Origin of the sequence: Ornithinibacillus scapharcae TW25, assembly GCF_000190475.1 — a bacterium.
Classification (GTDB): domain Bacteria; phylum Bacillota; class Bacilli; order Bacillales; family Amphibacillaceae; genus Ornithinibacillus; species Ornithinibacillus scapharcae.
In genome coordinates this window covers 1-45461 of sequence record NZ_AEWH01000039.1, presented here as the reverse complement: position 1 = coordinate 45461, position 45461 = coordinate 1, and the positions used below count along the sequence as shown (strand labels likewise).

Genomic DNA, 45461 nt, shown 5'->3' with positions numbered 1-45461 from the left:
CTTTTTTGTGGTTAGATAAGGAAATGAAACAGGTTTAAAAGACGATGAAAAAAAGCGCACCATTAATGGTGCGCCCATGATGAAGACATTATGCCATACCAAACGGACCTAATTTTCCTGAATTACTACTGTTACTGCGCAATCCTGTAAAAAAAGGTACCATTTTAGCGATGGTTTGGCCAAGATTTTGGTTGTTCTTACTCATAGTATAGTATGTTGCAGCTCCAACTCCTACAGATGCAAGAATTGGTAACCATTTGCCCTTTGTCTGCATTCAAACCAACCCTTTCTAGTGCCATATTATGTCCCCATACAAGTATAGATTACCCTATTGTGCATAAAACATAAGAGGTATCAAATACCAGTGAAAGAAGCTTCATAAGCTGCATTCATCCCAGCAATTCTTCCAGTTACTAATGCAGAAGTAATATTATACCCTCCTGTATAACCATGAATATCTAGAATTTCACCACAGAAATACAATCGATCCATTAATTTTGATTGCATGGTGTTTGGTACTATTTCCTTAATAGACACTCCCCCACCAGTTACAAATGCTTTCTCTAATGGGAGCGAACCGTTTACCTTAAATGTAAAGCCTTTAAAATCTTGTACTATATTTCGTAAGGTTTCTTTTCCTAGATTAGCCGCTTTTAATTCTTCTGTAACGTTGTGTTTTTCTAGTATAAACGTTAAGAAACGTTCCGGAACAGTACCCTTTAACAGATTTTTAACAGCTTTTTTAGGATTCTCCTCAAGTGATGATTGTAATTCGTTATATAACGCTTCTTCTGTTTTCTCAGGTAGTAGGTCTAAATGCATATCGACTGACTTCCTACCTTTCATAAGCTCTTTGACGACAAATTGTGAACAGCGTAAAACTGCAGGACCGGATACTCCAAAGTGTGTAAAAATCATATCCATTTTGTGCGAAATAATAAATTTATTCTTGTTATTTAATACGGATAAAGAAACATCCCTTAGAGATAACCCTTGAAGTGTCTTATGTTTAATAAAGTCTTCATTTGAGATAAGTGCCACCTCTGTAGGATAGAGCTCAGTAATGGTATGTCCCGCTTTCTTGGCCCAAGCATATCCATCTCCTGTAGATCCTGTATGTGGTACTGCTTTACCGCCTACAGCGATAACAATCGCTGATGTATCAATTTTATCACCATTTTCCAATATGATCGTATGCTGATCTTTACCATAGTGTACTGCTTTTACTGTTGTGTTTAGCCGTATTTTTACTTTTAATTCTTCGAGCTTATTGATTAGAGCATCCACTACACTCTTAGCAGAATTAGACACAGGAAACATCCGACCATGGTCCTCTTCCTTGAGTGCAACACCCATACCTTCAAAGAAATCTATAATATCGTAGTTATTAAATACGGAAAAAGCACTATATAAAAAACGTCCATTTCCTGGAATATGTTTTATCACTTCATCTTGTGGAAGGCGATTAGTTACATTGCAGCGGCCCCCACCAGAAATAGCTAATTTTTTACCTAATTTATTTCCCTTTTCTATAAGCATTGTTTTCGCTCCATGCTCAGCTGCAGCAATGGAAGCCATCAAGCCTGAAGGACCTCCACCAATAACGATTACGTCATATTTCAATCGAACTCATTCCTTTCAGAACTAATTTTATCATTTCCGATAGCTTGTACTCAAACAATAGCCGGTATATATTGCCTAGCACAAATAAATAAATAGTACTATAGTTGAGGTTATCCTAGAAACTGGTAGTGTGATAAAATAGGATAATGTGTAATATTTAAATGTAGATGCAGGTGAAGAAATGGCGAAATCAACGATTGTAAGAGGTGCCTTTTTATTAACAGCAGCCTCCTTTTTATCAAAATTTTTAGGAATGATATATGTAATACCCTTTAACGCTATGGTTGGGGAAGAAGGAATTGCTTTATATTCGTATGCATACTTACCATATAGTATCTTAATCACGATTGCTACAGTTGGTATCCCGCTTGCGGTTTCCAAATTTATTTCTAAATACAATTCCTTAGGGGATTACTATACTGGAATGCGGATGTTTAAGACAGGTATGTCAATTATGGCACTAACAGGTGTCGTCACCTTTCTTGCTTTGTTTTTCAGTGCTGAATTTATAGCAAAATTAATAATCTCTGATGAAGAATTACATAATAGTGTTGAAGATGTAACAATGGTTATTCGAATGGTTAGTTTTGCGTTAATTATAACACCTTCAATGAGTATATTTAGAGGTTTCTTTCAAGGAAATCAGTCCATGGGACCTACAGCGGTATCGCAAGTTATCGAACAAATTGCACGTATAGTCTTTTTATTAGTAGCTGCATTTTTTGTTATATACATTCTTGATGGAAGTAAATCAACAGCAGTTGGTTTTGCAACATTTGCTGCATTTATAGGTGCAATAGCTTCTTATATCGTATTACTTATGTACTGGAAAAAGCGTAAACCACATATTAATAAGCATATAGCTGAACAAAAATCTGTTCATAATATCCCGAAGAAAGAATTGATGGCGGAATTGTTCCGATATGCAGGTCCTTTTGTTATAGTGTCAGTTGCAATACCTGTCTTTCAATTAGTGGACACCTTTACTTTTAATAGAGCGATGACAGCAATTGGGTTAGGTGACGTAACAGAAGCATTATTTGGTGCAATTTATTCACTAGGACACAAAGTAGTCATTATTCCTGTAACATTAGCAACTGGGCTCTCTTTAGCAGTTATGCCTGTATTAACTTCTTCATTTACACAAGGCAATAAACCGCAGCTAATTAATCAGATAAACCAAGCGTTACAAATTATCATGGTCTTAGTGATTCCAGCCTCCTTTGGGTTGTCTATGCTGTCAACAGAAGCATACGGTACACTATATGGTGGAATAGGTGGCTTCTTGAAGGATGCAGGACCATTATTGAGTTGGTACGCACCAGTTGGAATCCTATTTGCTTTACTTAGTGTTACAGCTGCAATACTACAAGGTATTAATCAGCAAAATCACGCTGTAATCAATTTGTGTGCAGGAATTCTATTTAAGATACTATTTAATATACAGTTTATCCATTGGTTCGGTGCAAAAGGTTCCATATTTGCAACAGCAATTGGTGTAGGTATTGCAGTACTTTTAAATTTTGTTCGGATTAAAAAATCTGTTGAGTTTCCATTTAAAGAAATAATAAAGCGAACCATCCTTATTGGCATATTTGTACTTATTATGGGGATTGTTATTCTTGTTCTAAAACTTATTATAGGATTCATATTCCCTTATGAAGAATCTAGATTGGGCTTAATTCTAGTTCTTGGTCTTGGAGTGATAGGTGGTGGATATGTTTACCTGTGGTTCGCTTATAAATCAACATTACTGGAGCGGATATTTGGTAACCGTGTTCGCAAATTAAGTAAGATATTTCGTTGATAATGAGGTGTCATCATGAGACTTGATAAGTTACTCTCCAATATGGGGTATGGATCTCGAAAAGATGTTAAACTAATTGTGAAAAACAAACGAGTTACTGTAAATAGCAAAGTTATAAAAGACAGTGGAATAAAAGTTGACCCAAATCACGATGCGATTATGGTTGATGGAATCAAGGTAGAATATAAACCTTATATCTATATTATGATGAATAAACCACCAGGTGTCATTTCTGCAACAGAAGATCGTGTTGATAAAACTGTAATTGATCTGTTGACACCTGAGTTTAAACATTATGACCCCTTTCCAGTTGGTAGGCTTGATAAGGATACGGAGGGACTATTGCTAATAACGAATGATGGACAACTAGCCCATCAGTTATTATCACCTAAAAAAGATATTGAAAAGACATACTATGCTAGAATTTCGGGAAATGTAACCGATATAGATATAGAGGAGTTTGCAAAGGGAGTTATATTAGAAGATGGGTATCAAGCCAAACCAGCAAAATTAAAGATAATTCAAAGTGGTGCAAAGTCGGAAATAGAGGTGACCATCACGGAAGGTAAGTACCATCAAGTAAAGCGGATGTTCGAAGCTGTGGGGAAGAAAGTAATTTATTTAAAGCGATTAAGTATGGGAGAGCTGAGGTTAGATGAAACCCTTAAGCTTGGTACTTATCGTGAGTTGAATGAAGCAGAGCTTTCTTATTGTCATTCTATTAAGTGAGGGATATGAATGGGACAAACTCCACATTATTTTATAGCTATTCCGATTAAAGAAGCGTTACGTGTACAATTTGCAAATTGGCAGAGTCAATTAAAGGCTGGTCTTTCTTATAAAGTATGGCCACATGAGCAGGATCTTCATATTACGTTGAAGTTTCTAGGTGCAGTAGAAGAAGAGAAATTAGAGAAACTTCTCAATTCTTTACGTTTGATTAATCAAACAGGGTTTTCGCTTAATGTTGGGGGATTAGGGACTTTTGGAAAACAGGATAGTCCGAGAGTGTTATGGGCAGGAGTCAATAGAATAGAATCTCTAGATGAGCTCTTTTTAAAGGTTGAGAAAGCTGCTTTATCTGCCGGATTTCCAAAAGAGAACCGTCCATATCGGCCCCACATTACACTCGCCAAGAAATGGAATGGTACACCTGAACAAACCGAAATTCTTAAAGTAATGAAGGATAAATTTCAATCCATGAAGTATTCGATGGATATTGAGGAATATGTTTTATATCAAATTTTTCCTACAAAGACACCTAAATATGAACGAGTGGAAACATTCAGGCTGAAGAGGGGGGAATCGTTTGGCCCAATTAATTAAATTGCAAAATTATATTACTCGATACGAGTGGGATATTTATCGCTACCCAAGTCAATTTATTCGTCTAAAGCAAGATAATTGGAAAAAGTTACAATATCTCTGGCAAAATCAAGAGGAAATGCAATTACCAGAAAGTGAAGAAGAAACATCTAAAAAAAATAAGTGGAAATTTTTTGCGAAAAAGCATCAGGCAGATTTGGCTGAAAAACCAAGAGTAGAAGACAATCTTCCAAACTCGGAGAAAGAACTAAAACGTTATTTTTTAGATCATCTTCTACCGTTCCAATTTAAATGGGCAACATCAACTATTTCCAATGTATCCTTTGTTGAAAAGAAATACTATACGGATAAAACCTTACAATATTTCTTACAACGATTTCCGGATACATTTTTACTCATGTATTATCCTATTTTTGAAATTAGAAATGCACCTGTTGAGACGGAGATTATCCTAATTACGCCTATCGGAATTGATATAATTTACCTATTGGAAGAAACTCCAGATACTATTATATCTGCTACGGAAGAGAGAAGTTGGACATTTGAAACGAATAATAAAGTAACCAAAAAATTAAGTCCAATCTTTGCTTTGAAACGAACTGAAAAGATTGTTCGCGGAATATTGGATAAGTATGAGATTGATTTTCCAATAGAAAAGATAGTACTCTCGAGAACCAATATCATTAATTTTTTATCGGAACCTTATAAAACTAGAATAATAGGGAAAAAAGATTATGAAAATTGGTTCAAAGTGAAGCGTTCTCTATCTTCACCTTTAAAGAGCAATCAATTAAAAGGTGCAGAGGCCCTTCTAAAGCATTGTCAATCTACATATGTAAAACGCCCAGAATGGTTAGAAGAGGAAGACAATGGATTTATCATAAACGAAGAGGAATCATGAAATGTATATTTTCATCGTTAATCCAGTGGCAGGTAATGGAAGAGGCCGACGTGTTTTTAACCAATTAGCTAGGAGTGAAACGTATAGAGAAATTATTACTAGTCACTATTTTACCCATTATCCTGGTCATGCTGAGGAACTTGCTAGAGAAATCAGCTCCTCACGCTCGAAGGATGTAACAGGGATTATTGTGATTGGTGGTGATGGGACGATTCATGAAGTAATGAATGGTATTAGCGATGTTGACATACCCATTAGCTTTATTCCTGGGGGATCAGGAAATGATTTTGGTAGGGGAAGTGGCATTAAGGGTTCGCCAGCTGAAATCTTGAAGAGAATTGTTCATGATGAGAAAGGAATTCCTTATTGGCGAGGAAATTATAAATTAGATAATTCTACTGTGCGTACGTTTGTTAATAGTATTGGCTTAGGATTTGATGCGGAAATAGCGCAAAAGGCAAATCATTCTATTTATAAGAAGTTTTTTAATAAATTGCGCCTAGGCAATTTAAGTTATGTAATTGCAATTATTCAAGTACTATTTCGCTTCAAGCCTTTTCGTGCTGAGATAGAATTAGAACATGATAAAAAAGTAGTTTCTGATTGCTGGATGATTACAGTTGCAAACCATCAGTATTATGGTGGCGGAATGAAAATTATCCCAACTGCTCGAATACAACCTAATTATTTTCCTATCCTTATCATTCAAGGAATATCGAAGTGGAAAATCCTTGGCTTATTCTTAACCGTATTTACTGGTAAACATATTACGTTTAAAGAAGTACATCTTTTTCAAGCAAAACAAGTCATCATTCATACTAGTCAACCCATTACCTTTCAGGTCGATGGACAAACAGGCTCGTGTCAAAATTGCTCAATTAGTAAAAAATAAGCAGTCGAACCAAATAAAGGGTTCTTGTTTTTTTGTAATTAAATGAGGCGGACATCTTGAAAATACTAATTAAAATTCGATAATCTAAATACATGTTTGTTTAAATTGGTAGAGTGGAATGAAACTAATGAATCTGCCAAAATAAGAAAACTAATTCATTGTCAAAGGGCGAGTGAATGCTTATTCTGTTGACGTGTTATTATAATGTTGATTTGGGGAATGTATGATGGAATGGTTTAAGAAAGTCTTAGATGAAGATTGGGTAGTTACGCCTGCAGGAGGATTAACTGGGGAGGCGTATTTCGCTAAGAAAGATATGAAGCAACTTTTTCTTAAACGGAATTCATCACCATTTCTTGCTGTACTATCTGCAGAAGGTATTGTACCAAAATTAGTTTGGACGAAAAGACTACACAATGGAGATGTGGTGACTGCTCAAGAATGGTTAGAGGGAAGAGAATTAAGACCAGCTGAAATGCAACATGAAAGGGTAGCTGATCTTCTACACAAAATTCATCATTCCCAAGAGCTATTGCACATGCTATTAAGGTTAGGAAAAAAACCAATTACTGCAGATGATTATATGCATACGATTGAAAGTCGGTTAAAAAGAAATAATATCAATCAAGCTTCCATTGAAATAAAAGACGGTTTAAATTACCTTGCTAAGTATTTAGAGATAGCCAGACAGCAAAAGCAAACCGTCTGTCATGGCGATATGAATCATAATAACTTATTACTTACCGATGACAAGCAGTTATACTTGATAGACTGGGATAATGCAACCATTGCAGATCCCATTTTGGATTATGGGAAAGTATTGGATTCCTATATTCCAAAGGAAAAGTGGGAAACTTGGTTATTAAAGTATGGAATTAATCTGGACAAACAGTTTTTAATTCGGATGTACTGGTACTTAATTATAGACTCCCTATCTTTTCTAGCATTTCATTATGAAAGAAATGAACACGAAAAATATGAGGAACGATTGTATTCATTAAAGGAATTTAACTTCCAAATGAAATTATTGTAAGTTTGTTTGTTCGATTGCACTAATCCAATTCGTAATATTATCTTTGTTTGTTAGAATATGTTCTTCATGATTCTGAACGCTTTCACCTTGTCTCCCATAATTATATATTTCAGGAAGCAATTGTAATAGTTGCTCATCTGTAATGGTATTGTTTGCTAACATAGATTTTACTAATCGTTTAATCTGTTGGTACTCAGAGACTTGTGCACAGCATTCAGACTGCTGTTCATCTAATAAATCAAGTAATAACTCTAGTTGATGGTTTACTGTTAACGACATCATCAATCACCTCATCGGATAGTATTTGATAAAACAATAAAAATATGTAAGGTTGAAAGAGGTGCAATAATTTGCGTCAACGTAACAAGCCGTGGGCTGATGATTTTTTACGTGAAAACTCGGATTTAGTTATACCTAATCCGGATCAATATAAAAGTAAATGGCATGAATTATTTGGAAATGATAATCCCATCCATGTCGAAATAGGGACTGGAAAGGGACAATTTATTGTAGGAATGGCGAAACAATTTCCGAACATTAATTTTATTGGTATAGAACTTGCTAAAAGTGTTATCGTAACAGCAGCACAAAAAGTACAAGAGTCTGAACAGACTAATATTAAATTGATTCAAGAAAATGCAGAAAACCTTAATGAGATTTTTGCTACTAATGAAGTTTCAACGGTCTATTTGAATTTTTCAGATCCTTGGCCAAAGAACCGTCATGAGAAGAGAAGACTAACATCACATTCATTTTTAGAACGATATGAAAATATTTTACATCCAGAAGGACAGTTAATATTTAAGACAGACAATAGAGGATTGTTTGAGTATTCCTTAGTTAGCTTTTCAAGATTCGGGATGCTTTTAGAAGAGGTAAGTCTAGATCTACATCAACTAGCAGACCCTACTAATATCATGACAGAATATGAGGAAAAGTTTTCTGCAAAGGGACAGCCAATTCATCGTTGTAAAGCAGTATTTAGAGGGGAATAACACCCCTCTTTTTTATTTGGAAATGATAGCGTTTGCAGAAGGAGTTACCTTTCGATAAACTATTATTATAAGAATGAGAAAGGGAGAATATACATGGAGAGACTACATGTTGGCCGAGCTACTTTAACATGGCTAAATGGTGGAGTGACACATTTAGATGGAGGGGCTATGTTTGGAGTTGTACCGAAGCCATTATGGGAAAAGAAGTATCCATCTAATGAGAATAATCAAATCGAATTAAGAACCGACCCAATCTTACTTGAAATAGATAATAAAAGAATACTCATTGATAGTGGTATTGGAATGGGAAAACTAACTGATAAACAAAAAAGAAATTTTGGGGTTAGCGAGGAATCATTTATAGAATCTTCCTTACAAGAGCTGAAATTATCACCAGATGATATTGATACCGTACTAATGACACATTTACATTTTGATCATGCTTGCGGATTGACCAAGAATACGGATGAAGGATATAAATCTGTCTTCCATAACGCTAAAATATATACTTCTGAAGTGGAATGGAATGAGATGCGTTCCCCGAATATTCGATCGGTAAATACATACTGGGAAGAAAATTGGAAGCCAATTCAAGAACAAGTAATAACGTTTAAGAATTGGAAGGAGATTGTTCCAGGATTAAGAATCATCCATACTGGTGGGCATAGTGATGGACATTGTATTATCGTATTGGAAGACAGGGAAGCTGTATTTATCCATATGGCTGATTTAATGCCTACTAATGCGCATCAAAATAAGCTATGGGCTTTAGCTTATGATGACTATCCGGTACAATCAGTTCATGAAAAGGAAAAATGGATGGATTTTGGTTATCAGAAGAATGCATGGTTTACATTTTATCATGATGCGTTTTATCGTGCGATACAATTCGATGAGTTAGGTAATCGCTTAGAGGTAATTGAAAGAGTGAGATAAAATATCGGTCCCCTTCTAAGTAGTAACTTTACATCTGAAAGGGGACCGATATTTTTGTTAAACAGTTTCTATCACGTCAATTACTGCACCGGTATCTGCATCCGCAAAAAACTCAAATTGCTTGTTTTGCCCATCGATACTTCGTGTGACACCGCCGCGATAGGCGTTATACTGTAAGCCGTTTTTTTCGATTGGTTCAGGTTTCATGTAAATCCAGGATCCACTAATTGGTCCTTGCCTTTTGAAAGTTTCTTTAGCGTTTTTTAATGCTTTTTCAGGTGTTATGTTTTGATACTGCTCTAATTGTTGTTTTGCTACATAACCAGCTGCAAATCCCAATGTCGCTGCAAGTACAGTCTTCTTCCAACTCATATATCCTCACCTCATGCATTATTTCAATTCTAAGTTTTCATCTATAGTTCAGTATACCGTAAAATAATGAAAATAGAAAATGTATACGCGATATGCAAGAATTGTGGAAACATTTAAGACCATTCGTTATACTTAAGAAGTAGTTTATTTATGATATGGAGGGTACATATGAATCAGGAAACATTGGCTTTATTTAAAACCTTGACAGAATTACAGGGTGCACCTGGTAATGAACATCCAGTTCGAAACTTTATGAGAAGCGAACTTGAAAAATACTCCGATGAAATTATACAGGACAATCTTGGTGGCATTTTTGGTGTTAAAAAAGGATCAGGCCCTCGTGTGATGGTTGCAGGACATATGGATGAAGTAGGTTTTATGGTTACGCAGATTACCAAACAAGGATTAATTCGTTTTCAAACACTAGGAGGCTGGTGGAGTCAAGTGTTACTTGCTCAAAGAGTCCAAATCATGACAGATAATGGTCCGATCATTGGTGTAATTAGTTCTATTCCTCCACATAATCTAACGGAAGAACAGCGTAACAAACCAATGGATATTAAGAATATGTTAATTGATATCGGTGCAGATGATAAAGAAGATGCTGAACGTATTGGGATTAAACCAGGTCAATCAATTGTACCGATTTGTCCATTTACTCCGATGGCTAATAATAAGAAAATCTTAGCGAAAGCCTGGGATAACCGTTATGGTTGTGGACTTTCTATTGAACTATTAAAAGAATTACAAAATGAAACACTGCCAAATGAATTGTATTCTGGTGCTACGGTGCAAGAAGAAGTTGGGTTAAGAGGTGCAAAAGTAGCTGCTAATATGATTAAACCAGATATTTTCTATGCATTAGATGCTTCACCAGCGAATGATATGACTGGTAGTGAAAGTGAATTTGGAAAGTTGGGTAAAGGAGCGTTATTACGTATCTTTGACCGTTCTATGATTACACATCGTGGGATGAGAGAATTTGTACTAGATACAGCAGAGTCGAACAATATCCCGTATCAATACTTTATTTCCCAAGGCGGTACAGATGCAGGTAGTGTACATCTTTCTGGAAATGGAGTTCCTTCCGCAGTAATTGGTATATGTTCACGATATATCCATACATCAGCATCCATTATTCATGTTGATGACTATGCAGCTGCGAAAGAGCTACTAGTTAAATTAGTAAAATCAACCGATCAGAATACAGTAGATATGATTCGAAAACAGTAATACATGACAACTGCTCTATTAGAGCAGTTGCTTTTGTATTGGTGTGTTTTCAATCTATTTAGCGTTTTTAAAAGGAGTTCTGAAATGAAAATCATCGTAGGTTCTAAAAATCCAACTAAAGTTAAGGCGGTGCAAGAATTTTTTCCATATGATCAGGTAGAGGGAATCGAAGTTGATTCTCACGTATCTGCACAGCCTTTCTCCGATGAAGAAACAAAACAGGGTGCAGTTAATCGGGCGAAATTTTGTTTCGAAAAGGAAGAGGGTGTTGTTGGTATTGGATTAGAAGGTGGAGTCATGTACGTAAATGATCAGCTATATTTATGCAACTGGGGTGCATTAATTTCTCCTGAAGGTGAACTTTATACGGCAAGTGGTGCTAGAGTATTATTGCCAAGGGAAATTGAAAAAGAGTTGAACAATGGTATGGAATTAGGACTTGTAATGGATTCGTATGCTAAAAGGACTGGTGTGTCGAAAAAGGAGGGGGCAATCGGCGTTTTTACAAATGATTTGCTCACTCGAAAGGAAATGTTCGCTCAAGTAGTACAGCTACTAAAGGGACAGTGGGACTATTGGCATTCCAAAAATGGCCAAGCACGCTGATAAGCTCTTTGACGATATAAAAATTTGAACAGAGTAAGACAATAGGGGGAATTATCCCCCTATTCATAAATATAAGTTAAGACTTGCAAAGCTTGATCAACAGTTTCTACCGTGACGTTCGCACGATTGGATAGCTCCTTTAAAGGATGAATTAGACTTTCGGGTCGAATTATGATCGTAGGCTTATTCATCGTGATAGCTGCGCTAACATCCATAGCTGTATTCCATTGCTTATATTTATCACCAAATAAACCGATAACGATATCCGACTTTTGCATAAGTACCTGTGTCCGTAAATTATTAATATCGGAAGCGGCATCATCCTTATAATAATTCCCCGGTTGAGCACCTAAAACTAATTCGCCTATGTTATCCGAACGGTCATGATCGGTTTGAGGCCCAACAAATTTTAGTGGTAAATTCTTCTCTTTTGCTTTGTTGATAATTTCCTCTCTCCAATTATCATGTATTTGTCCTGCTAAATATACGATAAGCTCCATAAAAAAACCTCCCCAATATTAAATTACTTCTATTCTAATAGTATCGAATAGAAGAACAAAATTAAAGTTTAACGATGGAATGCTTGAAATATCTTGAATTAGTAGTAATATTAAAAGAGGGTTTAGGCCTTAAGTAGGAGGACGGGAACATGCCAAAAACAACATACCTGATAAGTAGCTTGTTGTTATTATTTATTATCATTTTAAGTGTATTTGATTATCAGTCCGATGAAACAGTAATCCAACAAGCAGCTGAAACTGCAAAGGATACCTTTCTAAATGATGTAATACCAGAAGATAATTATAAGGGTGAGCACTTCTCTTTCTATTTACCTGAACAGATGGAAGTGGAAGAAGTCGATGCTCATAATGCAATTCTGGTTAATGGAGATCAAACACTGATTGTTTTTTATAATACGTTAGAAGACGATCTGAGTGAGTTGAACTTTGAGGCAGCCAAAACAGATAAAGCTGCATTATTAACTTCTTTTACCAATGAGGAAATGTTCGCCTATATTCGCCTCCTTCCTCAAGAAACAGACAATGAATCGTATGAGATTCAAGTTGGAGTAGGTGGGGTAAAGGTAACGACTCTTACGAATAAAGGTGAAATGGTTAACGATGCCAAGAATCTTATGAAAATCGCTGAATCAATCGTTAGATAAGATTGTAGAACATCTTATTAATGGTTGCATCAATTGTGTACATTGTTTGGCTAGCACACTTATGTTGCTAGCTAAATTTTTTAGAGGTGTATTAGTTGAAGCTAGAGAAGATCATCGTTATTATAATAAAGAAGCGAAACAAAGCATTATAGCCGATATGGGAGGCTTACTATATGAAAATGACTAGTCTTAAGATGAAGCAGATACTAGAAGAGAGACTATCAGATTCTAACTACACAACGAGATTTAACCGAGAACAGGACACATTGAGAATTGAAAGGAAAAACACCAGGCAAGGTGTTACCATTAAACTTCCTAACATCATAGGAAAGTTTAATGAGCGAGGTGAACAAGCAATTGATGAGCTTGTCGACCATATTCTAGAATCCTTAAAAATCATGAACCAGTCTTATCAATTGAAGGGGAATGAAAAAAACATTTTTCCTGTAATTCGATCCACATCTTTCCCTACAGAGACAAAATCAGCTGAGAAGTTAGTCTACAAAGATCATACAGCTGAGACTAGAATTTTCTATGCACTTGACTTAGGGAAATCGTATCGTTTAGTAGATGAAACAATGTTGGAGAATGAAAGCTGGACTTTGAAACAAATCGATGAAATAGCGACGTTTAATTTACGTTCATTGGAAAACGATTATAAACTTGATCGGGTTGCAGATAATGATTTTTATTTCTTTGCTAAGCAAGATGGTTATGATGCAAGTAGAATTTTAAACGATTCCTTGCTAGAAGAGATAGAGGGTAAGTGTAAAGGGGAAGTAGCCATTGCAGTTCCTCATCAAGATGTGCTTATCATCGCAGATATTCAAAATAAAACTGGGTATGATATCCTCGCACAGATTACGATGAAGTTCTTTACAGAAGGCAGAATCCCAATTACCTCATTACCATTTATATATGAAGAGAAGAAGTTAACACCTATATTTATTCTAGCAAAAAATAAACCAGAAAATTAAAGAAGAAAAGAGTGATTCATGTATGGATGTATTCTATAATCCTAACGGTGTAGGCGATGTACTAATAGTCCCTATAAAAGATACGGATAACCGCTATGAAATAAATCATAAGACTATTGGGCCAGTAACTAAAATTACAGATAATAAAGGTACAATATTAGGCTATAATATTGCCGAAGCATCGAAGCATCTTAAGCTAGAGCAAACTGGAAAAATTCCATTAACAAATGATTTATTGGATATTATTAAAGATCTATTTAAATCTAACGACATACAAGATACATTAGATTTTGATTTGAGTCCTAAATTTGTTGTTGGATTGGTATTGGAGAAAAAACAACATGAAAATGCGGATAAATTGAGCGTATGTCAGGTGGATGTTGGAGAAGAATTACTACAAATTGTTTGTGGTGCTCCAAATGTCGACAAAGGACAGAAAGTTGTTGTTGCTAAAGTCGGTGCGACTATGCCAAGTGGACTACGAATAAAACCTTCTGAGCTTAGAGGAGTCCCTTCAAATGGAATGATTTGTTCACAGAAAGAGCTTGGTATACCTAATGCACCAAAGGAAAAAGGAATATATGTATTAGATGATACTTATTCTGTTGGAGAAGCTTTTCCTGTATAATAGAAAGCAACCTATGTTTTATTACTAGGTTGCTTTTTTATTAGCAGATAGAAAGGTATATAACTTTCGAGCCTGCACACTAATAAAAACTAGTGCATTTGCAAAAGGACAGGAATAAAAGTCTTTCTATTAATTTAAACAGTCACCATAGAATAATTGTTGAATCAAAAAGAAATGAGTGAAAAACATGTGGGATAAATGGAAGAGAAAGCTCGACAATTTTATTTGGAAAGAAGTAGAGGAAGAAGACACCCAAGAATATCATTTGAATCAGGACTTAAACCCTGATATTAAAACTAGAATCGTCTATCAGTATCCAAACAATGAAACGTACCATATTCCACAAATACCTGATCATAAACGAAGAATTAATAGACCAATGGTTGATACAGAAACACCTGCATATCTTCGGAAAGGAAAACGGCAGGCAAAACCAGCCCATATGGAAGAGTATCCTGAAAGAGAACAGGTTCTGAAGGAAAAAAGGCCATTTGAGAGAACGGAAGTGCCATCACCAATATATGGATTTCGTAAGCAAAACAGTAAAGAGATAGAGTCAATACCGACCTATTTACGAAAACATCAAATACTATCAGAACAAGCTCCAACAGAGCCAGAGTTAAATGAACCAGGTATAGAGGAGCCGGTAACAAAGAAAAATTCGAAAGTGTATATCGTAGTGAAACTATATCTATGGATGATTCAAATTCTAACATAGAGGATGAAAACATTAACCATACTTTGAAATCTGCTGAAATGTTAGAAGAAAGTAGAGAACTAGATTTCGAATCAAACCAATATAGTGTGATTCAAGAAACAAAGCAACAACAGTCAGAGACTAGTACAGTGCAACAGTCATCACCATCCATTACTCGAAGCGAATATAAAAAAGATAATAGTGTTCCATTCAATGTGATAATGACTCCTACAGATAAGAGAAAATTAATGGAGAGAAATAGGGAACAAAAGGTACCTGTCACCCAAAGCCATAAAGAGATGGTGAGTAAAAGTTCTCAGTCTAATGTAAACGTGAAGTCGGAACATGGTAACATACCATTACATTTATTAAACGACCCTATTCAAAAGAGTAACTTGAATGATCAATGGATAAGTGAACAACAACAGCTCTTAGAACAAACGTTGAAACATTTCCATGTTCGAGCGCGTGTTGTAAATGCTACTCAGGGACCAGCGGTTACAAGATTTGAAGTCCATCCGGAACTCGGTGTGAAAGTTAGTAAAGTTAAAAACCTAAGTGATGATTTAAAGCTTAATATGTCTGCACAAGATATTAGAATCGAAGCCCCAATCCCTGGGAAAAACACCATCGGTATCGAAGTGCCTAATCCAAAGTCCCAAATGGTTAGCTTACAAGAAATTTTAGATACCGATGCCTTCCAATCTAATAGTTCTTTACTTACCATTGCATTAGGTCTAAATATTGAAGGTGCACCAGTGATTACTAATATCCAAAAGATGCCACATGGTTTAATCGCAGGAGCAACAGGATCCGGAAAAAGTGTATGTATTAATACGATTCTATTAAGCTTGATTTATAAAGCGCATCATGAAGACGTAAAGTTCCTTTTAATCGATCCAAAAATGGTGGAATTAGCACCATACAATGGAATACCTCATCTAGTATCGCCGGTTATTACAGATGTTAAGGCAGCTACAGCTGCACTTAAATGGGCGGTAAATGAAATGGAGGATCGATATGAGAGATTTGTACAGGAAGGTGTACGAGATATTGAACGATATAATCAAAGAGTAATAGGTCAAGGTAGACAAAGTGAGAAAATGCCTTTTATTGTTATCGTAATCGACGAATTGGCTGACTTAATGATGGTTTCTCCTCAGGATGTTGAAGATGCAATTAGTAGAATTGCACAGAAGGCAAGAGCATGTGGAATACATCTTCTTCTTGCTACACAACGACCTTCTGTTGATGTGCTTACCGGTTTAATAAAAGCCAATATTCCTACTAGAATAGCTTTTAGTGTATCTTCACAAATTGATTCTAGAACGATTATTGATTCAGGTGGAGCAGAAAAGCTATTAGGAAAAGGCGACATGCTTTTTGTCGAAAATGGTGCCGGTAAAAGTGTTCGTTTACAAGGACCATTTGTCTCCGATGAAGAAATTGAACGTGTTACAAGTTATGTTAGGTCTATTGCGGAACCGCATTACTTATTTGAACAAGAATCTTTATTAAAACAATTCGTTGCCGATGAAGAAGAAGATGAATTATTAGAAGAAGCAATACAATTTATCTTTCATCAGAATAGTGCAAGTACATCTTTACTTCAGAGACATTTTAAGATTGGCTATAATCGTGCTGCAAGATTGATGGATGCATTGGAAAACAAAGGAATTATTTCTGGTCAAAACGGAAGTAAACCAAGAGATGTATTAATTACGAAAACGGAATTAGAAGATATATTATCATAATTACATGGGGTGTTTACTTGTTTAATTTGATACCTAGATATATGATAATGAAGGTAATATCTATTTAAGGGAGAACAATTATGAAGGAAATTGAACAAAAGTTAAAGGGTCAAATTGATCGGTTAACAAATAATACATTTAAATTTGATCAACGAATAAAAGAAGGCTGGTTTTCAGCTGTTTACTTTTTAAAGACTAAGGAAATCGTAGAGAAAAAGTTACCGAATAATTATGTCACGATGCAATTTTTTCAAAAGAATGATGCAGTACTTTGTGGGACAGATGAAGCAATTGCCCTAGTACATACTTTTGCAGATCATCCAGAGCTTCTAGAAATAAAGTCCTTAAAAGATGGAGATAAAATTAGCCCTTTTGAAACCGTATTAACGATTACCGGTCCATATCAAGAGTTTGGATACTTAGAGGGTATTATCGACGGGATATTAGCTAGAAGAACATCAGTAGCGACAAATGTATATAATGTTGTGAAAGCGGCAAGAACGTCTGGTAAGCAAAAACCGGTCATTTTCATGGGAGACCGAGATGATCATTATACCACTCAAGCAGGCGATGGTTATGCAGCGTTTATTGGTGGTTCAACTGCTCAAGCAACCCATGCCATGAATGAATGGTGGGGAAAAGAGGGCATGGGTACAATGCCTCATGCTATGATCCAAATGTTTCAGGGAGATGTGGTAGCAGCAACAAAAGCATATCATGAAATATACCCTCATGATGAATTAGTAGCTTTAGTGGACTACAATAATGATGTGATAAATGACTCATTAAAGGTTGCTCGTGAATTTGGCGATAATTTAAAGGCGGTACGTTTAGACACATCTAATACCCTTGTTGATAAATACTTCCTAAGAAATCATCATTTAATGGGAACCTTTGATCCACGAGGTGTAAACCCTGAATTGGTTTTTGCGTTAAGGAGAGCACTTGATGATAATGGTTTTCATCATGTTGAAATTGTTGCAACTGGTGGATTTACAGAAGAGAAAATTCGTCATTTTGAAACATTAGGTGTGCCAGTTAACACATATGGTGTCGGAAGAAGTTTGCTACAGCTTAATATTGGTTTTACTGGTGACAATGTATTACTAAATGGAACTCCAGAAGCAAAAGATGGACGACGTTACCGTCCAAATCCGAGATTAGAAAAAGTGGAATATCGAAAGGTTGAAATGGCTAAGTAGATTAGGACACAACCAAATTACTATTTTATTGCTATTTAAGATTTGTTATAATTACTTAATGTTATTATAGTTATTATTGTATATTGTAGACCGATTTGTGCTGTTGTTCCACTTGGTAGTGAAATCTCGCTGGTATCAGTAAATAAGTGAAACAAGATTTATGACCACTCTTAATGATTTTGTACATTCATCTTCTCTAGAAGAGAGGACACAGCATAAGTTGTGTTTCTTTACACATATAGTTGGAGGTTCTATTTTATGACAACTTACCATTTTATTGGTATTAAGGGTACTGGAATGAGTGCATTAGCTCAAATTCTCCATGATTCTGGGGAAAAGGTTCAAGGCTCAGATGTAGAAAAAAGATTTTTTACACAGGCTGCTCTTGAATCAAAGAACATACCTGTTTTGCCATTTTCAAAAGAGAATATAACAGAGGGTCTTACCATCATAGCAGGAAATGCTTTTCCAGATGACCATATTGAAATTGAAGAAGCTAAACGTCTAGGATTAGTATTTTACCGTTATCATGAGTTTCTGGGTGAGTGGCTAAAGCAGTACACAAGTATTGCAGTAACGGGTGCGCATGGAAAAACTTCAACAACTGGTTTGCTCGCACATGTTTTGGATTCTGTTTATCCTATTTCGTACTTAATAGGTGATGGTACTGGTAAAGGACATGTTGATAGTAATTATTTCGTTTTTGAGGCATGTGAATACCGAAGACATTTTCTTCGTTATGAACCAGATTATGCCATCATGACGAATATTGATTTTGATCATCCGGATTACTTCTCCAGTATAAATGATGTTTTTGATGCTTTTCAATCGATGGCTGATAATGTAAAGAAGGGTATTATTGCTTGTGGTGATGATGAAAAACTTCAACAAATTCAAGCAAAAGTTCCTGTTGTCTACTATGGTTTTCTGCCATCAAATGATTTCCAAGCCCAAAACGTGAAAGAAACGGAATTTGGTACGGAATTTGATGTTTTCGTTCGAAATACTTATTATGACACATTTACAATACCTATGTATGGAAACCATCATATATTAAATGCTCTTTCCGTAATAGCTATTTGTCAATATGAAGGAATGGAAGCAGAAGAAATAAAGAATATTAGTTCTTTTAAAGGCGTTAAACGTCGTTTTACAGAAAAGAAAGTAAATAATCAAGTTGTAATTGATGATTATGCGCATCATCCAAAAGAAATTACAGCAACAATTGAATCTGCGCGCAAAAAATACCCAGATAAAAATGTTGTTGCTATATTTCAACCACATACGTTTACGAGAACAAAAACATTCTTACAAGAATTTGCTGATAGCTTAAAAGAAGCGGACACAGTATATCTCTGTGAGATTTTTGGTTCGGCAAGAGAAGATGGTGGCCAATTAACAATAGAAGATCTTCAACAGCTTATTCCAAACAGCTCGATATTAGAATTAGAGCAGGTGGATAACCTAAAAATCTATGATGATTCGGTCTTAATCTTTATGGGTGCTGGGGATATTCAAAAATTCCAACAAGAATATGAGAAAAAACTAGCTCATGAAAATGCTTGAGTAAAAAAGGTCTGCTAATGGATGTTAGCAGACTTTTTTTACAATAGGTAAGTGTATTTTCTCTTATTTATTCTTTAACACTTAAAATCCTTTCAAAGACGATTAACGAATACAAGCTTTAAATAGGAATAAATTGAGCCTGTTGGCAAAAACTGCTACATAATGTTCGAAATTTATGATAGAAAACCCTATAATGGAGATATACTAATAAAGAAACTTCAAGAACTAATTTCGTGCTGTTATCAATTAGAAGAAAGCTCCCTTTCTTACTAATTGTACAAGCCCATCTAATTCGTGTTCTTAAATAATAGAAAGGAATGATCATTGTAATGGAAGTAATATTATACATTGCTGCACTAATTGCTGCTATTGCTTTTGCAGTGCTAGTAATATACTTAGCAAAAACTTTAAAAGCTTCAACTAGAACGCTTAACAACGTAGCAAATACATTGGAGAGCTTAGAAAAGCAAATGCAAGGCATTACAAAGGAAACTACGGAATTACTGAACAAGACGAACGTCCTAGCGAATGATATTAATCAAAAAACCGCCAAATTAGATGGTCTGTTTGATGGCGTAAAAGGTATAGGGGAAACCGTAAAAGACTTCAACATAACATTGAAGCAATTTTCTTCAAGTGTTTCCAGAGCAGCTGTTGAAAATCAAGACAAGGCATCACAGGCAGTTACATGGGGTGCGGCCTTATTTGATTTACTTAAAAAGAGAAAATAAAGGGAGGAATTTATATGTCTGATAATAGTGGTAAGAATTTTGTAGTAGGTACAATTATTGGTGCAGCAGTGGGAGCTAGTCTAGCCTTATTATTTGCTCCGAAATCTGGGAAGGAAATGAGAAAAGATATCAATCAAGGGGCAATACAGGTGAAAGACCGTGCATCGGAGTGGAAAGACATAGCACAGACTAAAGGTTTAGAATGGAAGGATATCGCTCAAGCAAAAGGACAAGAGTGGATGGATATGGCTTCAGAAAAAGGTACAGAATTAAAGCAAAAAACGCAAGAGCTTACCTCTAATGTCCAATCTAAAATACAAGATATGCGTTCCAATGGAACAAAAGATTCCGCACAACAATCCGTGACGAATCAAGATGTCTCTGTTGAAGATCAATAAAAAAACAAGGATGCCTTTTGGAAAGTTCTCCAATTGGCATCCTTGTTTTTTCCATAAGCGTGTAGTGGATTACTCCCAAACAATGGATAGTCTGTCTCCTCCAATGATTGGTTCGTAGAAAGTTGTTGGTTGGTCATTTTTCATCAATGTGAACTTTCCATTTGCATTTGATAAATCGAGATCCACAAATCGAAATACATCTTGAAAAATAAGTGGTTCATTCGGTTTATCTTTGAGTTCGATTTGGTCATTTGGATGGAGTGTATCATGTTCAGCTAACAGATAACCGTTTCTTTTTACAATATAATTCTCTTGTGTAATGGATATAGGCTCTTGGTTAAATAGGACCTTTATCTCTCGTGAATATTCTTTGTTTAATTCCTTCAATAAAGTCTTTACAGTTGGAACTTGGCTGGGAATGACCTTTAGTTGATCATTTGGTCTTAGTTTATAGTTCATATTAGCGGGAACATCATTTACCATTATTTTTGTATCTGCAAGACTTAGATTAACACTCTCGTTATTGACAAATACCTTAAAGTTCTCACGTGTTACTAACTTTTCTGAACTAACATAAGTGAAAAAATCTTGTATCGTTTTCGGTGTTTTCATTTCAATTACATCTTTATCTTGTACAACATAGTTATTATCTTTAATAGTGTTATGTACAAAGTAAGACGTTTTTAATGTGTAGGGCTTATTATTAAAGAAAATCTTAATTGGTGGTATTTCCCCAAGTAATTCCCCAAGTTTTATCTTAGGTTGAGTACCATCGATTCCTTTTCGAATTTCAATTTTATCCCCATTTTTTATATGAGTATCGACATGAGCCTTTTCATTATTCAGTAGAATTGTAGGAGCTTGACCAAATTCTCCGGGTAGCGTGACTTGTTTACCATTAAGCGTAATGATAGAAGCGATGCCAGGCTTGCCGTAGAATTTCTTAATTTCGATTCCAGCATGGACTAGACAATCTCCTATCGTTAATTGTTTCATTTCAAACATTCTTATTGGCTTTCCGTTCACATCGACCGATAGATAATGAATTGGATTTTGTCTTGCGGCAATCGCTATTCCTATTGGAGTAACAAAATCTGGCCCCTTTGGTAAATTATCTGTCTTGGTAAGTGCTTGAACAGCATCTATGTCACGAATGGCAACTCGGTTTGTTGGTAATTGCAATCTTTCGGCTAGTCTTTTCGTAAAATCAGGTGTTTGGCTACCACCACCGATGAGCATGACAGCCTTTGGTTGAGTACCGTTTAATGATAATATTTCCTCGGCAATTGAGTTAGCCAATTTGTTAATGCTTTCTTCAATCTCATGGACTAAATCTTGATAGGTAATGGTAGATTCAAAACCTAATATATCTGCTACAGTTGCTTCACCTTTATTTACTATCTCACGTTTTGTTTCTTCTGCTAAAGGGAAATCTAATAAGTATTTGTCACTAACAGCCTCGGTTATTTCATCTCCTGCGACTGGAACCATTCCATAAGCAACAACAGTACCAGAATTTGTAATGGCAATATCACTCGTACCTGCTCCAATATCAACTAAGGCAACGTTAAGTCTTCTCATCGACTCAGGAATTAACACTTGAATTGCAGCTATTGGCTCCAGCGTTAGGGCGTCCATTTCTAATCCAGCACGGCTAAGTGCAGAGATTAATGATTCGACTACAACTTTAGGTAAGAATGTGGCAATAATTTCCACTGTTGCCATCTGGCCACTCTGATCAATTAGTGAACCTATTTTATCATTGTCTATTGTATATTGAAGAACAGAATATCCCACACAATAGTAATTGGAGAAATCTCGATTTTTCTCATCCGATACAAGCTTTAGCTGAGCTGCATGTACAGCACTAAGCTCTAAGTGTTTAATGGTCTCATGTTCTGTAATAGGCTTTTGGCCTAATTCGATGGATGCACTGGACGTAATTGTTTTTAATGAACGTCCTGCTGCAGCAACACAAACTTTGTGTAATGGCCCATTACTAGCTTCTAGTTTTTCCTTAACCTTATTGATTACTTTCGCAACTTCTTCGACATGATGTATTTGCCCATCTAGCATGGCTCTAACTTCATGTTCTATCATGCAATAATCAACTAGGGTATAGGTTGAACCATCCTTCTTTAGAATGATTCCAGTTACAGAACGTGTCCCTATATCTAATGCAAATATATGTTCATCAATCATGAAAATGTCCCCCTAAAGAAATGATGCCGAAATTTGTTTTATATGTATCTTGAGCATTAAATAACATTTATTTACTCTATTATTATAAACTTTAAGATGACAAAGAGAAAATTATTAGCTATAATTGTGTCAAATTATGTAGAAGAAAATATAGTTAATACGCTTTTTTCCCTTTTAGGAGGAGAATTATATGAATCTGAACGAGTTAGATCAGTTAAGACATAAATTAGATGATGTAAACTTACAATTACTAGAACTTGTGAATTTACGAGCAGCTATTGTTCAACAAATTGGACAATTAAAGAGTAAGCAAGGCATGAAGCGTTATGATCCGGTTAGAGAACGTCAGATGCTTGATCACTTGATAGAATATAACAATGGACCATTTGATAATTCTACTATTGAGCATATTTTTAAAGAAATATTTAAAGCTGGATTGGAGCTGCAAGAGGATACCCATCGTAAAGAATTACTAGTATCTAGAAAACGAAAACCCGAAAATACAATCATTGATGTGAAAGGTCAGTTAGTTGGGGATGGAAATACTCATTTAGTGATGGGACCATGTGCTGTAGAAAGCTACGAACAAGTAAGAGAAGTGGCAGAAGCGGTTGCTAGAAATGGAATCAAGTTCTTCCGAGGAGGGGCATTTAAGCCAAGAACTTCACCATATGATTTTCAAGGTTTAGGTATAGAGGGATTGCAAATTATGCGTAAGGTCGCTGATGAATTTGATTTAGCGGTTATTAGTGAGATTGTTAATCCTGCTCATATTGAAACGGCCTTGGATTATGTAGATGTTATACAAATTGGTGCACGTAACATGCAGAATTTCGAATTATTAAAAGCAGCAGGGGAAGTGGATAAACCCGTATTATTAAAACGTGGATTATCTGCTACAATTTCCGAATTTATCAATGCAGCTGAATATATTATTTCTCGAGGAAATGGAAATATTATTTTATGTGAACGAGGAATTAGAACATATGAAACAGCAACTAGAAATACCCTAGATATTTCAGCTGTGCCGATACTAAAACAAGAAACCCATTTACCTGTCATGGTAGATGTTACACATTCAACTGGCAGAAGAGATTTATTAATACCTACTGCAAAAGCAGCTTTAGCTATCGGAGCAGATGGAGTTATGGCTGAGGTTCATCCTGATCCTGCGGTTGCATTGTCTGATGCGGCACAACAAATGGATATTCCGATGTTTGAGAACTTTCTCCAAGAAATCGCCAAATTTACAACTTCTATAAAATAAAAATAATTTAGAAGGGGGTATGACTTTTTATAGTCAGACCCTTAATTTTTTTGACTGCTAGTTATGATAAGAATGAATGTTTATCGGCAAACTAATTTGTATAGTTTAGAGAAAAGCCAATACTAGAAATGATAATAATTATTTTTGTGTTTTTTTTGATGGTAGAGTATCATAATTAATAGAAACAGTACGCGGATGAAAGATATAGAACTATCTTCTATGCAAAAGTGCGGGTTTTGACCAATACAGATAAACGTGGAGAGTGCCATGTTTAAAAGTATAAACCAATAAAAATAGAGTTCTTTAACGTAGAAATAATTTTAAAGTAGTACAAACAAGATGAGTTATTCTAAGTTCGGAACTAGGAGGTAATTGATAATGACAGTAACTATCTATGATGTAGCAAGAGAAGCAAACGTATCCATGGCAACGGTATCACGTGTTGTGAATGGTAATCCAAATGTAAAACCAACAACGAGAAAGAAAGTATTGGCAACTATTGAACGATTAGGATATCGACCAAATGCAGTTGCGCGTGGATTAGCTAGTAAAAAAACAACCACGGTAGGTGCGATAATACCAGATATATCTAGTATATTTTTTGCGGAGTTAGCTCGTGGTATTGAAGATATTGCGACAATGTATAAATATAACATTATTCTTAGTAACTCTGATCAAAATAAGGATAAAGAACTACAGCTAATTAACACAATGCTTGAAAAACAAGTAGACGGTATCATTTTTATGGGTGGAAATATTTCCGATGAACATGTTCAACAATTCTCAACCGCTTCTGTTCCAGTGGTACTAGCAGCAACTTATGATGGAACAGATTCGATTCCATCTGTAAATATTGATTATGAAGCGGCAGCATATGAGGCAACAAAACAATTAATTGATAAAGGAAATAAAAAAATAGCTTTCATCTCTGGTAAGGAAGAGTATACCATCAATGAATTAAAATATCAGGGCTATTTACGTGCATTAAAAGAATCCTCCATAAATGTAGTAGACGAATATGTTGTAAATGGAGATTACACTTATGATTCAGGAATTCAAGCAGTTCAACGATTTATGCAACTATCTGACAAGCCAACTGCGGTTTTTGCTGCCTCTGACGCAATTGCACTAGGAGTTATTCATGGTGCACAGGATTTAGGATTTAGCGTACCAGAAGATATTGAAGTATTTGGTTTTGACAATACAAGATTAGCCACAATGGTACGACCTACCTTATCAACTGTTGTACAACCAATGTATGATATCGGTGCAGTTGCGATGAGATTGTTAACGAAGTTCATGAATAAGGAAGAAGTAGAAGAAAAGAAAGTGATCTTGCCACACCGATTAATAGAGAGAAATTCAACTAAATAATCTAGATGTCGATATAATTATTAAAGGGATATAATTCCAATATTGATTCCATTATTGTTTGATAGCCAGTTAACTGTACCGTAGCATGGAAAATTCAAGGGAGGCGGAAAAGAACTGCCTCCCTAAAAGACATGTTATGTAGGAAATTTAGGGAGAGAGAGTATGAGAAAACGAGATTTATTAACTCCAATTGGTATCACTGTAGGTTTTATCATGATTATGATGGCGATACTAACCAATGCTGGAACAGAAGGCTTTGTCTCTTTTCTTGACGTCGCATCAATCCTAATTGTTATTGGCGGTGTAATAGGTTCAATTTTAATTAATTTCAACTTAGAACAAATCAAATTGACAGGCAAAGTGATGAAAGAGTCATTTAGCCATAATGAACATAAACTTCCAGAATTAATTAACCTTTTTATCCGTTTATCTGAGCGTGCAAGAAGAGAAGGTATTCTAGCTTTGGAAAATCAGCTTGAGGACGTTGAAGATCCATTTTTGAAGAATGGCATGTTATTAGCAATTGACGGTATCGAACCTGAGGTCATACATGACATAATGAATGCAGAAATTACTGCAATGGAAGAACGTCATTATCGTGGTCGATTAATTATTGAAAAGTGCGGTGAATATGCTCCAGCTTGGGGGATGATTGGAACATTAATCGGACTAGTCTTAATGCTAAATAATTTACAAGACCCAGCTACGTTAGGACCAAGTATGGCAATAGCTCTATTAACTACATTATATGGAACTGTTCTAGCTAATCTAGTTTTTATACCAATGGCGAGTAAACTGGAAAATAAAACAGAAGAAGAGATTTTTATCAAGCAAATTATTATCGAGGGTGTAATTGGTGTCCAATCTGGTCAAAATCCACGAATTTTAGAAGAGAAATTAGGTGCCTTTTTATCTTATCATACGAAGAAAGCTAAGGGACTGGATGACTCTGCGTTTGTGGGGGAGGGCGTAAATGAAGCCTAGGGAAAGAAGGAAAAAAACGAATAAAGGAGCACCTAGATGGATGGTAACCTATTCAGATATGGTGACATTAATCCTTGTTTTTTCATATTATTATTTTCTATGTCCCAAATTGATGCGGCTAAATTTGATGCTATTTCAGAATCATTTCGTAACCGAATGATTTTCGATCTATCACCTTCTCCAGTTCCAATGGATAATCCAAGTGAGAATATAGGTTCAGAGGAAAATGGGGAATCATCAGATGATTTTGGTTTACCTGAGCGAATTGAAGAGAACGAGCAGGAAGAAGAAACAGATTCAGAAATCGGGCAATTAGAAGATTCTTTAAGTAATTTAATGGAAGAGGTTGAAGGATACCTTGATGAGCATGATTTAAATAATGTAGTGTCAGCTACTCGTACTAAACGAGGGGTAGAGCTTGTATTACAAGACAGTATATTATTTAATTCGGGAGAAGCTGAAATCCTTCCACAAGCTCTACCTTTTTTAACAAAGGTTGGGGACTTACTTTCACAAGTTACGAACGATATTAAAGTAGAGGGACATACAGATGATGTACCAATGTCTAGCTTTCAATATCCTTCGAATTGGGAATTATCTGGTGCTCGAGCAAGCAGTGTTGTAAGATTCTTTGTGGAAGTAAATAACTTGGAAGAAGAAAGGTTCTCGATTACTGGTTTTAGTGATACAAAGCCATTGGCACCTAATAATAGTGCTAGCAATCGAGACAAAAATAGACGGGTTGAAATTGTTATACTAGATGATAATTACTCGGATATAGAACGTTAAAAGGAGTTGGAATCAACTCCTTTTTACTTTTGTGTATTTTAATAGGTTCGTTAACGTAACATAATTCTTCTCTTCTATTTCTTGTTTTCTAGGGATGATCGGAATATCTTCAACAGAATCCTCCCACATTCTTAGAAGTGTGACGGGTGATTCCGGTCGCCATTTAGCAAGCCATGTTGGAGGAAGCTCTCCTTCAGAACTTTTTCCGTCTTTCATGACATTCCATATTTGTGCCCATGCCCGGGGAACAACTCTCCATATGTCATATCCACCACCACCTAATGCAATCCACCTTCCTTGGCAATACGTATTACTAATTTCTAATGCAATCTGTGGTATTACATTATAAATCTCCATGGAGCAGCATAAATGTGTTAATGGATCATAGAAATGAGCATCAGCACCGTTCTGAGTGAGGATAATGTCTGGTTTAAAAAACTCTGCAATCTCTCTTAGCGCAGTCTGATATACTTCTATAAAAGATTTATCCTGGGTAAAGGCATCAATAGGTAGGTTAAAACTGTAGCCATGTCCAGCTTTGATACCTCGCTCATTCACATTTCCTGTTCCTGGAAAAAGATACCTACCAGTCTCATGGATAGAAAATGTACATACATTGGGATCTTCATAAAAAGCCCATTGAACACCGTCTCCGTGATGAGCATCCGTGTCTACATATAGAACTCTTAGATTAAACTGTTTACGGATATATTTGATTGCAATAGCTGCATCGTTATAAATGCAGAATCCGGACGCCTTCTGTTTAAATCCATGATGAAGACCTCCCGAGAAGTTAACAGCAGCCCGTGCGCCTTCTTTTAATACAGCATCCACAGCAGTCAATGTTGCGCCTACTATTGATGCAGAAGCTTCATGCATATTCGGAAAAGCTGGGGTATCATCCGTGTCTAATCCAAATCTAATCAGTTGTTCGTGATTTAAAAAACTGGCAGATTTTACTGCATGAATATATTTTGGGTCATGTATTAAAGAAATTTCTTCATCTGTTGCTACTCTAGGTACAAGTATATTTGTACGATCAAGTTGGTTAGATTCTTCGAGTAGTTCTTTTGTAAGAAGTACTCTTTTCTGGTTGAATGGATGCTCGTCATGGAAATGGTAATTTAATAAAGCTTTGTCATAAATAAACGCAACATCACTACTCATATTCTTGGCTCCGGTATATTATTTGGCCACATCATTTCATATCCATTCTCACGTAAGTCTCGTACGATTGGAAGCGGATTCATTGTTTGGACTCGAAATACTAATATTTTATAATCAGGATCATTTTTGAACGGATAAACTAAGACAGAAGAAATATTTACACCATGTTTTCCAAAGACATTTGCTACCTCTGGTAAGATACCAGGTTTATGTGGAACTTTGACCTCAATTTGTGAACCTTGTACATGGGTTCCTGTTAATTGGATTAAGGTATATAGTAAGTCTTTTTCTGTAATGATGCCAACTAGCTTGTCATGGCTTACAACAGGAAGGCAGGCAATTTCACGATCATAGAAAATACGAGCAACCTCTTCCACAAAGTCCAGGGGATGAGCGGTAACAACTGGAGTGTTCATAATAGTCGAGATTTCTTTTTGAAGAATTTTATGATCTTCTTCCTTGGAAAAGATAGATGGGCTAGCATCGCGAACATCGCGATCGGAAATAATTCCAACCACTTGATGATGTTCGTCTACAATAGGAATATGTCTTATTTTATTTTCTACTAATAATTGATGGGCTTTTTCTATAGAGTCTGAAGGTTTTAATGTAATAAAGTGTTTATTCATGATATCTTCTACATGCATTTATATTCCCTCCCTAAAACTACGTAACTGGTGACGATTTAAAAATCTAAGCGTTTCGAATTGTTTGATGGATTCGTTATCTACATTTGAACCAATTCGGACCATTAAGCAATTCGCAGGATGAGATATGATTTCGGGATCATCTGTTGGAGCAGGCAAGAGTCCACCAGATGCCATCATTTTTTCCATAACCTTTCGATATTCCCAGATGGAAAGATTTGTCCCTTTTAAATCCCAATGCCAATAATATTCAGTCGATATAATAATATAGTTTTCCATAAATGGATCCATCATGGAAACTTGCAGGAGATTAGAAGCCACTTTACTACCTCGGTATTCCGGAATGACCTCGATTGCACCTAATTCTAAAAGATCCTTCATTTGAAATGTCGACCATCTCTCTAATGGATCAGGATATAAATAAGTTACATAACCAATGATTGTTTCATCTTGTCTAGCAATGATAATCCGGCCTTCAGGTAAATCAGCAATCTCTAATAGAGCTTGAAATTGTCTAGATGCGGGTCGAAAAGCTTTTAAGTCTTGATGAAAGACATATTGTCTTAAGTTTGAGGCAGTGATCGGCCCTTCGATAACGATGGAATGCGTATTCACCGGATGTTCTATTTTATTGTAAGTTTTTATGTGTTCCATTTATTTCACCACCGAATTATCATGTTAGTATTATTATACAAGATTATCGTGTTAATTTTTAGTCTTTTCTAGATAAAAAAGAAGAGGGAGTGAAAGTTGGCTTTAGGAGTGCATAATTTTAAATTGATCTACCTCTCATATCGAATCATAACAAATTGCTATTAATGATAGATTTTACAGCTGAAGAGGTTTATCAACAACATTTTGAACGAGACTGTAGTGATACTGTAACTAAACTGCCATTTCTCCCTAAATGAATCTGGTATCCAGCGAAATCAATCAATCTTCTTATATCAAAAAAATGAGTATCAAATTATGTTCTAATTTGATACTCATCTATATGACTCTAAAACGGAACTAATTAGTGTGAAAACTTCCTATTAATTACCACCGTTTCCATTATTGCCATTTCCATTATTATTCCCTGGTCCATTCCCATTCCCATTTTCATTGTCTCCATCTTCACCAGAGACAGGCTCTTCATCGTCGGAATCTGGCTCGTCTGGATTGGTTGGACTTTCAGGTTTCTCAGGTTTCTCTTGGTCTTTATCTGGTTTCTCAGGTTCAGAAAAATCACCAATGATAATCTCCCGTGATGCTGAAGACTCTAGACCAAAGTAGTCAACGGTCTTCACGTGGTATACACCAGTTCCACTAGGCAATGTATAACTTGTTTCTATTGAGCTACCTATTAATTCAAAGCTACCGCCAGGCTGATTCGAACGATATACTCGATAACCGACTACATCTTTGCTACTTGAGGGGCTCCAAGTTAATTGATTGCCGTTATTTCTTAGGTTTGCTGGGACTTCAGGTGCTTTTCCGTCATCCTGTACGAGTCCATTCTGTCCTTCTGTATTCGGTAAACTAATCTTTTCCCAAGCCTCTTTTCGGAAGGTTGGATAAAGCTGGGTAATATCCTTTAATAGATGGTATTCATTTCGAATTAACCATTCTGGATTAAAGGATAATCCGTCATCTTGAATGAACTCTCTCGGTGTATTTGGTCCTGCAAGTACAGCTCTTCCATTAACAAGGACATAAGAACCTTGAATTAGGCTATCATCTACCTGTGTAGGTACGAAATTAATATTGAAAATATCACTTGATACCAATCCAGCAGCACTACATAATTCTGAAGGAAGCATCCCGGAAGTTGAACAAATACTTCGAGAGACAATACCCTCAGGTCTTTGGAATTTCTCTGTTGGTGCTACTAAGTCAGGTCTGATATCTGAAGCCACATTAATAAGCTCTGCCCATAGTTTAATATTTCGATTCGTATGGTGTAAATCACAGCTCTTACATACTAGTGACTGAGGTTTTTCATAGCCTAACCATGCTCCCATAGTAACATTTGGATTTAGACCAACGAAATGAACATCCCATGTGTTTTGGGAAGTACCTGTCTTTCCTGCCCAATCAACATTTTTATATTTAAGTTGAGAAGGGAGGTAACTAGCTGAACCACGTGCAATAACATCACGCATCATATCAACTGTAAGATAACTTGTTTGAGGTGTGAATACCTCTACAGGTTCGCTCTTATGTTCATAGATAACTTCTCCGTCTTGTGTGGTAATTTTATCTATCATATAAGCATCGACAAAGTTACCACTATTTGCAAAGGTTACAAAAGCATTGGCGTTTTCTTCAATTGAGATACCTACAGTGGTTCCACCAATTGCTAATGAACGGTTAGCATATTCATCATCACCAAGTGATGTGATCCCCATCTTGCGCAAGTATTGATCGACAGGATTATCGTTCATGATTTGAGAATACACTTTAATTGCAGGTACGTTATAAGAATTAACTAGGTGATCACGTACGGAAAGAATACCATGGTATCGTTCATCAAAGTTTCCTGGTGTCCATGTTCCCCATGATGTTTCCACATCTGCTATAGGTGTACCTGGTTGTACAATACCTTTTTCCATTGCTGGTGCATATGCAAGGATAGGTTTCATCGTACTACCATTTGAACGCTTCGCACCAGTAGCATAGTTTATTTGATTATCCATGCTGAATCCACGTCCACCTAAGAAACTAATAATTCTACCAGTTTCATTTTCAATTAAAATTGCACTAGCTTCAACACGTTGTGTAACCTGAATGGATTCTCCGGTATCTGGGTCTTTAATATATCCTGTCCAATCTGGACCATAATGCTGGAAGTTTTTTGCAACCTCTTGAAAGGCATCATAGATATCTTTGTCGATTGTTGAATGGATGTTATATCCATTTCGACGAAGATCCCGATTCGCTAGGATGGTATATTGTTCTCGCAAATCTTTATCCTCTGCCAAATCTTCTTTCGTATAACCATCTTTTTCCGCTAGAATATACATTAATATTTCTTTTGCTCTATTTTCTAGTTCAAATGTTAAGTACGGATACTTTTCAATTGGAGTTTCTGATTCTTGTACGAAGTCTGCAACGATGTCATACTCTAAGGCTTCCTTGTATTCCTTTTCCGAAATATAATCTAAATCATACATGCGACTTAAAACTGTCTTCATTCGGTTTATACCGGGTTCCAGCCCCTCAGGATCTTTTAGTCCCCCACCACCTTGATATGGCGTGTAGTAGGACGGACTCTGAGGAAGTCCAGCTAAGAAGGCAGCTTGAGGTAAATTAACCTCATCTGCGTTAATGCCAAAGATTTCTCTTGCAGCAGTTTGAACACCTGCAATATTTCTTCCATTTGCCCCACGGCCATATGGAATAATATTTAAATATGCTTCAAGTATTTGATCTTTCTTAAAAAACTGCTCTAAACGCATGGCAAGTAGTATTTCTTTTGCCTTACGTTCAAACGAGACTTCGTTTGTTAGAATCTGGTTCTTAATTAACTGTTGTGTTAATGTACTACCACCAGATTTTACATCAGAGTTGGTAAACTCCTGAACTAATGCACGAATGATAGCCTTTGGTACAACTCCTTCATGTTCATAGAAAAACTCATCCTCTGTAGCAACAACAGCTTCAATAAGCTTGGGGGAGATGTCTTCAAGTTTCGTTTCTTCACGGTGCAGGTCGGATTGAATATCACCAAAGTAGATATCACCTGCAAAGTATAACTTAGATGTTTCTTCATAGTTGTAAATATCCTTCTCCATACTTTCATAAGGACGAATTGGTTCATCCTTCACGAGAGAAGCGAAGTATCCAAATCCTATCCCAACGCCGAAAAACATCCCAATAATTCCTATTACAAGAAAGAATAAAATAACATTCCATACAACATCATATGTAATTCGGGATGCACGCTGTACTTTTCCAGTGCTCCAGACTGTTTTTACCTTGGCTCCAACATCTCGGATAAATTGTTTAAAATCCACGATAAAACCTCCTATTATTCCAAACATAATTATAGCATAGGGGATGGGAAGGAGGTACAGGAAATTGCAAAAATAGTTGCATTTTTACTCTCCATTTTATATGATAAGACTTATATTATATTGTTTTGCTATGAAGGATCTAGTAGTGGTGCAAATCCCTGTTATAGAGAGCTAGTGGTCGGTGTAAACTAGTATATATTTGCATACGAAGTACAAATCTGGAGCATTCTTAATGAGCCAATCGGCAAAATTAAGACGGTGAGGTCATCGTTAACAACCCCAAAGTGGCAATTAATTTGCAACAAGGGTGGTACCGCGTGTTAAAACTCGTCCCTTATCGGTGATAAGGAATGGGTTTTTTATTTGTAGATAGGAAAGTCCTGGTAGCTTTCCGTTTGCAGAAAATACTATGTTGGAGTGTGAAAAGATGAGTATCTTAGAGGAATTAGACAAAAGAGGATTAATTAATCAAGTTACAGATAGAGAGGGGCTAGAGAAACATCTAGCTGAAAATGAGGTTACATTATATTGTGGTTTTGATCCAACCGCTGACAGTTTGCATATTGGACATTTAGTTCCGTTAATCATGCTTAAACGATTCCAAAAAGCTGGACACCGTCCAATCGCATTAGTTGGTGGGGGAACAGGTATGATTGGAGACCCTAGTGGTCGCTCTACGGAACGTTCATTAAATACAGAAGAAGTTGTTAAAGGTTTCAGTGACAGACTTCGCGAACAAATATCCAAGATACTAGAAGTTGATCAAAACGAAAATGCTGTTGTGGTTCGAAATAATTATGAGTGGTTAGGCAGTATGACCGTTATTGATTTCTTACGTGATGCTGGAAAACATTTCAGTGTTAACTATATGTTAGCGAAGGAATCCGTATCGGCTCGTATTGAACAAGGCATTTCCTTTACGGAATTTAGTTATATGATTTTGCAATCCCTTGATTTCCAAAAGTTATACACTCAAGAAAATTGTACATTGCAGATTGGTGGAAGTGATCAGTGGGGAAATATTACTGCTGGTATGGAATTAATACGCCGAGGTCGTGAAAAAGAGGATGATGAAATAAAAGTATTTGGTCTTACTGTTCCTCTTATCACGAAAGCAGACGGTACTAAATTTGGTAAAACAGCAGGTGGAGCAATTTGGTTGGATCCTGAAAAAACTAGCCCTTATGAATTTTATCAATTCTGGATTAACACAGATGATCGTGATGTGATGAAATTTTTACGTTACTTTACGTTTTTAACAGATGAAGAACTAACTACGCTGGAAGAGGAAGTAGAAAAACATCCTGAAAATCGTATTGCTCAAAAACGTTTAGCTGAAGAAATGACTAGAATGGTTCATAATCAAGAAGCTGTCGAGCAAGCACAAAAAATAACCGCATCATTATTTAGTGGCGATTTAAAATCTTTATCTGCAGTTGAGATTGAACAAGGATTTAAAGACGTACCTTCTTTTCAAGTAGATAAAGAGGATATACTGTTAGTTGATCTTCTTGTTAATTCGAATATCTCATCTTCTAAACGACAAGCGAGAGAAGATATTACAAATGGAGCGATCTATATTAATGGAGAAAGACAACAAGCGTTAGATTATGTTATTACCGAAGAAGATCGTTTGGAAGATAAGTTTACGATTATTCGTAGAGGGAAGAAGAAGTATTTCTTAATAAGATATAATTAATATGTAAAAATACACTGCATTTGATTATGCAGTGTATTTTTATAGGGAAAGTTATATCTTAAATTTGTTTACAAGTGTTTGTAGTTGTTCTGCCATTTGAGACAGTGATTCCGCAGATGAAGTAATTTCTTCCATGGAAGCCATTTGTTCTTCAGACGCAGATGCAACTTTATGTGTATTGCTAGAAGCTTCTTGAGAAATACGTGCCACTTCTTCCAGAGAAGCATTAACTTGTTCCATGCTAGCGGACATTTCCTCGGATATTGCAGAAACTTCCTGAATCTGATTGGTAACATTCTCAATGGATTCTAAGATTCGTTCGAATCCACTACCAATTTCCGTCACAACGACCATACCAGTTGAAGTTTCTTTAGTACCTTTATCCATTAAAGTAACAGCATTGCTTGTATCAGTCTGTATTTGCTGAATTAAAGCAGCAATTTCATCTGCAGAGTTCTTCGATTGCTCAGCCAATTTTCTTACTTCATCTGCAACAACTGCAAACCCTTTACCATGTTCCCCTGCACGTGCAGATTCAATTGCAGCATTGAGCGCTAGTAAGTTTGTTTGCTCGGCAATACCAGTGATTACTTCAATAATAGATCCGATTTTATCAGAATGTTCTCCAAGTTTTCGAATTACGGAAGAAGAATCTGTTACAGAACTATTAATGGTTTCCATTTGAGTGATTGCCTTTTTAATCGATTCATATCCTAATTTAGCTTCTTCATTGGTTTCTAATGATAATTCAGAGACTGTTGTAGTTGATTGGGCAACTTGTTGGATACCGATAGCCATTTCTTTCATAGCTTCAGAGCTTTCTAGAGAACTTTGACCTTGGAACTCAGCGCCACTTGCAACCTCTTGTATGGAACTAGCGATTTGACTAGTAGCATGTGTTGTTTGTTCTGCACTTGCTGAAAGTTCTTCGGAAGAAGCTGCAACTTGTTCCGATGTCAAACTTATTTGTCCTATCATTTGACGTAGGCTTTGAAGTAGATTGTTAAAGGATGTCGCAAGTTCACCAACTTCATCCTTCGATGTAACAGACAATTCTTTCGTTAGATCACCCTCACCTTCAGAAATGTCTTTAATCTGTGTATTAATAGACTTAATAGGTCGTACGATTGTGCGACTAAAGAATACACTAATAACGACTGCTACTATTCCAGTTACGATTAAAGTACCAACTATAAATAATGTTAGTTTAAGGATAGTGCTTTGGATGGTATTAATAGGAGGTCCAATCATCCACATCCCGATAGTTTCTCCGTTTTCATCCACAATAGGTTCATACTTGGTTAAGAATTTCTTGCCTGCTATGTCAGCTTCACCAATATAAGCTTTTCCTTCACCTAGTACGATGTCTGTAATGGAAGGGGCAGCCTGTTGACCATTTCTTCTTTCTCCATCAACAACTACATTAGTTGCAACGGTTGTATCTCCTAGGAAGATAGAGGCTGTTCCACCAGATACTTTTGTAATCTCGTCTAGTAGTTCATCTTTACCAGTGAAATTTATAACACCTTTATAAAGTTGATTATTACGAATGGACCAATCACCTGGGTATTTCTCATCGATTAAATTATAGGCAAGACTGGAAACAACTTCCACACGATCATTAAATACTTTATTTAACGAATTATCAATCTGAATTTTTGCTATAAAACTAATAGAAATAGCAATAAAAACTATTATTCCAATTACAAGCAGATTTATTTTAGCACCTATATTAAACTGTCGTTTTGATGTGCTATTATTGTTCTTTTCTTTCTTCATTATGTCAACTCCCTGATGTTATTTGTAGTAGATTAGTTCGTAAGGTTTTCTACTACTTTCGTTTCTTGCATATTAAGTATGTTTTCTAGATCTAATAGTATTAGTAGATTTTCTTCGATTTTTGCCACACCTTGAATAAATGAATTATCAATCTGACCTGTAAAACTAGGTGCTAGCTCAATCATCGTATCGTCAATATCGACTACATCTGTAGCGGCATCTACCATAAATCCAACCTGCCTATCGTTTAAACTAACGATCAGTATGCGGTTATCACTTGAATGGTTAGATTGTGCCATCATCAATCTTTCCTTTAAATCAATGATTGGAATATTAGCATCCCTTAAGTTAATGAGCCCTTTAATGAACACTGGTGCCTTTGGAATGGGGGTAATTGCTTGCACTCGTTCTATGGAAAGAATTTGTTGAACATCAATACCAAAAGATTGTTCATTCAATCTAAATATAATGGTTTTCATAATACCCATTGCTTTTCCTCCTTTATCAATCATGTTGTTTGGGTATAGTCGCAAAGAACTAGTACTAATTACTCACTTTATTTATTTCGGTATATTAGAGGGATTTGTTAATGATATACACAGAGTTAAGTTGTTGGGAAAAAGTGGATAGTTTAATGGATTTCTAAATCTGTCGTGGATCTAAACTAGTGAATAATAAAAGATACGTGATAATAGAAGTGGACATAGTTGGATGAATAAGTCAAGAATTACCATGTATTACCACGTTGTAATTTAACTTTTAGATGCTATGCTATAATGGGGAAATAATTAGAATAATAAGGAGGTTGAATCAATTTAGTAATGTTACTAATTATTGGGCAATAGTAGTAGGAATTACATACTACATTTCACTCAATAAAAGGGGCAGACATAGGATATAAGACAAGGAGACTAATTAAGATAATGATAGACAAACAACAAGATAGTAAAACTAAAAGATTTCGTTTAAGTACCTTATTTACAGGGTCATTACAAAACAAAATATTATTTCCGTTTCTAATTTTAATAATCTTTACTGGTGGTATCATTGCCCTGGTCAGTTATAGTTCTAGTGTTAAAACGACTACATTAGAGCTTACAAGAAATGTTGAAAGCCAAATGGTAAGTATGAATGATACGTTTGAAATGTTCTTTGACAATATTGATAATACCATTGAACGTTTAATTTCCAGTGATTATCTCATGAATTATCATATAGATAATAATAATGAGTTATTGCAATCTCTAAGAGAAACCCAAGAAACTATGCCGTCGATTAGTAGTATATATATTGGGTTAGAGGGTACGGGGGAGGTAGTTATTCATCCTCATGCTGAGCTAGGTGCGGATTTTAATGTTACAGAACGAAGTTGGTACCAGGATGCTGTTGAAGCTGAAGGGGATATTATCTGGAGTGAGCCATATGTAGATGCAAGTACCGGAAAAACAGTAGTAACAGCTGCAAAAGCATATTATTCCAATACAGAACTTGTGGGTGTTATTGGAACTGATATCTATGTAAATACATTAATTGAGATGATTAACAGGATTACTATTGGGGAAACTGGTTATGCAGTTATACTTGATGAGACAGGCAAATATATGGCCCATCCTAATCAAGAGTTAATTGGACAGAACCAATCACAAGAAAAGTACTATAAGGAAATAATAGAGTATGGAGATCAAGGAATAGTAGAATATCAAATAGACAATAAAGAATCAATTATCGGATTTTAGAGAAACCCTACTACCGATTGGATATTAGCCGGTACGGTGTTTGTGGAGGATTTTGAAAAGAAAGCACAAGCTATTATTCTCCCAATTTTAATAAGCTTAGCTATAGTGATAGCGCTAGCTATTTTGGTATCTATTGTACTAACTAGAAGAATAACCTTACCAATTAAAAATGTGATGAAGAGAATGAATAGTATTGCAAGTGGTGACTTAACGCAAGAACCTCTTACTACAAAATCAAGAGATGAAATCGGTCAACTGGTACATGCAACTAATAAGATGAAGAATAAAATGCATGAATTATTAAATGAAATTAATGTCGTCTCTGAGACGGTATCAAGTCAAAGTGAGGAGTTAACACAATCAGCTAATGAGGTTCGAACTGGTGCCGAACAAGTCGCAACTACTATGCAGGAACTAGCTGCTGGATCGGAAACACAGGCACATAGTGCTAGTGACCTTGCATCTGTTATGAGTACTTTTACAATGAAGATTCAAGAGTTAAATCAGAATGGAGAAAGAATTGAGGATAGTTCTAAGCAAGTATTGAATTTAACAAACACTGGGTCAGATTTAATGAATCTTTCCATTCAACAAATGGAAAAAATTGATCAAATTGTACTAGACTCTGTTAGCAAGGTAAAAGGCTTAGATAAGCAATCACAGGATATTACCAATTTAGTTTCAGTCATTAGAGATATCGCAGATCAAACAAATCTTCTTGCCTTAAATGCAGCAATAGAGGCAGCAAGAGCAGGAGAGCATGGAAAGGGATTTGCCGTAGTAGCTGATGAGGTTAGGAAGTTAGCAGAACAAGTAACCGATTCTGTCTCAGAAATAACGAATATCGTAACGAATATTCAAGAAGAAACAACCACTGTAGCTAAATCCTTACAGAATGGATATATTGAAGTAGAACACGGGAAAACTCAAATTGAATCAACAGGTGTTACATTTGGAACGATTAGAGAGGCAGTAACTGAAATGGTGGAGAGCATCCAAAACACCTCTACTAATTTATCCGACATAGCTACGAACACGGAAAAAATGAATAGCTCTGTTGAAGAGATAGCTGCTATTTCAGAAGAATCTGCGGCAGGTATAGAACAAACTTCAGCTTCATCTCAACAAACAAGTAGTATAATGGAAGAGGTAGCTGGAAGTTCTGAACAGCTAGCAAGGTTAGCAGAGGATCTGAATGAACTAGTGAGACATTTCAAGTTGTAGTTTTAATTTTGATTTCTAGACTGAGAGATTATAACTTTTTAGATATATTCTTAGACTCGAATCATATTTATTAATGAGAAGGATTTATTTCTACCTAAACTTAATGGTTTGTAACTAGTAGCTTAATAGCCCAGAGACTAATTTCACAATGGTTCTCTGGGCTTTTTATACATTCTATTTATTTTATTACTTAATAATTCTACACCGCTACCCGAGAATTAAGATTTTTTGCATCTTGGTTTGAAACATTCATTTCTCCTCTAGCTTTTTGTAAAGTCCTTAAAACATAAACTCTTCTCTTCTAAGTTTCTCTTCCGCTATCCGAAAGGCGACTCCCATTCCAATCATGGTTGCTAGAACAGAGCTTCCTCCATAACTTACTAAAAGCAAGGGAATTCCTGTAATGGGCATTACTCCGATAGTCATTCCAATATTTTGGAAGGTGTGAACAGCTAGTAAAGTAGAAAAACCAAAACAAAAATAAGCTGAAAATGGATCTGATTTATACAATTTCAAACCACGAATTATCAGGTTGTAAATTAGAAAGAAGTATAACATGATGACAATGGAACAGCCGACATACCCAAAGCTTTCTCCTAAAATTGCAAAGATAAAGTCTGTTTGTGCCTCAGGAATGTAAACCTCAAGCTCATGAAGACCTTTACCGAATAATTGGCCTGAACCTATTGCAAGTAAAGATTTTGTTACTTGAAAATTTTTGTCATTTTGGGGTGCAGAATCGTCGAACCAAGTCACTATTCGATCTACTTGATATGGATCGATTGGAAGAAACTCAGTAGCTTTCTCAGGAAATTGAGTGACAATAAATAGTGCGGAGCCTACTAATACGGTGAAAGATGCCACTAAAACCATTAATAGTCTCCAATTAATACCAGATAAAAGCACCATAGCTCCTAGAATGATAAGATATACGACAGAAGTACCGAAATCTGGTTGCAACATTATAAGACCTACAGGAATTCCTGTGACCAAAAATAATTTACATAACAATAAGAAGTCTTTTCTGAATATACCTGTTCCATATTTTTCTTTGTGTTTCACAATGACATAGGACAAGCATAAAATGGTAGTAAACTTTGTAAATTCTGCGGGTTGCATGGAGATGCCTCCAAACACAAACCAACTATTTGCACCATTTATTACCGGTGCTAAGCTACTTGGGCTAATGAGTAGAATACCTAGTACCATCACGCCTAGTATGTAAGCAGGAAGACTAAGTTTGAATAATTGATCAGGATCTAAGAAACGGATTCCTACCATGAATAGTATTCCGACTCCAAACCATACTGATTGCTTTAGTACAAAGTTTTCACTTTCTGGATTCGTTTGTTGTAGGTTGTATAACGATAAAAGACTGGCTAACATTAAGAAAAAAATGACAAAGATGATGTCCAAGGGAATACGTTTTTCTCTAGTATTCAAAATATTTCGCTCCCAATATTTATTGAATCATAGGTTAATATAGTAACCATATGTGAATGTTTTCCGTTTGGGTTAAGGGGTGAGTGCCCCCAATTCAACAACAAGAAGTAGATTAAATTAGTTCTTACATTAAAACACCTTTGAATTCAATAATACATGATTATATTTTTTTCTACTATACCTCTGCATAGAAAAAGCCCCAAATCTTATAGTCAAGATTTGGGGCTTTTTTACAGATTCACGGTTTTAAACCCCGTAAAGGCTAATAATATAATTAAGCTATAGTAAGTGATATTAACTAACTTTTTCACATCAGCAATAAAATTATTTATTGCTGATGTATTTTTAATGCAGGTATAATTTAACATAACACAGAAAAAAGAAAAGCCCTAGAAAGGTTGATAAAACAACAATTCTAGGGCTTCTAAATTGCTCTTTAAGAAGCAATACTATTAACGAGAATAGAATTCTACGATTAACTGTTCAGTGATTTCAGATGGAAGCTCAGAACGTTCTGGTAAACGGTTATAAGTTCCTTCTAAGTTATCAGCATTGAAAGTTAAATATTCAGGTACGAAGTTGTTTACTTCGATAGCTTCTTTCACGATATCAAGATTTCTTGATTTTTCGCGAAGGCTAATTGTTTGACCTGGTTTTACTAGGTAAGATGGGATATCTACGCGAGAACCATCAACTGTCACGTGACCATGGTTTACAAGCTGACGAGCTTGTCTACGAGTACGTGCAAGTCCTAGACGATAAACTAGGTTATCAAGGCGAGATTCAAGAAGAATCATGAAGTTTTCACCATGAACACCTTTCATTTTACCAGCTTTATCGAATAGTGTACGGAATTGACGCTCATTTAAACCATACATAAAGCGTAGTTTTTGTTTTTCTTGTAATTGAAGACCATACTCAGAAAGCTTTCTGCGTTGGTTTGCTCCGTGTTGCCCTGGAGCATAAGGGCGTTTATCTAGCTCTTTGCCAGTTCCAGTTAATGAAATGCCATAACGACGGGATTTTTTCCATAGAGATCCTGTATATCGTGCCATTGGACATTTCCTCCTTTTTATTTTATTTGCATAAAATAAAATTTCAGACTGTGATCCTGCCAAATGCCATTATGTTTTCATGTACCATCGCTCCAGCAGCTTAGAGTTACGCGATACACCTCATAAATAGAGGAACAAAATGGTCAAATTGGTGATTCACTTAGGCTGCCGTATTATTTTACACAAGGAATAGTATATAATTTTTTGGATACGAAGTCAACTATTCTTTTAAACGAAAGAAAAATGAGCAGAAAAAAATGGATGCGATAGACATCCATTTCGTAACTTTTTAGATATGTTTTGTTAACTCTTCAACGAACTTTTCCAAATAGATTTGATCCGTTTCGTCAAAACGATTTAAAATAGGGCTATCTATATCTAAAACACCAAATACTTCCCCGTCTATTATAATAGGTATAACTATTTCTGATTGACTCGCGCTATCACATGCAATATGGCCAGGGAATTTATTTACATCTTCAACCCGTTGGGTCTTGCGTTCTTTCACAGCTGTTCCGCAGACACCTTTTCCATATCCGATACGAATACAAGCTGGTAAGCCTTGGAATGGTCCTAGTACTAACTCGTTTTCCTTCCATAAATAAAAACCAACCCAGTTAATATTGTCTAGAAATTGATTTAATAAAGCGGACGCATTGGATAAATTTGCGGTTAAATCAGGTTCCCCGTCAACTAGTGCTGAAAGCTGTTTTATAACAAGCTCATAATCTTTTACCTTATCACCTGAAAATGCTGATGCTTGAAACATGGACATTCTTCCTTCCTATTGAAAAGTTTTTTTAATCCTGCCAATATATGCAGGAAATTTTAACTCTTTGTCGAAATAATAAAATAACAGTATTTAGTAATATAAGGAGTTGTACTCAATGAAAGACAAACCAACCAAAAGAAAAGTAGTTGAGGCTGCTTCAACACTTTTTTACCAAAAAGGCTTCCATGGTACTTCGGTAAGAGACATTGCAGAGAAGGCCAGTGTAAATGTTTCCTCAATTAGTTACTATTTCAAAGGGAAACAAGGTCTTTTGGAATATGCTGTTTCTAATTACTACGAAGAATATTTGGCTATCATTGAAACGACTCTGGATGAAACAAAAAACGAAGCACCGAAAGAGATTCTAAAAAAATTAATACATAGAATTATACTATATAAACATAGTAATCTACAATTGTCTTGTTTCATACATCGGGAACTATCGATGGATTCTGTATTTGTTCGTGAAATGGCTGTTACTTACCTGGCAAAAGAAAACTTTATTATTGGAAACGCCTTTTTGGCTGTTTTTAAAGATAAAAAGAAAGTAGAAAAACAAAAGCTAGACAGCCAGTTTTTACTAATGCAATTAAAGGGCATGTTAGTAACCCCCTATGTACTGCAAAACGAATGGAGAAACCAAGTAGTTGGGGAATATTCCCATTCCCTTTTTGTAAATAAGTATGTACAAACCATTCACAAATGGGTCGATTATATAACAGAATAGAGGAAATAGAAAGGTTGTGAATAGCAGCCTTTTTTTGTTCACTTATCTTATTGCATGCGCATTAATATACACAACCATTCAAAATTTGACAAAAAAACACGTTTTTATTTGATTTTTTTAGCCAAAAATCGCCTATACGTGGTATTATAAGGATTATACTAATTAAGTAACTCACGAAACACATATCGTGTATAATAGATGGAATTTTTGTGGATTTTAGGGGGCTTTACTATGGAGATTTTTATTGGACTAATACTTGTTATTCTAGCGTTGTTTATTATAAGCCTTATTATGAGGAAGAAAACATATGATAATGTGGACCGGTTGGAAAGCTGGAAATTAGAAATCATGAACCGAAATGTTTCTGCTGAGTTAACTCGAATTAAAACACTTAATTTACAAGGGGAGACCCAGGATAGATTTGAGTCTTGGAAGGAACGTTGGGAATATATTTTATCGAAAGATTTACCAGACATTGAAGAGTATTTATTTGATGCAGAAGAAGCTGCCGATAAATTTAAATTTACAACGGGAAAGAAGATTCTTAAAAAGACGGAACAACTCCTTCAATCGATTGAGAAGGACATAGAGAAAATACTAGCTGAATTAGATGAGTTAGTGGAGTCCGAGGAAACGAGTCGTAAAGAAGTAGAACATATTCAACCAACAATAAAGAACTTACGAAAAAAGATTTTACAGAATAGATTCCAATATGGAAAAGCAGAGGTTCGTTTTGAAGTTGAAATAGATGAGTTGACTGAAATGTTAAATCAATATCATGACTTAGTTGACGACGGTAATTATATAGAAGCAAAGGATTTAGTAGATTCCCTTAAAGAACGTCTTGATAACCTTGAAAAGGAAATAGAAGAATTTCCAGATATTTATCGTGCATGTAAACAAGACATCCCTACTCAAATTGATGACTTATATGCAGGAATCAAGGAAATGAAAGAGGAAGGATTCCGGATTGATCATCTTGGTTTCGAAAAGGAGCTCCAAGGCTACCAACAACGTTTATTGGATTGTGTAAATGCTTTAGAAAAAGGGCAAGCAACGGAAGCAAAGAATTTAATAGCAGAGGTAGAAGAACGAATTCAAGAAATGTATCAATTACTGGAAAAAGAGGCAATTGCTAAGAATTATATGGAAACGCAAATGTCTAATTACCAACAGTCCATTAACGAAGTGGCTGCTTCTTTTGAGGAAACTAAAGAGGAAGTTAACAATTTAAAACAAACATATTACTTTGACGATCAAGATATGGAAAAGTATTTATCATTAGAAAAGAGTATCACTCAGTTACAAAAAGTTTATGATGAAATGGTAAACGGTATGGAGGATGAATCCACACCACATTCTGAGCTACGAGAAAAATTAGAATTAGGCTTCAATAAACTGGAAGAGCTTCTTGAGAAGCATAATGATTTTAAACTAAGTGTTTACAATTTACGGAAAGATGAGCTTGAAGCGAAAGAACATTTGGCTGAAATTCGTGAATTAATAAACGAAACAAATAGAAAAATTAAAAAAGTAATATTCCAGGTGTACCAAGCTTTATATGGAATACAATGGAAGAATCATTGGAGAAGAGTAACTTAGTATTAAAAGCTCTCGATAAAAGTCCATTAGATATATCAGAAGTCCAACGTTCTTTATCATCCGCAAAAGCTTCTATTGATTTACTAATTGAACAAACGGATGTTATGCTTGATCAAGCGCTATTAACTGAGCAAGTTATTCAGTATGCGAACCG

The 45461-nt window shown here is 35.7% G+C and carries 42 protein-coding genes, 2 pseudogenes and 1 other annotated feature; of the genes and pseudogenes, 29 read left to right on the top strand and 15 right to left on the bottom strand.

Annotation, left to right across the window (positions count from 1 at the left end; genetic code table 11):
* Window positions 1-88 precede the first annotated feature (88 nt).
* Window positions 89-274, bottom strand: coding sequence for a hypothetical protein (locus tag G5W_RS0109620; RefSeq protein WP_010096207.1), 186 nt, complete (start codon window positions 272-274; stop codon window positions 89-91).
* A gap of 80 nt (window positions 275-354) precedes the next feature.
* Entirely contained in the window at window positions 355-1623 is a 1269-nt protein-coding gene (locus G5W_RS0109615) for a BaiN/RdsA family NAD(P)/FAD-dependent oxidoreductase (RefSeq protein ID WP_010096206.1), read from the bottom strand.
* A 181-nt stretch (window positions 1624-1804) separates the two neighbouring features.
* Between G5W_RS0109615 and G5W_RS0109610 the strand changes: the two genes are divergently transcribed.
* From G5W_RS0109610 to G5W_RS0109585, 6 genes are all read left to right on the top strand, one after another.
* Complete coding sequence (locus G5W_RS0109610; protein WP_010096205.1) at window positions 1805-3430, top strand: putative polysaccharide biosynthesis protein; 1626 nt, start codon at window positions 1805-1807, stop codon at window positions 3428-3430.
* Between the two features lie 15 nt (window positions 3431-3445).
* On the top strand, window positions 3446-4159 hold the full coding sequence (locus tag G5W_RS0109605) for a pseudouridine synthase (RefSeq protein ID WP_010096203.1): 714 nt from the start codon (window positions 3446-3448) through the stop codon (window positions 4157-4159).
* A 9-nt stretch (window positions 4160-4168) separates the two neighbouring features.
* Window positions 4169-4756, top strand: coding sequence for an RNA 2',3'-cyclic phosphodiesterase (gene thpR / locus G5W_RS0109600; RefSeq protein WP_010096202.1), 588 nt, complete (start codon window positions 4169-4171; stop codon window positions 4754-4756).
* A complete protein-coding gene (locus G5W_RS0109595; RefSeq protein WP_010096200.1) occupies window positions 4740-5657 on the top strand; it encodes a hypothetical protein in 918 nt (305 codons plus the stop codon). Before thpR ends, G5W_RS0109595 begins: the two co-directional genes overlap by 17 nt.
* 1 nt (window position 5658) lies before the next feature.
* Window positions 5659-6549, top strand: a complete 891-nt coding sequence (locus G5W_RS0109590; protein ID WP_010096198.1) for a diacylglycerol/lipid kinase family protein — start codon at window positions 5659-5661, stop codon at window positions 6547-6549.
* Between the two features lie 226 nt (window positions 6550-6775).
* Window positions 6776-7582: a phosphotransferase gene (locus G5W_RS0109585; RefSeq protein WP_010096196.1), complete on the top strand. Its 807-nt coding sequence runs from the start codon at window positions 6776-6778 to the stop codon at window positions 7580-7582.
* On the opposite strand, the gene G5W_RS0109580 is transcribed toward G5W_RS0109585, so the two are convergent.
* A complete protein-coding gene (locus G5W_RS0109580; protein ID WP_237706213.1) occupies window positions 7574-7864 on the bottom strand; it encodes a YtzH-like family protein in 291 nt (96 codons plus the stop codon). The two genes, G5W_RS0109585 and G5W_RS0109580, sit on opposite strands and share 9 nt — an antisense overlap.
* Window positions 7865-7932: 68 nt before the next feature.
* Here G5W_RS0109580 and trmB point away from each other — a divergent pair, with 68 nt between their 5' ends.
* Window positions 7933-8577 carry a tRNA (guanosine(46)-N7)-methyltransferase TrmB gene (gene trmB / locus G5W_RS0109575; protein ID WP_010096192.1) on the top strand — a complete coding sequence of 215 codons (645 nt, stop codon included), beginning with the start codon at window positions 7933-7935 and terminating at the stop codon, window positions 8575-8577.
* Window positions 8578-8670: 93 nt separating this feature from the next.
* Window positions 8671-9513: a YtnP family quorum-quenching lactonase gene (locus G5W_RS0109570; protein WP_010096190.1), complete on the top strand. Its 843-nt coding sequence runs from the start codon at window positions 8671-8673 to the stop codon at window positions 9511-9513.
* Between the two features lie 57 nt (window positions 9514-9570).
* Here the strand turns inward: G5W_RS0109570 and G5W_RS0109565 are convergent, their stop codons facing one another.
* Window positions 9571-9885, bottom strand: a complete 315-nt coding sequence (locus G5W_RS0109565; protein WP_010096188.1) for a PepSY domain-containing protein — start codon at window positions 9883-9885, stop codon at window positions 9571-9573.
* A 168-nt stretch (window positions 9886-10053) separates the two neighbouring features.
* Here G5W_RS0109565 and G5W_RS0109560 point away from each other — a divergent pair, with 168 nt between their 5' ends.
* Window positions 10054-11118: a M42 family metallopeptidase gene (locus G5W_RS0109560; protein WP_010096186.1), complete on the top strand. Its 1065-nt coding sequence runs from the start codon at window positions 10054-10056 to the stop codon at window positions 11116-11118.
* Between the two features lie 84 nt (window positions 11119-11202).
* Complete coding sequence (locus G5W_RS0109555; protein ID WP_010096184.1) at window positions 11203-11724, top strand: DUF84 family protein; 522 nt, start codon at window positions 11203-11205, stop codon at window positions 11722-11724.
* Window positions 11725-11783: 59 nt separating this feature from the next.
* Here the strand turns inward: G5W_RS0109555 and G5W_RS0109550 are convergent, their stop codons facing one another.
* Complete coding sequence (locus G5W_RS0109550; protein WP_010096182.1) at window positions 11784-12224, bottom strand: YtoQ family protein; 441 nt, start codon at window positions 12222-12224, stop codon at window positions 11784-11786.
* A gap of 149 nt (window positions 12225-12373) precedes the next feature.
* On the opposite strand from G5W_RS0109550, the gene G5W_RS0109545 reads away from it, so the two are divergent.
* From G5W_RS0109545 to G5W_RS20845, 9 genes are all read left to right on the top strand, one after another.
* Window positions 12374-12889: a hypothetical protein gene (locus G5W_RS0109545; protein WP_010096180.1), complete on the top strand. Its 516-nt coding sequence runs from the start codon at window positions 12374-12376 to the stop codon at window positions 12887-12889.
* A gap of 173 nt (window positions 12890-13062) precedes the next feature.
* A complete protein-coding gene (locus tag G5W_RS0109535) occupies window positions 13063-13866 on the top strand; it encodes a DUF1444 domain-containing protein (RefSeq protein WP_010096178.1) in 804 nt (267 codons plus the stop codon).
* 22 nt (window positions 13867-13888) lie between these two features.
* On the top strand, window positions 13889-14494 hold the full coding sequence (ytpR, locus tag G5W_RS0109530) for a YtpR family tRNA-binding protein (RefSeq protein WP_010096177.1): 606 nt from the start codon (window positions 13889-13891) through the stop codon (window positions 14492-14494).
* 187 nt (window positions 14495-14681) lie between these two features.
* Window positions 14682-15212, top strand: coding sequence for a hypothetical protein (locus tag G5W_RS23270; RefSeq protein WP_010096176.1), 531 nt, complete (start codon window positions 14682-14684; stop codon window positions 15210-15212).
* Complete coding sequence (locus tag G5W_RS20850) at window positions 15188-16945, top strand: DNA translocase FtsK (RefSeq protein ID WP_010096175.1); 1758 nt, start codon at window positions 15188-15190, stop codon at window positions 16943-16945. Before G5W_RS23270 ends, G5W_RS20850 begins: the two co-directional genes overlap by 25 nt.
* A gap of 80 nt (window positions 16946-17025) precedes the next feature.
* Complete coding sequence (locus G5W_RS0109520; RefSeq protein ID WP_010096173.1) at window positions 17026-18147, top strand: nicotinate phosphoribosyltransferase; 1122 nt, start codon at window positions 17026-17028, stop codon at window positions 18145-18147.
* A gap of 258 nt (window positions 18148-18405) precedes the next feature.
* Complete coding sequence (murC, locus tag G5W_RS0109515; protein WP_010096171.1) at window positions 18406-19713, top strand: UDP-N-acetylmuramate--L-alanine ligase; 1308 nt, start codon at window positions 18406-18408, stop codon at window positions 19711-19713.
* Window positions 19714-20042: 329 nt separating this feature from the next.
* The gene (locus tag G5W_RS0109510) at window positions 20043-20444 is read left to right on the top strand and encodes a DUF948 domain-containing protein (RefSeq protein WP_010096170.1); all 402 of its coding nucleotides are present in this window, start codon (window positions 20043-20045) and stop codon (window positions 20442-20444) included.
* Window positions 20445-20458: 14 nt separating this feature from the next.
* Complete coding sequence (locus G5W_RS20845) at window positions 20459-20842, top strand: YtxH domain-containing protein (protein WP_010096169.1); 384 nt, start codon at window positions 20459-20461, stop codon at window positions 20840-20842.
* A gap of 69 nt (window positions 20843-20911) precedes the next feature.
* Here the strand turns inward: G5W_RS20845 and G5W_RS0109500 are convergent, their stop codons facing one another.
* Window positions 20912-23044 (bottom strand): cell division protein FtsA, encoded by a 2133-nt coding sequence (locus G5W_RS0109500; protein WP_010096168.1) that lies wholly within the window; start codon window positions 23042-23044, stop codon window positions 20912-20914.
* A gap of 190 nt (window positions 23045-23234) precedes the next feature.
* On the opposite strand from G5W_RS0109500, the gene G5W_RS0109495 reads away from it, so the two are divergent.
* From G5W_RS0109495 to G5W_RS22125, 5 genes and pseudogenes are all read left to right on the top strand, one after another.
* Complete coding sequence (locus G5W_RS0109495; RefSeq protein ID WP_010096167.1) at window positions 23235-24311, top strand: bifunctional 3-deoxy-7-phosphoheptulonate synthase/chorismate mutase; 1077 nt, start codon at window positions 23235-23237, stop codon at window positions 24309-24311.
* 378 nt (window positions 24312-24689) lie between these two features.
* Complete coding sequence (ccpA, locus tag G5W_RS0109490) at window positions 24690-25685, top strand: catabolite control protein A (protein WP_010096166.1); 996 nt, start codon at window positions 24690-24692, stop codon at window positions 25683-25685.
* A 162-nt stretch (window positions 25686-25847) separates the two neighbouring features.
* A complete protein-coding gene (motP, locus tag G5W_RS0109485) occupies window positions 25848-26669 on the top strand; it encodes a flagellar motor protein MotP (protein ID WP_010096164.1) in 822 nt (273 codons plus the stop codon).
* Window positions 26659-26765: pseudogene (locus tag G5W_RS24855) on the top strand (flagellar motor protein MotB); the annotation flags it as partial. The gene motP and the pseudogene G5W_RS24855, both read left to right, overlap by 11 nt.
* On the top strand, window positions 26754-27458 hold the full coding sequence (locus G5W_RS22125; RefSeq protein ID WP_420178310.1) for an OmpA family protein: 705 nt from the start codon (window positions 26754-26756) through the stop codon (window positions 27456-27458). The pseudogene G5W_RS24855 and the gene G5W_RS22125, both read left to right, overlap by 12 nt.
* Window positions 27459-27470: 12 nt before the next feature.
* Here G5W_RS22125 and G5W_RS0109475 read toward each other — a convergent pair whose 3' ends face one another.
* The 4 genes from G5W_RS0109475 to G5W_RS0109460 form a co-directional block, all read right to left on the bottom strand.
* Window positions 27471-28625, bottom strand: a complete 1155-nt coding sequence (locus tag G5W_RS0109475) for an acetoin utilization protein AcuC (RefSeq protein ID WP_010096160.1) — start codon at window positions 28623-28625, stop codon at window positions 27471-27473.
* Entirely contained in the window at window positions 28622-29272 is a 651-nt protein-coding gene (locus G5W_RS0109470) for an acetoin utilization AcuB family protein (RefSeq protein ID WP_010096158.1), read from the bottom strand. The genes G5W_RS0109475 and G5W_RS0109470 overlap by 4 nt, the downstream gene beginning before the upstream one ends.
* Window positions 29273-29926, bottom strand: a complete 654-nt coding sequence (locus tag G5W_RS0109465; protein ID WP_010096157.1) for a GNAT family N-acetyltransferase — start codon at window positions 29924-29926, stop codon at window positions 29273-29275.
* A gap of 380 nt (window positions 29927-30306) precedes the next feature.
* Complete coding sequence (locus G5W_RS0109460) at window positions 30307-33270, bottom strand: transglycosylase domain-containing protein (protein WP_010096155.1); 2964 nt, start codon at window positions 33268-33270, stop codon at window positions 30307-30309.
* 121 nt (window positions 33271-33391) lie between these two features.
* Window positions 33392-33608: a binding site (T-box leader), on the top strand.
* 89 nt (window positions 33609-33697) lie between these two features.
* Between G5W_RS0109460 and tyrS the strand changes: the two genes are divergently transcribed.
* The gene (gene tyrS, locus G5W_RS0109455) at window positions 33698-34969 is read left to right on the top strand and encodes a tyrosine--tRNA ligase (RefSeq protein ID WP_010096153.1); all 1272 of its coding nucleotides are present in this window, start codon (window positions 33698-33700) and stop codon (window positions 34967-34969) included.
* A gap of 51 nt (window positions 34970-35020) precedes the next feature.
* Here tyrS and G5W_RS0109450 read toward each other — a convergent pair whose 3' ends face one another.
* Both G5W_RS0109450 and G5W_RS0109445 read right to left on the bottom strand, forming a co-directional pair.
* Window positions 35021-36748, bottom strand: coding sequence for a methyl-accepting chemotaxis protein (locus tag G5W_RS0109450; RefSeq protein ID WP_010096152.1), 1728 nt, complete (start codon window positions 36746-36748; stop codon window positions 35021-35023).
* Between the two features lie 32 nt (window positions 36749-36780).
* Window positions 36781-37236, bottom strand: a complete 456-nt coding sequence (locus G5W_RS0109445) for a chemotaxis protein CheW (protein WP_010096151.1) — start codon at window positions 37234-37236, stop codon at window positions 36781-36783.
* A 435-nt stretch (window positions 37237-37671) separates the two neighbouring features.
* On the opposite strand from G5W_RS0109445, the gene G5W_RS0109440 reads away from it, so the two are divergent.
* Window positions 37672-38484 carry a cache domain-containing protein gene (locus G5W_RS0109440; protein ID WP_010096150.1) on the top strand — a complete coding sequence of 271 codons (813 nt, stop codon included), beginning with the start codon at window positions 37672-37674 and terminating at the stop codon, window positions 38482-38484.
* A 42-nt stretch (window positions 38485-38526) separates the two neighbouring features.
* Window positions 38527-39708, top strand: a complete 1182-nt coding sequence (locus G5W_RS0109435) for a methyl-accepting chemotaxis protein (protein WP_237706212.1) — start codon at window positions 38527-38529, stop codon at window positions 39706-39708.
* Between the two features lie 279 nt (window positions 39709-39987).
* Here the strand turns inward: G5W_RS0109435 and G5W_RS0109430 are convergent, their stop codons facing one another.
* The 3 genes from G5W_RS0109430 to G5W_RS0109420 form a co-directional block, all read right to left on the bottom strand.
* A complete protein-coding gene (locus G5W_RS0109430; RefSeq protein ID WP_010096148.1) occupies window positions 39988-41151 on the bottom strand; it encodes an FtsW/RodA/SpoVE family cell cycle protein in 1164 nt (387 codons plus the stop codon).
* 452 nt (window positions 41152-41603) lie between these two features.
* Window positions 41604-42206, bottom strand: coding sequence for a 30S ribosomal protein S4 (gene rpsD / locus G5W_RS0109425; protein ID WP_010096146.1), 603 nt, complete (start codon window positions 42204-42206; stop codon window positions 41604-41606).
* A gap of 289 nt (window positions 42207-42495) precedes the next feature.
* Window positions 42496-42975: a GAF domain-containing protein gene (locus tag G5W_RS0109420; RefSeq protein ID WP_010096144.1), complete on the bottom strand. Its 480-nt coding sequence runs from the start codon at window positions 42973-42975 to the stop codon at window positions 42496-42498.
* Window positions 42976-43093: 118 nt separating this feature from the next.
* Between G5W_RS0109420 and refZ the strand changes: the two genes are divergently transcribed.
* Both refZ and G5W_RS22120 read left to right on the top strand, forming a co-directional pair.
* Window positions 43094-43705 (top strand): forespore capture DNA-binding protein RefZ, encoded by a 612-nt coding sequence (refZ, locus tag G5W_RS0109415; protein ID WP_010096143.1) that lies wholly within the window; start codon window positions 43094-43096, stop codon window positions 43703-43705.
* 198 nt (window positions 43706-43903) lie between these two features.
* A pseudogene (locus G5W_RS22120) lies at window positions 43904-45461 on the top strand (septation ring formation regulator EzrA); the annotation flags it as partial.

Excerpts from the sequence above, each read along its gene's own strand:
- G5W_RS0109620 (WP_010096207.1), bottom strand. The coding sequence starts at position 274 with ATGCAGACAAAGGGCAAATGGTTACCAATTCTTGCATCTGTAGGAGTT.
- G5W_RS0109610 (WP_010096205.1), top strand. The coding sequence starts at position 1,805 with ATGGCGAAATCAACGATTGTAAGAGGTGCCTTTTTATTAACAGCAGCC.
- G5W_RS0109605 (WP_010096203.1), top strand. The coding sequence starts at position 3,446 with ATGAGACTTGATAAGTTACTCTCCAATATGGGGTATGGATCTCGAAAA.
- thpR (WP_010096202.1), top strand. The coding sequence starts at position 4,169 with ATGGGACAAACTCCACATTATTTTATAGCTATTCCGATTAAAGAAGCG.
- G5W_RS0109590 (WP_010096198.1), top strand. The coding sequence starts at position 5,659 with ATGTATATTTTCATCGTTAATCCAGTGGCAGGTAATGGAAGAGGCCGA.
- G5W_RS0109585 (WP_010096196.1), top strand. The coding sequence starts at position 6,776 with ATGGAATGGTTTAAGAAAGTCTTAGATGAAGATTGGGTAGTTACGCCT.
- G5W_RS0109580 (WP_237706213.1), bottom strand. The coding sequence starts at position 7,864 with ATGATGTCGTTAACAGTAAACCATCAACTAGAGTTATTACTTGATTTA.
- G5W_RS0109570 (WP_010096190.1), top strand. The coding sequence starts at position 8,671 with ATGGAGAGACTACATGTTGGCCGAGCTACTTTAACATGGCTAAATGGT.
- G5W_RS0109565 (WP_010096188.1), bottom strand. The coding sequence starts at position 9,885 with ATGAGTTGGAAGAAGACTGTACTTGCAGCGACATTGGGATTTGCAGCT.
- G5W_RS0109560 (WP_010096186.1), top strand. The coding sequence starts at position 10,054 with ATGAATCAGGAAACATTGGCTTTATTTAAAACCTTGACAGAATTACAG.
- G5W_RS0109555 (WP_010096184.1), top strand. The coding sequence starts at position 11,203 with ATGAAAATCATCGTAGGTTCTAAAAATCCAACTAAAGTTAAGGCGGTG.
- G5W_RS0109550 (WP_010096182.1), bottom strand. The coding sequence starts at position 12,224 with ATGGAGCTTATCGTATATTTAGCAGGACAAATACATGATAATTGGAGA.
- G5W_RS0109545 (WP_010096180.1), top strand. The coding sequence starts at position 12,374 with ATGCCAAAAACAACATACCTGATAAGTAGCTTGTTGTTATTATTTATT.
- G5W_RS0109535 (WP_010096178.1), top strand. The coding sequence starts at position 13,063 with ATGAAAATGACTAGTCTTAAGATGAAGCAGATACTAGAAGAGAGACTA.
- ytpR (WP_010096177.1), top strand. The coding sequence starts at position 13,889 with ATGGATGTATTCTATAATCCTAACGGTGTAGGCGATGTACTAATAGTC.
- G5W_RS23270 (WP_010096176.1), top strand. The coding sequence starts at position 14,682 with ATGTGGGATAAATGGAAGAGAAAGCTCGACAATTTTATTTGGAAAGAA.
- G5W_RS20850 (WP_010096175.1), top strand. The coding sequence starts at position 15,188 with ATGGATGATTCAAATTCTAACATAGAGGATGAAAACATTAACCATACT.
- G5W_RS0109520 (WP_010096173.1), top strand. The coding sequence starts at position 17,026 with ATGAAGGAAATTGAACAAAAGTTAAAGGGTCAAATTGATCGGTTAACA.
- murC (WP_010096171.1), top strand. The coding sequence starts at position 18,406 with ATGACAACTTACCATTTTATTGGTATTAAGGGTACTGGAATGAGTGCA.
- G5W_RS0109510 (WP_010096170.1), top strand. The coding sequence starts at position 20,043 with ATGGAAGTAATATTATACATTGCTGCACTAATTGCTGCTATTGCTTTT.
- G5W_RS20845 (WP_010096169.1), top strand. The coding sequence starts at position 20,459 with ATGTCTGATAATAGTGGTAAGAATTTTGTAGTAGGTACAATTATTGGT.
- G5W_RS0109500 (WP_010096168.1), bottom strand. The coding sequence starts at position 23,044 with ATGATTGATGAACATATATTTGCATTAGATATAGGGACACGTTCTGTA.
- G5W_RS0109495 (WP_010096167.1), top strand. The coding sequence starts at position 23,235 with ATGAATCTGAACGAGTTAGATCAGTTAAGACATAAATTAGATGATGTA.
- ccpA (WP_010096166.1), top strand. The coding sequence starts at position 24,690 with ATGACAGTAACTATCTATGATGTAGCAAGAGAAGCAAACGTATCCATG.
- motP (WP_010096164.1), top strand. The coding sequence starts at position 25,848 with ATGAGAAAACGAGATTTATTAACTCCAATTGGTATCACTGTAGGTTTT.
- G5W_RS0109475 (WP_010096160.1), bottom strand. The coding sequence starts at position 28,625 with ATGAGTAGTGATGTTGCGTTTATTTATGACAAAGCTTTATTAAATTAC.
- G5W_RS0109470 (WP_010096158.1), bottom strand. The coding sequence starts at position 29,272 with ATGCATGTAGAAGATATCATGAATAAACACTTTATTACATTAAAACCT.
- G5W_RS0109465 (WP_010096157.1), bottom strand. The coding sequence starts at position 29,926 with ATGGAACACATAAAAACTTACAATAAAATAGAACATCCGGTGAATACG.
- tyrS (WP_010096153.1), top strand. The coding sequence starts at position 33,698 with ATGAGTATCTTAGAGGAATTAGACAAAAGAGGATTAATTAATCAAGTT.
- G5W_RS0109450 (WP_010096152.1), bottom strand. The coding sequence starts at position 36,748 with ATGAAGAAAGAAAAGAACAATAATAGCACATCAAAACGACAGTTTAAT.
- G5W_RS0109445 (WP_010096151.1), bottom strand. The coding sequence starts at position 37,236 with ATGGGTATTATGAAAACCATTATATTTAGATTGAATGAACAATCTTTT.
- G5W_RS0109440 (WP_010096150.1), top strand. The coding sequence starts at position 37,672 with ATGATAGACAAACAACAAGATAGTAAAACTAAAAGATTTCGTTTAAGT.
- rpsD (WP_010096146.1), bottom strand. The coding sequence starts at position 42,206 with ATGGCACGATATACAGGATCTCTATGGAAAAAATCCCGTCGTTATGGC.
- G5W_RS0109420 (WP_010096144.1), bottom strand. The coding sequence starts at position 42,975 with ATGTTTCAAGCATCAGCATTTTCAGGTGATAAGGTAAAAGATTATGAG.
- refZ (WP_010096143.1), top strand. The coding sequence starts at position 43,094 with ATGAAAGACAAACCAACCAAAAGAAAAGTAGTTGAGGCTGCTTCAACA.